We start from the raw sequence: 57,079 nt of genomic DNA, 5'->3' as shown, positions 1-57,079 counted from the left end.
TTCGTGCTCACCTCGACGGCGATCATCCTGTTCTACATCCCCTACCTGATGGTCACCGGCCCGATGCTGGTGCGCCGCCTGCGCGGGCAGTGGCCGCGCCCCGGGCACGGCCCGTACTTCAAGCTCGGCCGCTGGGGCACGCTCGTGAACTTCGTCGCGGTCCTCTACGGCGCGGGCATGACGATCAACCTGATCTGGCCGCGGGCCGAGGTCTACGGCGACGACCACTGGTACTTCCAGTGGGGCGCGGTGCTCATCACGGGGCTGATCGTGCTCGTGGGCGGGGTCCTGCTGTGGGTGCGCCGCAGGCACTGGGCGGCTACGCACACGAGCCCCGAACACCAGCCGGACACCCCGGCGCCCGGTTCCGTGACCGGCTGAGAGAAGGAGGAGACATGAGTACCGAGACCTACGACTTCGTCATCGTCGGCGGTGGGTCCGCGGGCTGCGCGCTCGCCAACCGCCTCTCCGCCGACCCCGCGACGAAGGTGCTGGTTCTCGAAGCCGGTCGCGAAGACGCGAAGTGGGACGTGTTCATCCACATGCCCGCCGCGCTGACGTTCCCCATCGGCAGCAAGTACTACGACTGGGGCTACCGCAGCGAACCCGAGCCGCACATGAACCGGCGGCGGATCTACCACGCGCGCGGCAAGGTGCTCGGCGGGTCCAGCAGCATCAACGGGATGATCTTCCAGCGCGGCAACCCGCTCGACTACGAGCGCTGGGCGGGTGACCCGGGGATGTCCGAATGGGACTACGCCCACTGCCTGCCGTACTTCCGCCGCATGGAGAACTGCCTCGCCGACGCGCCGGACGGGCCGTGGCGTGGCCACGACGGCCCGCTCGAGCTGGAACGCGGCCCGGCGACGAACCCGTTGTTCGAGGCCTTCTTCGACGCCGCGGTGCAGGCGGGCTACCCGCGCACCGACGACGTGAACGGCTTCCGGCAGGAGGGTTTCGCCGCCTTCGACCGCAACGTCCGCAAAGGACGGCGCCTCTCGGCCGCCCGCGCGTACCTGCACCCGGTGCTGCACCGCAAGAACCTCACGGTGAAGACCCGTGCGTTCGTGTCGCAGATCCTCTTCGACGGCACCCGCGCGATCGGCGTCGAGTACGCCCAGGGCCGCGGCGCGCCGGGTGAGGTGTACGGCAAGGAGATCATCCTGTGCGGCGGCGCGATCAACACGCCGCAGCTGCTGCAGCTCTCCGGTGTCGGCAACGCGGCCGAGCTGGAGAAGCTGGGCGTCGACGTGGTGCGCGACGTGCCGGGCGTCGGCGAGAACCTGCAGGACCACCTCGAGGTCTACATCCAGTACGCGTGCAAGCAGCCCGTGTCGATGCAGCCTTCGCTCGCGAAGTGGAAGCGGCCGTGGATCGGCGCGCAGTGGCTGTTCCTGCGCTCGGGACCGGCCGCCACCAACCACTTCGAAGGCGGCGGGTTCGTCCGCAGCAACGACGAGGTGGCCTATCCCAACCTGATGTTCCACTTCCTGCCCATCGCCATCCGCTACGACGGCTCCGTGCCGGCGGGCGGGCACGGCTACCAGGTGCACGTCGGGCCGATGTACGCCGACACCCGCGGAACGGTGAAGATCACCTCCACCGATCCGCGCGAGCACCCGGCGCTGCGGTTCAACTACCTGTCCACGGAGAACGACCGCCGCGAGTGGGTGGAGGCCGTGCGGGTGGCGCGCAAGATCCTCAACCAGAGCGCGCTCGACCCGTTCAACGGCGGCGAGATCTCGCCCGGGCCCGCGGTGGAGACCGACGAGGAGATCCTCGACTGGGTCGCCAAGGACGCCGAGACCGCGCTGCACCCCTCGTGCACCGCGAAGATGGGCGTGGACGAGCTGTCCGTGGTGGACCCGGGCAGCATGCGCGTGCACGGCACCGAGGGCCTGCGGGTGGTCGACGCGTCGGTGCTGCCCTACATCCCCAACGGCAACATCTACGCACCGGTGATGATGACCGCCGAGAAGTCCGCGGACCTGATCCTCGGCAACACCCCGCTCGCGCCGATCAAGCAGCCCTTCTACCGCCACAGTCCCGCGTAACCGCCGGCCGGCCGGACCCGTGTGCCTGCGCGGCGCACGGGTCTCTGGCGTGTCTGCGGACAGGGCACAAAATCCGTCCCGATCGGACCCCGGGCACCCCTTGACGACGCCCCGCCCGCGCACTCAGACTTGTTGCGTATCGCGTTCCGCGTTCCCTCATACGCAACAGTCAAACCGTCCACCCCAGCTCCTCCCGGAGGCCCAGATGCTGCGCGCGTGCACAGTGGACGAACTGCCCCCCGGCGAATCCGTGCGGATCGCGGGGCCCGAACCGATCGCGGTGTTCAACGCCGACGGCGAGCTCTACGCGATCGGCGACACGTGCAGCCACCAGGACGCGTCTCTCGCCGACGGCTGGCTCGAAGGCTGCTTCGTCGAATGCCCGCTGCACGCGGCGCTGTTCGACCTGCGGACGGGGATGCCGTCGTGCCTGCCCGCGAAGCAGCCGGTGCGCACCTACGAGGTGCTCGTCGACAGTGGCGTGATCTACGTACAGGCGGAGCGCGCCGAGGACGCCGCGTGAAGAGCGTCGCGATCGTCGGCGCTTCGCTCGCCGGGGCGCGAGCCGCGCAGGAGCTGCGCGCGCAGGGGTTCGACGGCCGTGTCGTGCTCGTCGGGGCCGAACCGCACCTGCCCTACGACCGGCCGCCGCTGTCGAAGTCCTTCCTCGCCGGCACCGCCGAGCGCGAGTCGCTGGAGCTCCTCGACGCCGACGACACCGGGTCGCTGGAGCTGCGGCTGGGCACCCGGGCCGAACGGCTCGACGCCGCCGGCGGCCGGGTCGTGCTCTCCGACGGCGCCGACCTGGCCGTGGACGGCGTCGTGCTCGCCACCGGTGGCCGCGCGCGGGCGCTGCCCGGCACGGAAGGCGTCGCCGGCGTCCACGTGCTGCGGACACTGGACGACGCACTCGCCCTGCGCGCGGAACTGGTGCCGGGCGCGCGGGTGGTGATCGTGGGCGCCGGGTTCATCGGGGCGGAGGTCGCGTCGACCTGCCGCTCGCTCGGTCTCGACGTCACCGTGCTCGAAGCGCTGGCCACACCGCTCGAACGCGTGCTGGGGCCGCGGCTGGCCGAGGTGTGTGCGCGCCTGCACGACCGACACGGCACGGTCCTGCGCTGCGGCGCCGCCGTCGACGAGCTGGTCACCGCGGGCGGGCGAGTGACCGGTGTCCGGCTCGTGGGCGGGGAGGAGCTGCCGGCCGACGTGGTCGTCGTCGGGATCGGCATGGTGCCCGCGACCGAGTGGCTGGCCGGTTCGGGCCTGGAGGTGGGCAACGGCGTGCACGTCTCGAGCGGGCTGGTCACCGCGTTGCCCAACGTGGTCGCGATCGGCGATGTCGCGGCGTACACCTCCGCCGAGAGCGGGCGGCGGCACCGCCACGAGCACTGGACCAACGCGAGCGAGCAGGCGGGCGTCGCCGTCGCGAACCTGCTCGCCGGCGCCACCACGCGGCACTACGCGCCGAGCGGCTACGTCTGGTCGGACCAGTACGAGGGCACCCTGCAGCTCGCCGGGCACCCCGAGCCCGGCGACGAGGTCGTGTTCACCGAGGGCGGCCCCGACGACCCCGCGTTCGTGGCGACCTACCAGCGCAACGGCGTGACGGTCGGGGTCTTCGCCCTCAACAGTGCCAAGCAGTTCACGCGGTTGCGGCGCCAGGCCTTGCGGCGGCCCGCCCCCGTCGCCTGAACTGCGGGGATGGAACGCCGCCAGCTTCAGTACTTCCTCGCCGTCGTCGACCACGGCGGCTTCACCAACGCGGCCCGGCGGCTGCACGTCGCGCAGCCGTCGCTCTCGCATGCCGTGCGCACGCTGGAAAAGGAGCTCGGCGGGCTGCTGTTCCACCGCCTGCCCCACGGCGCCACGCTGACCCCGGCCGGCGCGGCGCTCGTCGCCCCGGCGCGGCAGATCCTGCGCGACCTGCGCACGGCCGACGCGTCCGTGCGCGAGGTCCTCGGGCTCGGCGGCGGGACGCTGGACCTCGCGTCGCAGACCACGCTCGCCGTCGACCCGCTCGCGAAGCTGCTCGGCCGGTTCCGCGCGGCACACCCCAAGGTCCTCGTGCGCGTGCGGGCGCCGGAGACGGGCTCGGACGTGGTCAACCGCGTCCGAAATGGACAGAGTGAGGTCGGGCTCGTCGAGTCCGGCGCCGAAACGCCCGGGCTCGCCGGGCTCGACCTCGCCGAACAGGAGGTGCTCGCCGTGCTGCCCGCCGACTCGCCGGTGCGCGACGTGCTGCCGGTGACCGAGCTGGCCGCGCTGGACCTGGTCACCACCCCGCCCGGCACGGCCACGCGGTGGATCGTGGAGGAAGCGCTGCGCGGCACGGCCGAGCCCCGGGTCGTCGTGGAGACCGAGCACCGCGCCATGATCGTGCCCCTCGTACTGGCCGGGGCCGGCGCGGCGCTGCTCCCCCGCGCGATGGCCGACGACGCCCGCCGCCAGGGCGCGGTCACCGTCCCGCTGGACCCGCCGTTGCTGCGGCGCGGCCGGATGGTCTGGCGCGCCGGGCCGCTCTCCCCCGCCGCGGAACGGTTTCTGGCCCTGGCCGGCCCGACCCCATAAAGATCGCCTCTCGGCCTGATCGGATTCCGGTCTGGGCCACCCCCGTCCGGAGCCTGGCCGCCGGGGTGCGGCGCTGTGAAGCTCGGTGGCGTCCACTTCGGAAGGAGCCTTCATGTCCGCGTTCCCCGCCGGGCGTCACGTTCTGCCGCGCCCGGACGTCCCCGTGGCCGCGTCCACGGCACTCGACGTGCGCGAGCAACGCGGGCAGGGAACACCGATCGGGCCGGTGCCCCCACCGGCGGGCGCGCCGAACGTCGTGCTCGTGCTGGCTGACGACCTGGGCTTCGGCACGTCGAGCGCGTTCGGCGGTCCGTGCACCATGCCGACGGCCGACCGGCTCGCGGCCGGCGGGCTGCGCTACACCCGCTTCCACGTCACCGCGCTGTGTTCACCGACCCGCCAGGCGCTGCTGACCGGGCGCAACCACCACTCCGTCGGCATGGGCGGCACCACGGAGATGGCGACTTCCGCGCCGGGCTACCACGGCTTTCGCCCGCGCAGTGCCGCGACGCTGGCGCAGATCCTGCAGGGCAACGGGTACAGCACCGCCGCGTTCGGCAAGTGGCACCAGACGCCGCCGCGCGAGATCAGCGCGGTCGGCCCCTTCGACCGCTGGCCGACCGGCGAGGGGTTCGACACCTTCTACGGCTTCCTGGGCGCGGAGATGAACCACTGGTACCCGTTGCTGTATCAGGGAACCACGCCGGTCGAGCCGGACCGGCGACCGGAGGACGGCTACCACCTCACCGAGGACCTCGTCGACCACGCCGTCGACTGGGTGCGCACGCAGCGCACGCTCACGCCCGACCGCCCGTTCTTCACCTACCTCGCCCTCGGCGCCGCCCACGCGCCGCTGCACGTCGGCCGCGAATGGCGCGAACGCCGGCGCGGCCGGTTCGACCACGGCTGGGACCGGCAACGGGAGCTCACGCTGGCGCGGCAGAAAGAGCTCGGCGTGGTGCCCGAGGGCACCGAACTCGCGCCCTGGGCCGAAGGCGTGCCACGGTGGGCCGAGCTCGACGACACCCGCCGGCGGCTGGCCGCGCGGTTCATGGAGACGTTCGCCGGGTTCGTCGAGCACGCCGACACGCAGGTGGGCCGGTTCGTCGCCGCGCTCGAGGAGCTCGGCGAACTCGACAACACGCTGTTCCTCTACCTGCTCGGCGACAACGGCGCGTCGGGCGAAGGCGGCATCGAGGGCACGCTCGTGGAACACCGGCTGGGCCACGGCCTCGTGGACGACCCGGAGGAGATGATCCGCCACCTCGACGAGATCGGGGACCCGAGCACCTACCCGATCGCGCCGGCCGGCTGGGCGCTGGCGCTGAACACGCCGTTCCAGTGGACGAAACAGGTCGCCTCGCACCTCGGCGGCACCCGCGACGGGCTGATCGTGCACTGGCCCGCGGGCGGCGCCGAGGCCGGCGGGCTGCGCCACCAGTACGGCCACGTGATCGACGTGCTGCCCACGATCCTCGACTGCGCGGGCATTCCCGCGCCCCACAGCGTGGACGGCGTGCAGCAGCAACCGATCGAGGGCGTCAGCCTGCGCGAGACGATCACCGACGCCGCCGCGCCCGAACGCCACCACACGCAGTACTACGAGATGTGCGGCAACCGCGGGATCTACCACGAGGGCTGGACCGCGGTGACGCGCCACGGCGTCCCGTGGGAGATGGTGGCGACGAACCGGCGGCCGTTCTCCGACGACGTCTGGGAGCTCTACGACCTCACTCGCGATCCGAGCCAGGCCCACGATCTCGCCGCCGACCACCCCGCGAAACTGCGGGAACTGCAGGACCTTTTCCTCGTGGAAGCGGCGAAACACCAGGTCTTCCCGCTCGACGACCGCGTCACCGAACGCGAGAACCCCGTGCCGGCCGGCCGGCTCGACCTGCTCGGCGCGCGGACGTCGGTGACCTACCGCGGCGGGATGCGGCGTTTCACCGAGGAGACCACCCCGAACGTCAAGAACCGCTCCCACGTCGTCACCGCCGACGTGGAACTCGCCGGCGCGCCCGCGTCCGGCGTCGTGATCGCGCAGGGCGGCCGCTTCGGCGGCTGGGCGCTGTACTTCACCGACGGGCGCCCGGTCTACGTCTACAACTACTTCGGCCTCCAGCACTTCACCGCCGCCGCGACCGACCCGCTCGCCCCGGGCCGGCACGAACTGCGCCTCGAATTCACCTACGACGGCGGCGGACCCGGCCTCGGCGGGGAAGCCGTGCTCACCGCCGACGGCGAGAAGCTCGCCGTGGCCCGCGTGGAGCGCACGATCGCGTACTACTTCTCCTTCGACGAGACGCTCGACGTGGGTGTCGACCTCGGCACTCCGGTGTCCGAGGCCTACGCCGCCGGGACCACCGCGTTCACCGGGCTCGTGCACAGGGTCCGGATCGACCTCGGTCCGGCCGCCGAAGGCGCGGAGTCCGACGGCGGCCTGCAGCGACGGATCCTGGGCGCCCAGTGACCACCCCCGGATGATCAGGGCTCTGACCGGCCGTTAACCTAGTTCCCTAGTCAATTAGGGTAACGGAGACAGAGGGAACGGACGCGGTGTTCGAGTTCCGGTTCGAGAGTGGTTCGGGGGTGCCCCCGTACCTGCAGCTGGTGCGACAGGTCGAGCACGCCGTGCGGCTCGGTGAGCTCAAGCGGGGCGACCGGCTGCCGACGGTCAAGGAGGTCGCGCGGCAGCTCGTGATCAACCCGAACACCGTGCAGAAGGCGTACCGCGAGCTCGACCACCGCGGCATCGTGCGCGGCCGGCGAGGGATGGGCACGTTCGTCGCGCGCGACGACCCGGCGGGCGTGTCGCCCGAACGGCAGGCGCAGCTGCGCGCCGGGTTCGAGCGGTGGATCAACGAAGCCCGCGCGTCGGGCCTGACCGTCGCCGACGTCGAGGCCCTCGTCTCGTCCGTGCTCCTGCGCATCGGAAAACGTTCCGGGAAGGAGAACGAGTGAGCACAGCGGCGATCGCGACCCACGGCCTGGGCCGGCGCTACGGTCGCACCTGGGGGCTTCGGGACTGCACACTCGAAATCGGCGAGGGTCGCGTGGTCGGCCTCGTCGGGCCCAACGGTGCGGGGAAGTCGACCCTGCTGAACCTCCTGGCCGGGCTCCTGCGGCCCTCGGCCGGGGACCTCGAGCTGTTCGGCCGCCCGGTGAGGCCGGGCGAGCCGTCCGACGGCGTCGCGTACCTCGACCAGCGGCATTCGCTCTACGAGTCGTTCCGCGTGCGCGAGATGCTCGAAGCCGCCCGCCGCCTCAACCGGCGCTGGGACCACCGCGCCGCGCTCGACCGGGTGCGCGAGCTGGGCATTCCGCTGCGGCGCCGGGTCGGCGAGCTCTCCGGGGGCCAGCGGGCGCAGGTGGCGCTGAGCGTCGCCCTCGCGCGGCGCCCGGAGCTGCTGGTGCTCGACGAACCCGTCGCGAGCCTCGACCCGCTCGCCCGCCGCGACCTCATGGGCAGCCTCATGGCGGCGAAGGCCGACCACGACTGCACGGTGGTGCTGTCCTCGCACGTGGTGTCCGAGCTGGAGCGGCTGTGCGACCACCTCGTGGTGCTCGACCACGGCCGGGTGGTGCTGTCCGGTGACGTCGACGACCTCATGGCCGAGCACGCGCGGCTCACCGGCCCGGCGTCCACTGTGGACGAGATCCGCGGTCTCGCATTGTCCGTCGAACGCCGGGGCGAGGCGGCCACGCTGCTCTTCCGCGGGCCGCGGCCGGAGCTTCCCCCCGGCTGGCGCGCCGAGCCGGTGTCACTGGAAGACCTCGTGCTGCACCACCTCGCGGCCGGGCAGCCGAAGGAGGCCGTGGCGTGATCTGGGTTTCGTGGCGGCAGGACCGCGCCCGCCTGCTGGGCCTCGCCGTCCTGTTCGTCGTCCTGGCCGCGGGTTACGTGGCGATGGGCGCCGGCATGCGGGGCTCGCTGTCCACAGTGGACCTGCCCGGCTGCTTCTCCGGCGCGCCGGACCCGCGGTGCGGCGACTGGCCGGCGCTGATCGCCTTCGTGCACAACTACGCGCAGCTGCTGCTCACGCTCCTGCCCGCCGCGCTCGGCATGTTCCTCGGCGCGCCCGTCGTGGCCACGGAGCTGGAGCACCACACGTTCCGGTTCACCTGGACGCAGTCGGTGACCCGCGGCCGGTGGCTGGGCTCGAAGCTGCTGCTGGGCGGCGCGTTCTCCGTGGCCTACGGGCTCGTCTTCGCCGCCGCGTACGCGTGGTGGCACGCGCCGGCCACGCGGTTCGACGGCTGGTTCCCGACCTTCGACTTCGGGCTCGTCTCGTTTCCGGCGACCTGCCTGTTCGGGTACGCGCTCGGCGTGGCGGGCGGTGCGGTGTTCCGGCGGACGCTCGCCGGCGCGGCCGTCGCACTGGTCGGTTTCCTGCCGGTGATCGTGGTCGTGAAGAACCTCGTGCGCCCGCGGCTGCTCTCCCCCGTGCTCACCGAACAGATCCACTTCGGCGACCTCGCCGTCGGCACGCAGGTGTTCCGCGACACCGCCGGCAAGATCCACGGGTACGACGAAACCCTCGCCCTGGCCGGGATCCCGCGGCCCCCGATCCCGGGGATGGAGCCGGTCGACCGGCTGGCCGCGGCCGGGTTCACCCGGCTGTACCCCGTGCAGCCGGCCGGACGGTTCTGGACGTTGCAGCTGTGCGAGGCGGGTCTGTTCGTGCTGGTGGCCGCGCTGTGCGTGGCGGTGGCGTTCTGGTGGGTCCGCCGGCGCCTGGCCTGAGCACGGCGTGCGACGCGGCGGAGCGGGTGAGCACCTGGGCACTGCCGAAGCCCGGTGGCACCCGCCCCGCACGCAGCTCCTCCCGCACGACGCGGGCCCTCGCGACGTGCCGGGCGAACGAGCGGCCGCGCACGATCCGGACCCGGCTGTGCTGCCCGGCCAGCGCCTCCTCGGCGGTCGCGTCGAGCCACAGCAGCCGCGCCGGGCGCCGGGTGCCCCGGGCCACCAGCCCGAGCCACCGCCGCGTCGAGGCGCGGGTGGCGGGCTCGTGCACGACCAGCGGCCCGCGCCGCAGCGCCGCGAACAGCACGATCCGCGCGCGGTGGCACACGTGCACCACCGGCCGGTAGAGCCGGTACACCACGGCGGCGGGCAGCACGGCGCCGAGGCGGCCGCGGACCTGGTCCGAATCGAGCACGGGCAGGGCGCCGGCGGCGTGCCGCAGCAGGGTCGTCTTGCCCGCGCCGGGCAGTCCCGCCACCACGAGCAGGTCGCGGCTCTCGAGCTCGATCACCGTGCGCTCCATGCCCTCACAACGCGCGACGAAAGGTAATGGTTCCTTTACTCTCGCCTCACGTGCGGGTGACCCGGTGCGCGCCGCTCCCCTTCAGCCACCGCGCCACGGCCTTGCCGGCCTCCCACAGGATGAGCAGCGAGGCCGCCGGGACCAGGGCCCAGAAGAACTGCGTCAGCGTCAGGTCCGTGGTGCCCAGCAGCTTGTTGAAGACGTCCATCTTGATGACCAGCACCGCGAGCACGAACTCGCCCAGCATCGCCCAGTTCATCTGCTTGCTGTAGAACGTGGCGACGGTCAGCGCCGTCCCGGTCTCGCTGCGGCACTCGACCGCGGCCACGATCAGGCACAGGGCGAAGGCCGTCAACGCGATCGTCGTGGCGACCTCGGCGCTGCCGTAGTACGCCTGGCCCAGCGACAGCAGCAGGAGCAGTCCGACGGTCACGGCCAGCCCCGAGAGCCCGACGGTGATGAACACCGGGCGCGTGAGCACGGATTCACCGCGCGGCCGCGGTTTCAGCGCCATGAGCCCCGGCGTCTCGCGGTCGAACCCGAGCGCGAACCCGAAGGGCGCGTTGACCACGAAGTGGATCCACAGGACCTGCGCCGGGGTGAACGGCTCCCCCGCGGCGATGTTGAACAGGCTGGCGCCCAGGAACGTCAGCACGAACACGACCAGCAGCACCAGGACGAAGCGGATGTACTTCGTGAGGTTGTCGTAGATCTTGCGGCCCTGTTCGACGGCGAACACGATCGTCGCGAAGTTGTCGTCCGACAGGATCATCCGGCTCGCGTTCTTCGCGACATCGGTGCCGCTGCCCATCGCGATCCCGAGGTCCGCCGCCTTGATGGCCGGCGCGTCGTTCACGCCGTCGCCGGTCATCGCGACGACGTCGCCCTTCTTCTTGAGCGTGTCGGCCAGGATCACCTTGTGCTCCGGGGAAACTCGCCCCACGACGCCGATGTCCTCGATCCGGGAGAGCCGCTCGGTCTCGGGCAGGTCCGCGAAGTCCGAACCCAGGACCGCGTCACCCGGGATGCCGAGCTGCTTCGCGATCGCCGCGCCCGTGGTGACGTCGTCGCCGGTCACCATGCGCACCCGGATGTGCGCCGCCTGCGCGCTGGCCACCGCGGCCTTGGACTGCTCCCGCGGCGGGTCGACCATCGCGACCAGGCTCATCACCTGCAGGCCGGTCACGAAGGACAGCAGGTCGCCGTTCGCGTCGAAAGCGGCCGGGTCGAGGTCGCACTGGGCGGCGGCCATCACGCGCCGGCCCTGCGCTTCCATGCTCTTCATGCGTTCGCGGGCCCGCCGGTTCACAGCTTCGTCCCAGGGCACGGATTCGCTGCCCGACAAGGCGGTGGCGGCCCGGTCCAGCACCGCGGGCGCGGCACCTTTCACGAAGCAGCGCACCACCGCCCGGCCCAAGTAGTCGGTCGTCGGGTGGAAGGTGGCCATCAGCTTGTACGACGGGTCGAAGGGCAACGTCGCCGTGCGCGGCAGCTTCTCCCGTGTCGCGTCCACGTCGAGGCCGGCCTTGGCGCCGAGCACGAGCAGCGCACCCTCCGTGGGGTCGCCGACGACCTTGCCTTCGACGATCTTCGCGTCGCTGGCGAGCAGGTAGGGCAGGATCGCGTTCTCGATGCCGCCCGCCGAACCGGCGGCGTGGTGCACCTTGCCCTCGGTGCTGTACCCGATGCCGCTCACGGTGTAGCGGTCCGTCTGGGTCACCACCTCGACGGCGGTCATCTGGTTCATCGTCAGCGTGCCGGTCTTGTCCGAGTTGATCGCGGAGGTGAACCCCAGCGTCTCGACCGACGGAAGGTCTTTGACGATCGCGTTGCGCTTGGCCAGATCCACGCTGCCGAGCGAGAGGATCACCTGGCTCACCGTCGGCAGCGCCTCGGGGATGGCCGCGATCGCCAGGGAGATCGCGCTCACGAACAGGACGTCCCAGGACAGGTCCCGGCTGCGGCCCAGCACGAACATCACGACCATCGTGATCCCGGCCGCCGCGGCGATCCACAACGTCAGCGTATTGAGCTGCTTGGTCAGCGGCGACTGCTCCCGCGCCGTGGCCGAAAGCATCCCGGAGATCTTGCCCAGCTCCGTGTCCTGGCCCGTGCCGGTCACGATGACGGTCGCGCTGCCGTGCGTGACCGGGCAGTTCATGAAGGCCATGTTCGACTGGTCGCCCGGGCCGAGCTTGCCGGCGGGCAACGCGGTCGCGTCCTTGGCCGCCGGCGTGCTCTCACCCGTCAGCGCCGACTCGTCGATCTGCAACGCGTTGGCCGCGACGATGCGGCAGTCGGCCGGGATCTGGTCGCCCGCCGTGATCAGCACGACGTCGCCGACCACGAGCTCCTCGGCCGGGATCGCCTCTTCGACCCCGTCGCGGCGGACCCGCGCGCTCGCCTTCATCATCGACTTCAGCGCGTTCATCGCGCTTTCGGCCTTGCCCTCCTGGCGCAGGCCCGCGACGGCGTTGCCCACGGTCAGCACCAGCAGCAGCAGGGCCGTGCCCCACTGCTTGATCACCAGCGACACCACGGCGGCGGCGACCAGGATGAGCTGCATGTAGCTGGTGTACTGGTCGAGGAACCGCCGCCAGGCCGCTTTCGGTTTCTCCTCGGGCAGCGCGTTGGGGCCGTTCACGCTGAGCCGTTCGGCCGCCGTCGCCGACGAGAGCCCGAACTCCAGGTCGACGCCGAACGCCGACGCCACGTCACCCGGCGTGCGCGAGTACCAGTTGTGCTCCTTCGCCGGCACGTGCTCCTGTGCGACCATTTCCGCCCTCCGATCGCCGTGAGCCGAAACAGCGGCCTTCAGTGCTTCTTTTTCTTCTTCTTGCCCCGCTTCTTCTCGGCGGCCGCCGCGTACGGGTCGGCGGGCGCGCCTTCGGGTGCTTCGGCTTCCAGCTCCGCCCGCGCGACGAGGAGGTCGTCGCGCCGCTCGTCGCTCACCGTGGGGTACTGCGGGTCGATGTCGATCAGGGTGTGCGCCAGGACGGCGGCCGCGCACGTGCGGGCGAACCACTTGCGGTCGGCCGGGATCACGTACCACGGGGCCCATTCCGTGCTGGTCGCCGAGAGCACCTTGGAGAACGCGTGCTGGTAGTCGTCCCAGAACCGGCGTTCGCGGGCGTCGGCCGCGGAGAACTTCCAGTTGCGGTCGGGCCGGTCGATCCGCCGGAGGAACCGCGCGCGCTGCTCTTCCTTCGAGAGGTTGAGGAACATCTTCACGATCTTGAATCCGTTGCCGGTCAGGTAGCGTTCCCAGTCGTTGATCTCGCGGAACCGGCGCGCCCACACCTTTCCTTGGCGCGCGGACGCGGGCAGCTGCTGGTGGTCCAGGTGCTCCGGGTGTACGCGCACCACGAGTACCTCCTCGTAGTGCGACCGGTTGAAGATCCCGATGTCGCCGCGCGCGGGGAGCCGGCGCGCGTAGCGCCACAGGTAGTCGTGGTCCAGCTCCTCGGACGAGGGCACCTTGAACCCGCTCACGCGCACGCCCTGCGGGTTCACACCGCTCATCACGTGCCGGATCGTGCCGTCCTTGCCGCCGGCGTCCAGCGCCTGAAGGCACACCAGCACGCCGTAGGTGTTCTGAGCGGCCAGGCGGCGCTGGTAGTCCGCCAGCAGGGTGACTCCCGCCGCGAGCAGCTCGCGGCCGTCTTTCTTGCGCAGCACGTCACCTCGGTAGGCCGGGTCGAAGTCCCGGGAAAGCAGCACTTTCGACCCCGGCTCGACGCGCAACGGCCTGATGAACTCCGCGATCCGCTCGGCCCGCTTCTCGCCCGCCATGGTTCAGTCCTCTTCGCACCGACCAGGGTCCCTTCCCCCGGTGACGCCTGAACCTTTCAGCGTCCGCGGGTTTCCCCCTCATCTGCTGAGGGCGAGATATCCCGCCGGCCCGCGCACCGCCCTCCGCACCGGCGGTGCGGGCGCGGGCGCCGGCGCACCGGTTCGGTCAACCGTCCGCTGCCGGCACCGTTCGACGCGCGTCGCCTCACCCGTTTCGGGTGAGGCGAGCGGCGGGAGCCCGTCTTCGCGGCCGGAAGTCCACAGTGGAAACCCGGATGCGGTCAGTCCCTCACCCCGAGGTCGCGCAGGATCTGGTCCGCGACCTGGTCCGTGCGCCCGTCCGGCACCGCGTGCGCGGTGAGCGTGGACCACAGCGAGCGGCGGCCGCGGACGTAGACCAGCACGCCCGACCCGGCGCGCGTGATCTCGGCGAGTGAATCGCGCACGGCCTGCGCGCACCCGCAGTGCCGGGCGCCGAACGCGTCGCCGGCCGGGCACTCCACGTGGACGCGCACCACCGCGCCGCGCTCCGGTTCGCCGTGGACGAGGGCGACGTGCTCGCCGCCGTCGACGAGGTCGCGGTAGCCGAGGGCCCGGAAACCGCCGTGCGCCAGGGGAAGCCGGGCGTTCGCGGCCCGTTCGACGAGCCGTTCGCGCGCTCGCCGGTACGCGGCCACTTCGCTGACGGTCACCCACGCCAGGCCCTCGGCCGTGGCGTCGAGCTCCACGAAGGCCGCGACGGGTTCGCAGCCCGCGATCCGGGTCAGGTCCACGGCCGCCTCGGCGAGACCGGAGCGGCCGAGCACGCCGAGCTCACGCGTGCGGGTGGGGAACACCGGCCCGGGCACGCGCAAGTCCTCACGCCGCGTCGCGGGATCCGCCAGTGCGCGCAGAGTGCGGGCCGGGGACCCCTGCCCCACCCCGACGTGGACGTCGGAGCCGGGCACCATCGCGGGGATCCGCAGCCGATCGAGCCACGCACCGGGGAGCGCGCAGCCGACCGGCCCGCCGTGGGCGGCCAGGAACCGGGCCGTCTCGTCGGTGACGAGCTCGGCGGCGGCGACCAGTGCCGCCCCCGCCTCGCCCGCGACCAGCACGACCTCACCCCGGGCCAGCGCCGCGGCGGCGTCCGTGACGCCAGTCGCCGCGACCGTCTCCCGGGCCGGTGACAGCGTCACGCGGCACTCCACAGCCGCGCGAACCCGCACACCTGCCGGCCCACCGTGGCCAGCTGGTCGCCCACCTTCGCGTCGGTGAGCCCGCCCGCCGCGTCGAACGGCTTGGTCGCCGAGTTCACCACCACCCCCAGCGGCGTCGGCCAGCCGCGCAGGGCGTGGACCGTCGAACGCAACGACGTCAGCGTGGTGACCCCGGCCTGCCAGCCGCCCGTGGCAACGACACAGCCCACGGCCTTGCCGTCGAGGTAGGGCGCCGGGTCGTCGGCGAGCTCCTGCAGGTGGTCGAGCGCGTTCTTGAGCAGCCCGGAGATCCCGCCGTGGTAGCCGGGCACGGACAGCACGAGGGCGTCGGCGCGCCGGACGGCTTCGAGCAGCCGCACGGCCTCGTCGGTCAGCGGGGCCACGCCCGGGTCGTACATCGGCAGCGTCAGCTCGGCGGCGGTGATCAGCTCGGTCTCGGCGCCCTCGGCCTCGGCCGCCGTCAGCGCGTGCCGCAGCGCGCGCTCCGACGTCGAACCCGGCCGCAGCGTGCCGCCGATTCCCAGCACGCGCACGGGGTCTCCCCCGGTGATCGGCACAACGGTCATGATCGACTCCTTCAGCCGGCCGGGACGAGCGACGGGGCGGGCAGGCCCAGGCTCTCGCGCAGGGTGTCGTGCTCGTAGTCGGTGTGGAACAGGCCGCGCCGCTGCAGCTCCGGCACCAGCATGTCGACGGCGTCGTGCACACCCGAGGGCAGCATGTCCACCATGAGCGTGAAGCCGTCGGCGGCACCGGCCAGCAGGCGTTCCTGCATCTGGTCGGCGACCTGCTCCGCGGTGCCCACGACCTGGTGGTGGCCGCCGCCGTAGCTGCCGATGAGCTCGCGGACGGTCAGGTCCTCCTTCACCGCGAGGCTCACGATGCTGCGGCGGAACCCGATCGAGCCGGTGAACTCCTCGTCGGGGCCGAGCAGATGGGCGGGGAACTTCTCGTCGAGCTTGAGCACCTCGACCGGCAGGCCGACGCGCTTGGAGAGCTTCTTGATGTTCGCGGTGACACCGAAGACCTCGTCCATCAGCTGCTTGCGGTCCTGCGCGTCCTTCTCGGTGGCGCCGAGGACCACGGACATGCCGGGAAGGATCTTGATGCTGTCGGGGTGGCGCCCGTAGTCGGCGGCGCGGCGGCGCATGTCGTCGCGGAAGGCGACGGCGTCTTCGAGCACGTGCTGGGCGGTGAAGACCACGTCGGCGTACTTGGCCGCCTGGTCGCGGCCGCGGTCGGACGAGCCGGCCTGGAAGATCACCGGACGGCCCTGCGGCGAGCGCGCGAACGGCATCGGGCCCTTCACCGAGAAGTACTCGCCGACGTGGTTGATCTCGTGCACCCGGTCGGGGTCGGCGAACACGCCGGCTTCCTTGTCGCCGACGAGCGCGCCCTCCTCCCAGCTGTCCCACAGCTTGAGCACCACGTCGATGAACTCGTCGGCGCGCGCGTAGCGTTCCGCGTGGTCGGGGTGGCTGCCGCCGCCGAACATCTCGATCACGGTGGGGTTCTGCGTGGCGATGGAGTTCCAGCCGACGCGGCCCTGGCTGAGGTGGTCCAGCGTCGCGAACCGCCGCGCCAGGTCGTAGGGCTGGTTGTAGGTGGTCGATGCGGTGCCGACCAGGCCGATCTTGTCGGTGATCCCGGCCATCAGCGACAGCACGGTCACGGTGTCGAGCGCGCCGCACGGGCGCTCGGTGCCGACCTCCTGGTTGGTCATCTGCTCGGCGAGGAAGATCGCGTGCAGCTTCCCGGCTTCGGCGGTGCGGGCGATGTCCTTGTACAGCGCGGGGGTCAGGTGGTCACCGGCATCGCCTTCGCGCGCCATCCACGCGCCGGTGTGCATGCCGAGGCCGTGCATCAGCGCGGCCGTCAGGATCATGGAGGGGGTGCCGGCGTCCACTGGGGGTCTCCTTGGCGTCGTCGGGGATCAGGGCCACGATCGACGCTAGGTTCGCGCCGCGGCGGCGACCAGCGGCGTTCTGTGAGGGGATCCCTTAGCGCGGCTAACACCTCCGCTCACCCCGGTGGCGCGAGGTCCTCCGGGGTGGTGCCCTCGGCGACCGTGACGTCGTCGAACCAGCCACTGCTCGGCTCGCCCGGCGGCCGGTCGAACGTGCTGACGTACGGCTTCAGGTCGAGGATCGGCGTGCCGTCGAGCAGGTCGACCCCGGCGAAGCGCACCGTGTTCCCGCCGACCTCCACGATCCGCACGAGGCTCAGCCCGATCGGGTTCGGCCGCCGCGGCCCGCGCATCGCGAAGATGCCCATGCGCCGTTGCTCGCGCCGGAGCAGGTACGGGACCTGGGTGAGGCTGGTCAGGGGCCGGTCCGGGCGGTCGAGCCAGCTCAGCAGCCAGGCGTAGTCGAAGCCGGCCAGCCCGTCGAGACCTTCGACGTACTCCTCGGCGAGTTCGAGCACGCCCTCCTCACCGCGGTTGGCCCCGGCCTGCACGGGCGTGCGCTCGAGTTCCGTCCGGGCCGTGCGGACGAATCCGATGACGGGCAAGGGACATTCCATTCAGGACCGCTCCACCGTGGACAGTTTGGCGAGGGTGTCGACCAGCGCGGGCCACGCCGGTCCGTCCGCCACGACGACGTCCAGGTGCCCGGCGCGGGGTACCAGCACCAGCTCCGCGCCGATCGCGGTCGCGTAGTCGCGGGACAGCTGCGGGGGCAGCGCGGTGTCGAGCTCTCCGTGGAAGAGGACGACGGGCCCCGGTGGCGTGCCGAGCGCGGCGGGATCGGCCTCGGCGTAGCGCTCCGGCACGTCCTCCGGTCCGCCGCCCATCAGCCGGTCGACGGGACCTTCGGGATCACGGCGGTGGGCGTCGGCCAGGGCGGTCACCGGAGCGAGCGCGACGACCCCGGGCGCACCGGGGCGGTGCGCGGCCCACAGCCCGAGCGTGCCGCCGGCCGAGTGCCCCAGCACCACCACCCGCGCCGGGTCGATGCGGCCCGGCGCCTCGCGCTCGATGAGGCCCGGCAGCGTGTCCACGGCGAGCCCGGTGTCGGCGAAGGTCTCGGGCCAGCCACCACCGCCGCCGGGCCGGCGGTACTCCACGTTGGCCACGGCGAACCCGTGGCGCGGCAACGCCCGAGCCAGTGGTTCGACGTACCCACGGTCGACGTCGAGCCGCCAGGATCCGCCGTGCAGCACGAGAACGAGGGGCGCGAGAGCGATGCCGGGGAAGAACACGTCGGCGAGCTGGTCGGTTTCCGGCCCGTACCGCACGGTGAGGTCCATGCCGGCCAGCCTAGCGAGCGTCCTGCTCCAGGTTGCCCAGCTTCGGGACCAGCACAAGCGAACCGAGCACCAGGCACCCACCCACCAGGATCGGAACCCGGACGCCCGCCGCCGTGCCGAGGACGCCGCCGAGCGCCGCGCCGAGCGGGATGCCGCCCCAGCCGATGAGGCGGTAGGCGCTGCTCACGCGGCCGCGCAGCTCACGCGGGACCAGGCGCTGGCGCACCGAGACGGCCTGCACGTTCCAGACGACGATGCCGAAACTGCCCAACGCGTACATTCCGCCCACGAGCACCACGGACGTCGCGAACGACGTCACCACCAGGGCGGCACCGATGGCCGTGATCGCGAGGCCGATCCGCGCGCCGAGCGGCAACCGCCGCTTCAGCGGCCCCGCCACGAACGACCCCAGCACGCCACCGGCGGCACCCGACGCGAGGACCAGACCGTAGGCGAACTCCGGCGCCCGCAGCGTCTGGACAACCAGCAGCACCAGCACCGAAGTCGCGAGCTGCACCGCCAGCGCGGCGAGCCCGAGTTCGAACGCGAGCAGGCGCAGCCCGTGGTGACCCCAGAGCCAACGGACGCCTTCGGCGATCTCCGCGCGCATCGACCGACCCGAGCGCGCCGGCACGGCGGGCCGCGCCCGGACGAACCACATCAGCACGGCGGCCAGCGCGAACGACGCCGCGTCCACGACCAGCGGCGCCCCCGCCGAAGCCGCGAACAACGCCGCCCCCAGCGGCGGCCCGACGAACTGCAACCCGATCACCTGGCTGCCCTGCAACCGGCCGTTCGCCGCGTCAAGCCGTGCCGGCGCCACGATGTCGGGCAGCATCGCCGTGGATGCGTTGTCGAACACCGTCTCCGCGCACCCCAGCGCGAACGCCAGCGCCACCAGCACCCCGACCGGCGGTGTCGCCAGGAAAACCCACGCCGCTGCCGCCGCCACGACGACGGCGCGGACCGCGTCCGTGCGCCACATCAGCGTCCGGCGGTCGTGGCGATCGGCCAGCGCCCCGCCGAACAGGGAGAACACCAGCCACGGCAGGGATCCGGCCGCCGCGACCGCGCTCACGGCTCCCGCCGTGGGCGACACTGCCACGGCGAGCAACGGCAGCACTGCGACTCGCACGCCGTCGCCCACCACGGACGCCGACGCGGCCGCCCAGACGCGCGCGAAGTCCGGGCCCAGCCGTTCCCCCTGCCCCACCGTCACCCGGCCATCCTGCCAGTGCGGGGGTCCGGACCACCACGGCAACGCGGGGTGGGCGCCTCCCACCCCGCGACCGTCCTACTTCACCACCTGGACCACGTCACCCGGGTGGAGTGCGTTGTAGAAGGTCACCGCGTCGGCGTGGGAGAGGTGGACGCAGCCGTGCGACTGCACCTTCAGGCTGCCCTGGTGGAACGCCACCCCGGTGGTCGTGAAGAAGACCGAGTACGGCATGGGCCCGTTGAACTGCTTGCTGTAGTGGTCGATGTCCTTGTACTGCACGCGGAACGTGCCGGCCGGCGTCGGGTACGCGGGTTTGCCGACCGTGATGGGCACTCCGCCGCGCACGACGTTTCCGTTGTCCATCAGCCAGGCCGTGCCGGTGTGCAGCTGCACGCAGGCTTTCGCCCGGGGGCCGCACGGCGCGGTGGCCGCGTTCGCACTGCCGGCGGAGCCTATCGTGGCCGCGACCGCCGCCGCGACCGCCAAGGCTGCCGTGATCCTCCATTTCATCGTGCTGCCTCCCGTTCAGTCACCGGAAGAATTCCCCGGCCGGCGAGATTCCAACCAACCGTGATCAGAGCGCGCGCCAGGACAGCGGCGACAATGTCAGCGCGGCCGTGGCGAGACGGCGGGCCGTCTCCGTGAACAACCCGGCACACGCGGAGTCGACCCACTCGTCCACTGTGGACACACCCGATGAGCGGTACTCCAGCGCCTGCAACAGCATTTCCAGCTTGTCGGCGTCCTTCGCGCATCGCGCCTCAGCAGACTCCCGCGCCTCGTACTCGTCGACGGCCTCGCGCACCACGGCACGCGAACGCGACGGCAACGCGGTCGTCTGGTCCGCCGTGATCGCCCGCGGATCCGGTTTCACCAGGTACGGCCCGGCCGAATGCGGGAGATCACCCGTCCGGGTCTCCTGCGTGTCGTGCCAGAGGGCCAGGAACGCCGCGCGCTCGGGCGACGCGCCTTCCTCCGCGGCCAGCAGCGCCGCGAGCTGGGCCGCCCGCAGGCTGTGCTCGGCCACCGACTCCGGGTCGCGCACACCGGCCTGCCACCAGCCGCTGCGGCGGACGCGTTTGAGCACCCCGAGCTCGTACCCGAAAGCCGCCAGCGCACCGGCCTCATCAGTCATGGCCGACAGCGTAGATCAGGGGTTGAGCACGCGATCGGTGTAGAAGCGCGTGATGTGGTCGGCCACGAGCTCGGCCGCGCGATCCCCGTCGCCGGCCTCGATGGCGCGCAGGATCTGCTCGTGCTCGGTCACCAAGTCGGCCGCGACGGCCCGCCAGTCGGGCAGGCGCGCGAACGCCGCCGCCATCTCCGACTCGACGGCGCCCCGCAGCGCCTGCATGAGGTCGGTGGCCAGCGCGTTGCCCGAGATCCGGGCGATGGTCACGTGGAACTCGGTGTCCAGCGCGTTGAACTGCTGGTACTCCTGGTCCGCCGCGCGCATGCCCTCGACCAGCTCGGCGAGCCGGGCCACGTCCTCGGGTGTGCGGGCCGCGGCCGCGCCGCGAGCGGCGTTGCGTTCGAGCTGCACGCGCGTCTCGACCAGATCGGCCAGGCTGATCCGCGCGAGCGCGAGGTGCAGCCGCAGCAGGTTGGTCAGTGCCGGGGTCGACCGCGCCGTGACGACCGAACCCGCGTCGGCGCCCGAACCGGTGCGCGCCTCGATGATCCCCATGGCTTCGAGTGCGCGGAGGGCTTCGCGGACGCTGGTCCGGCTCACACCCAGCGCGCTCACGAGCTCGCGTTCGCTGGGGAGCTTCTCCCCCGCGCGCAGGCTGCCGTCGAGGATCTTCTCCTCGATCTGCGCCAGGACCTGTTCGTGCATCCGCACGCGGCGCACCGGCTCCCAGGCCGCCTCGGTCGTCATGACCGGCTCCCCGGTGTTGTTTCCGGCGTCGTTTCCGGCATCACGGTGGTCACGCTCCTCCTCGGGTTCGTGCGACCCGGTCAAGGATGGACGCGGCGAGAGGGTCTGCCTGCGAACCCCGCCGGGCGGGGTCCGATCACAGTGGCGCGACCGGCCCGGAATCTCACCGGAGTTCCTCTGCACCGCGTAGTGCTCACTCAAGGTAATCGGAGCTCGCAGCCAGTGTCAATATGACCTCTTTGTTGGTATGACCACACTTACTAATTCGGCCAAAAGTAGGCCGACCCCACCCCTCACGTAACCGTTGCCACGAAGCCATTCGGCCGTGACTGTGGCCGGATCAGCAACCGTCGGCACAGTCGGCACACGATCCGACGTACCCCAGTGACCGTTCGCGCTCCTCCGCGCGGAACGCGAGGGCGAGCAGGACGTCACCCAATCGGTCGAGCACCGGCACCGCGTCGGCCGGCGCTTCTCGCGCCGCCCGCCGCGACACCGCCCGCGCGAGCTTCAACAGCCCGGCCGCCGCGCTCAGCCCACCGAGCACCTCGAACCCGCGCGGCACCGCCAACGGACCGAGGTCCCGGGCCGCCCGCCACAGCCGGGGCAGCTCGGGCACCGGCACCCCGGCGGCGAGCGCGTCGGCCAGTTCGAGCAGCTCATACTGGACGTCGAGCAGCACCGCCTCGTCGTCGGCCGGCAAGGTGCACGTCGACACGGCCGCGCCGATCGCCGCGTTGGCCTCTTCGACGGCGTCGCGCGCGCTCACGGCACCATCCACGACAGCACCGGCGTCGACTGCAGGTACACCAGCACGCACATCAGCGGCACGAACACCGCCGACGCCGCGAGCACCCGCCGGAACAGCAGGCCCTCCTTGCCCGCGAGGCCCACGGCGCTCGCGCCGATCGCGAGGTTCTGCGGGCTGATCATCTTCCCCAGCACGCCGCCGCTGCTGTTCGCCGCCGCCATCAGCACCGGTTGCAGCTGGGCCCCGTGCGCGGCCGCCACCTGCAGCGCTCCGAACAGCGAGTTCGACGACGTGTCCGAACCCGTCACCGCCGTGCCGAACCAGCCCAGCAGCGGCGAGAGCAGCGCGAACAGCCCGCCGGCCCCGGCGAGGAACAGCCCGAGCGTGGCCGTCTGGCCCGACATGTTCATCACGTACGCCAGTGCCAGCACCGCCATCACCGTGAGCCCGGCGGTCCGCAGCTGCACGATCGTCTGCCCGTAGGCGCGGACCGCCTCCCGCAGCGGCACTTTGAGCAGGAACGCGGACACGACCCCGGCGATGAACAGCACCGTGCCACTGTCGGCGAGCCAGTCGAACTTGAACGACACCAGGCTCAGCGGTTTGCCCTCCGAGGTCGCGATGTGCAGGCCGGGCCAGCTGAACGTCTTCGTCGTCGTGGCCAGCGCCGCGGCCACCACCGGGATGGCGGCGATCGAGAACAGCACGATGATCGTCGCGTACGGCGCGAACGACCGGAGCTGCTCCACCCGCGAGTCGACCACCGTCCGCTCGCGCACGGCCACCCCGCCACCGCCGGAAACCGGCTGCGCGGCACCACCGGGCACACGGTCGGGCGCCCGGTCCGGCGCGTCGGCCGGCTTCGGCCGCCAGAACCGCAGCAGCACCAGCACGGCAGCGGCGGACACGAGCGAAGCCGCGATGTCCGTGAGCTGCACCGGGCCGAAGTTCGCCATCAGGTACTGGACCACGGCGAAGCTCACGCCGCACACGAGCGCGGCCGGCCACGCCTGCCGCAGCCCGCGGCGTCCGTCGAGCACGATCATGAGCACCAGCGGCACGATCAGGGCGAGGATCGGCACCTGCCGCCCGGTCATCGCGGCGAGGTCGTCGAGCGGCAGCCCGGTCACTTTCGCGAGGGTGATCACGGGCAGCGCGACGGCGCCGTACGCGACGGGCGCGGTGTTGGCGATCAGCGCGACCGTCGCCGCCTTCAGCGGTTTCAGCCCGACAGCCACCAGCATCACCGAGCAGATCGCGACCGGCGCGCCGAAACCGGCGAGCGCCTCCAGCAGGGCGCCGAACGAGAACGCGATGATCACGCCCTGCACCCGCTGGTCGTCGCTGATCTTCGCAAAGGTGCGCCGCAGCACGTCGAAGTGCCCGGACACCTTCGTCATCTGGTAGATCCACAGGGAGTTCAGCACGATCCACAACGCGGGGAACAGGCCGAACGCCGCGCCTTCGAGCGCGGAGTCGAAGGCCGGGCCGGCGGGCATGCCGTAGACCGCGATGGCGACCACGATCGACAGCACGAGCGCGATGACCGAGGCCAGCCAGGCGCGGACGCGGAACACGCCCAGCAGCACGAACAACACCAGCAGGGGCAGGGCGGACACGAGGGCGGACCAGCCGAGGCTGCCGCCCAGTGGCGCGGGAACCTGTGTGTACACAGGTCACCTCCGGGACTCTCGTCGTTGAGAGGGGGTGAGAAGGGTGGGGACTGGGGCTGGGCTCGTCAGAACACCGGGGTCTCGGTGTAGGAGCCGAAGACATCACGCAACGCGCCGGTGATCTCTCCCATGGACAGGTGTGCCTTCACGGCCTCGATCGTGGCGGGCATCAGGTTCGCCGCCGGATCGGCCGCCACGGCGAGCAGGTGCTCCATCGCCGCCTTCGCCCGGTCTTGGTCCCGGTCGGCCCGCACCTGCTTGAGGCGCGAGAGCTGCCGGGCTTCGGACTCCGGGTCGAGCTTGTGGGTCTCGATCTTCTCGCCTTCGCCTTCGTCGACGTACTTGTTGACGCCGATCACGGGCCGGTCGCCGCTGGCCTTGCGGCGCGCGTAGTCGTAGGCGGTGTCGGAGATCTCGCGCTGGAAGAAGCCCTGCTCGATCGCGGCGACCACACCGCCGAGCTCCTCGATCTTCGTGAAGTAGTCGTGGATGCCCTGTTCGAGGCGATCGGTGAGGTTCTCCACGTAGTACGAGCCGCCGAGCGGGTCGATCACGCTGGTGACGCCGGTTTCGTCGGCGATGATCTGCTGCGTGCGCAGCGCGACCTTCATCGCCTGCTCGCTCGGGATCGTGTAGGCCTCGTCGAGACCGTTGGTGTGCAACGACTGCGCACCGCCGAGCACGGCCGAGAGCGCCTGCAGCGCGGTGCGGATGATGTTGTTGAGCGGCTGGGGTTTCGTCAGCGTGGCCGCCGCCGTCTGCGCGTGGAACCGCAGCCGCATCGACTGCGGGTTCTGGGCGCCGAAGGTCTCCTTCATCATCTTCGCGTAGAACCGCCGCACCGCGCGGAACTTCGCGACCTCCTCGAACAGGTCGGCCTGGCTCACGAAGAAGAACGACAGCCGCGAGGCGAACTGGTCCACATCGACCCCGGTGGCGACGACGTCCTCCACGTAGGCCTTCGTGATCGCCATCGTGAACGCGATCTCCTGCAGCGCGTTCGCCCCGGCCTCGCTGATGTGGTAGCCGGAGATGTTGACGGGGTTGTAGCGCGCCATGTGTTCGCTGGCGTAGACCACCGTGTCACGCACGATCCGCATGCTCGGCCGGACCGGGAACACCCACTCCTTCTGCGCCACGTACTCCTTGAGGATGTCGTTCTGGATCGTCCCCGAGAGCTTGTTGAGGTCGTAGCCGCGCTGCTCGGCCACAGCGACGTACATCGCGAGCAGGATCCACGCCGACGGGTTGATCGTCATCGACACGCTGATCTTCTCGAGGTCGATCCCGTCGAACAGCGCCTCCATGTCGGGCAACGTGTCGATCGCGACGCCCTCGCGGCCGACCTCGCCGAGGCTCATCGGGTCGTCGCTGTCCAGGCCCATCAGCGTCGGCATGTCGAAGTCGACGGACAGGCCGGTCTGGCCCTGCGCGATGAGGTACTGGAACCGCTTGTTCGTCTCCTCGGCCTGGCCGAAGCCCGCGATCTGGCGCATGGTCCAGGTGCGGCCGCGGTACATCGTCGGGTACGGGCCGCGCGTGTACGGGTAGCGGCCGGGCAGGCCGATGTCCTGCCAGTCGTCGGGCAGGTCGGCGGGGGTGTAGACGCGCTGCACCTCCATGCCGCTGCCGGAGCGGTAGACCTCGCGCGATTCGGGCTGGCGGTTGACGAACGCCGCGAGCTCGTCGCCCTCCCAGCCGGCGAGCTCGCGCGTGACCGCCTCGACGAGCGCCTCGGTCGTCAGTGCCCGTTCCGCCGGGGCCGGGTCGTGCTCGTTCACCACAGTTCCTCCTCGTCAGTCGTCACACCCGGCCGCCCGACCAGGCGGCGCGCGGCGGAAAGCGGGTCCTCGCGCCGCGCGGTCACGTCGTCCACCGCCCGGTCGAACGCGGGGACGCCGGGGCGCAGCCCGTCGAGCACGAGCTGTTCGGCGACCCACCGGATGCGGGTCGCGCTGTTGCGCCGGGCGCGGCGCTCGCGTTCGCCGTGCTCGGTCATCCACGCCAGGTGCGCGGCGAACCGCTCGGCGAGCTCGGGCACCCCGTCGCCGGTGGCGGCGACGGTCTGCTGGATCGGCACGTTCCACTGGTGCGGCTTGCGGTGCGAGAGCCGGAGCATGTCGCGCAGCTCGGCCACGGTCTTGGCCGCGCCTTCGCGGTCGGCCTTGTTCACCACGTGCACGTCGGCGATCTCCAGCAGGCCGGCCTTGATCGCCTGCACGTCGTCGCCCATGCCCGGCACGCTCACCACGGCCACGGTCTGGGCCGCGCTGATCACGTCGACTTCGGCCTGCCCGACGCCGACGGTCTCGAGCACCACCACGTCCTTCCCGGCTGCGTCGAGCACGGTGATCGCGTCGAGCGTGGCGCGCGAGAGGCCGCCGAGGGCGCCCCGGGTGGCGACGGAGCGGATGAACACGCCCTCGTCCCCCGCGAGGCCGGTCATCCGGATGCGGTCGCCCAGGATCGCGCCGCCGCTGAACACGCTGGACGGGTCCACCGCCAGCACGCCGACCGTCTTGCCGTGGTCGCGGTAGTGCTCGGTCAGCGCCTTGACCAGGGTGCTCTTGCCGCTGCCCGGCGGCCCGGTGAGGCCGAGCACGTGGGCGTTGCCCGCCTTGCCGTGCAGCTCGGCGAGCGCCTCGTCGACGCCAGTGGTGCGCCGCTCCACGAAGGTGAGCATCCGCGCGATGGCCGGGTGCTCCCCCGCGAGCACCCGGCCCACCACGTCGGCCGGGGTCTTCACGACCCACTTCCGAGGCGGCGCAGCAGGTCGCGGTCGTCGATCACCCGCCGCGCCTTGAACTCGGTGCGGTCGAACGTCTTGTACTCCACCGGCACCACGTGCGCGCCGACGCCGAGCGCGCGCCGCAGCTTGTCCTCGATCGCGCGGGCCCAGCCGTCCAGAGTGGACTCCGCGACGCCGCGGTGCTCCACCTGCACGGCGAGGGTGTCCATCGTGGACTTGCGGCTGATCACGATGCGGTGCTCTCCGCCGTAGCCCTCGGCGGCCATCACCACGTCGTCGATCGCGCTCGGGTACACGTTCTCGCCGCGCACGGTGAACATGTCGTCGATGCGCCCGTAGATGCCCTGCGGCAGGAACGGGTAGGTGCGGCCGCGGTCGGCCGAGGGCGCTTCCCAGCGCGTGAGGTCGTTCGACAGCAGCCGGATCATCGGCTGGCTGGTGCGCTCCAGCGTGGTGTACACGGGGGTTCCCTCGCGGCCGTAGTCCACCCGGTGGTGGTCGACCGGGTCGCACACCTCGGTGTAGACGAGGTCCTGCCAGGCGAACACACCCGGCTCGTGGTTCGCGGCACCCAGGTGCATCCACGGGCTGACCTCGGCCATGCTGCCCGAGTCGTACACCTCCGCGTCGAACGCCGCTTCGATCCGGCCGCGGATCGTCGGCACGCTGGCACCGGGTTCGCCGGAGAAGAACAGCTTGCGCAGCCCCAGATCCGCCGGGTCCACGCCCTCGTCGGCGGCGACCTCGGCCAGGTGCAGGGCGTACGACGGCGTCCCGTAGAACACGGTCACGCCCATCTGCTTCATCCACATGACCGTGCGGGCGGTCTGCCCGGGCGTGCCGGCGCCGAACGGGAACACCCGCGCGCCGAGGCGCTCCGCGCCGATGTAGGCGCCCCAGGAACCCCAGTACAGGCTCAACGGCGAGGCCACGAGCACGGTGTCGGTTTCGCGGATGCCCATCCCCCACATCACGCGGGCGTGGGCGTTGGCGACGCTGCGCCAGTCGCGCTCGCCGATGCCGAACGCGGTCGGGCGGCCGGTGGTGCCCGACGTGCCGTTCACGTGCTTGACCTCGCCCGGATCCACGGCGAGGTAGCTGCCGAACGGCTCGTGGGCCGCCTGGTCGGCGCGCAGCTCTTCCTTGCGCACCACGGGAACCTTCTCGAAGTCCGACAGGTCGCGGATGGCCGACGGGTGGATCCCCGCCTCCTCCCACTTGCGCCGGTAGAACGGCGCGTGGTCCCACGCGTAGGCCATCACCTCGCGGATGCGGGCCAGGATCGCCTCGTCGCGGTCGGCCGCGGGCATCGTCTCCCGCCGCGGGAACCAGTGCTGCTGCCCGGACGGCGGGCGGTAGGTCTCGTCGTAGCGCGGCGGCCAGCTCCACTGCTCCATCGAGGTTCCGTGGCCGGAGTCCATCGGGTCCATCACGCCTCCTCTGCGACGCCGGCCAGCGCGCGGATGCGCTCGACGATCGTCTCCGGAGTGGTGTCCTGGCCGAGCACCTCGGCGACGCCCATTTTCTTGAGCGTCTCCTCGTCCTCGTCCGGCATCACGCCGCCGGCGACGATCGCGAAACCGGGCCGGTCGGGCATCGCGTCGATCAGCTCGAAGATGCGGGTGAAGATCGGCAGGTGGGCGCCGGAGAGCAGGCTGACGCCGAGCACGTCGACGTCCTCCTGCACGGCCGCTTCCAGCACCTGCTCGGGGCTGCGGTGCAGGCCGGTGTAGATCACCTCCATGCCCGCGTCGCGCAGGGTCCGCGCGACGACCTTCACACCCCGGTCGTGGCCGTCCAGCCCGATCTTGGCCAGCATCACCCGGATCGGTTCGCCACCGCTCTCACCCACCGTGTCCACACCTCGTTCCACGACCTGAACTACAACTGGTCTTGCCTTGCATGTGGTCTGACCATAGAAGTGAGCGTACGGAATGTGCAACCCTGGGAGCCAGCACCACCCGGCCGCAGGAAGGCGGTAGTGACCGACGTGAGCACCGTTTCGGCCCGCAGACAGGGGGCGGTCGGCCGGCTGACCGTGAACCGTCCGGAGGCACTGAACGCGCTGGACCTGCCCATGATCCGGGCGATGCTGACCGCCCTCGACGAGTGGGAGTCGGACCCGGCCGTGACCGCCGTCGTGCTCGACGGCGCCGGCGACCGGGCGTTCTGCGCGGGCGGCGACATCGGCGTGGTCCATTCGTCGGCCGTCGGCGATCCGGCGGTCGCGCTGACGCTGTGGCGCGAGGAGTACCGGCTCGACGCCCGCCTCGCGCGCTACCCGAAACCCGTCGTCGCGCTCATGGACGGCATCACCATGGGCGGCGGGATCGGGATCGGCGCGCACGCGGCGGTCCGGGTCGTCACCGAACGCTCGGTGCTCGCGATGCCGGAGGTCGCCATCGGCCTCGCGCCCGACGTCGGCGGCGCGCTCCTGCTCGCCCGCGCACCCGGGGAGCTCGGCCCGCACCTCGCCCTGACGGCGGGCCGGGTGGGCCCCGGCGACGCGGTCCACTGTGGACTCGCCGACCACCGCGTACCCGCCGGTCGGCTGGCCGCGCTCGTCGACGATCTCGCCGCCGGTGCGGCACCCGAACCGGCCGTGGCGAAGTACGCCGAGGATCCCGGGCCGGCGCCGCTCGCGGCCGCGCGGTGCTGGATCGACCACGCGTACGGCGGCGCGAGGACCGTCGAAGACGTGCTGTACCGCCTCGACGCCATCGACGAGCCGGGGCCCCGCGAGGCTGTCGCCGCGATCACCGCGGCCGCCCCGACGGCGCTCAAGGTGACGCTGCGGGCGGTGCGCCAGGCCCGCGCCATGAGCACGATCGAGGAATGCCTGCGCCAGGACTTCCGCCTCTGCAGCCGGTTCCTCGCGCATCCCGACCTGGCCGAGGGCATCCGGGCGGCGATCCTCGACAAGGACCGCGCACCGCGCTGGCGCCCGGGCGCCCTCGCCGAGGTGGACGACGATTCCGTCGAGGCGTTCTTCGCGCCGCTGGCCGACGAGCTGGACCTGCCCGAGCCCGATCACCTGCTCCATCCGTAGCAGTCCACATTGTGGTCCGACCACCGCTGTCTTAGGCTGCGGTGGATCGGGAGCAGTGCGGGAAGCACGTGCCGACAGTCCGACAACGCGGTCGAGGAGGCGGTCCGATCGATGGGCCAACCGGACAACGTGCGGTACCTCGGGTCACCAGGCCAGGCGCTGGCGGGGATCCAGGACTGGATCGTCACCGCGCGGCTGGGCGCGGGCGACCCGCTGCCCGCCGAACGCGACCTGGCACGGGCGCTCGGCGTCGGGCCCTCGCACGTGCGCGAAGGAGTCCGCGCTCTCGAGGCGGCGGGCGTGCTCGAACCGGCCGACACGGGTAGCGCGGCCGCGGTCGTGGCCGGCGAACCGAGCGGCGCGCTGCACAAGCTGCTGCGGCTGCACCTGTCGCTGTCGCGGTTCGCCACCGGCGACCTCATGTCCATCCGCCTCGAACTGGAACGCTCGTCCGCGGCCCGGGCGGCCCGGGGCGCGGCGCAGGAGGACCTCGACCAGCTGCGGGAGGTCACCGGCGAGATGGGCCGGCCCGGCGTGACCCGGGCACGGTTCCGCGAGCTCGACTCCGGTTTCCACCTCGGCCTCGCCCGCGCCGCGCACAACGACCTCGCCGCCGTGCTGCTCGCCTCGCTCGGCGACGCCGTCGGCGACGAGATGATCGCCGGCTACGCGCGGACGGCCGACTGGCCCGCCACGGCGCGCCGGCTCGCGACCGAGCACACGTGGATCCTCGACGCGATCGAAACCGGCGACCCGGACCGCGCGTCGGCCGAGGTGACACGGCACATCGCCGGCTTCTACGGCCTGCGGGCCGGCTGAGCGGTTCCCCGGAACCCCTTGCGGGGCATAGGGTCTCCCCCAGGTTTCACGGATGGGCAGTTCACCGTCGAGCACTGGAGGACGCATGTCGTTGCTGGCCGAGCTGAGCGCGGCGATCACCGGGGGTGGCATCGAGGTCGTGGACCTCACCGCTCCCCTGACCTCGAGCACCCCGATCCTGCAGCTGCCCGAGCCGTTCGCGAACACGATCCCGTTCCGGCTCGAGGAGATCAGCCGCTACGACGAGCGCGGCCCGCGCTGGTACTGGAACGACATCCACACCGGCGAGCACACCGGCACCCACTTCGACGCGCCGGTGCACTGGCTGTCCGGAAAGGACGGTCTCGACGTCTCGCAGGCGCCGCTGAGCACGCTCGTCGCGCCCGCGGTGGTGCTCGACGCGTCGGCGAAGGCCCAGGGCAACCCGGACTTCCTGCTGTCGGTCGACGACGTGCGGGAATGGGAGTCCGAGCACGGCGCGCTGCCGGCCGGCGCGTGGCTGCTCTACCGCAGCGGCTGGGACGTGCACTCAAGCGACCAGGACGAGTTCCTCAACGCCGACGAGTCCGGCTCGCACACCCCCGGTATCTCGCCGGAGTGCGCCAAGTGGCTCGCCGAGGAGACGCCGATCGCCGGGCTGGGCGTGGAGACCGTCGGCACCGACGCCGGCCAGGCACCCGGGCTCGACCCGGCCTTCCCGTGCCACGAGCTGCTGCTCGGCGCGGGCAAGTTCGGCCTGACGCAGCTGCGCAACCTGGCGAACCTGCCCGCCACCGGCGCGATGCTGGTCATCGGCCCGCTGCCGATCGTCGGCGGTTCGGGCAGCCCGGCCCGCGTGTTCGCGCTCGTCGAGCGTGGCGCGTGAAGGTCGCGGAACTCGTCGGGCGCACGCTCGCCGACCTCGGCGTCGGCATGGCCTTCGGCGTGGTCGGCAGCGGCAACTTCGAGGTGACCAACGCGCTGCGGGCGGCGGGCGTGCGCTTCGTCGCCGCGCGGCACGAAGGCGGCGCGGCGAGCATGGCCGACGCGTACGCGCGGATGAGCGGCCAGGTCTCCGCGCTGAGCCTGCACCAGGGGTGCGGGCTGACCAACGCGATCACCGGCATCACCGAAGCGGCGAAGAGCCGCACGCCGATGGTCGTGGTCACCGCCGACGCTGCCGCGGCGGCCGTGCTGTCGAACTTCAAGATCGACCAGGACGCACTCGGCGTCGCGGTCGGCGCGGTGGCCGACCGCGTGCATTCGGCGGAATCCGCCTTCGCCGACACGATCCGCGCGTTCCGCACCGCACGGCAGGAGAACCAGACCGTCGTGTTCAGCCTGCCGATCGACCTGCAGCAACAGGAAGCACCGGCACCCGGCGAAGTGCCCGAGGTGCCCGGTCCCGCGCCGATCCGGCCGGAGAGCGCGGTGTCCGGCGAGCTGGCGGAGCTGCTGTCCGAGGCACGGCGCCCGGTGTTCATCGCCGGGCGCGGCGCCCGGGGCCAGGCCACCGCGCTGCGGGCGCTGGCCGACGTCACCGGCGCGCTGCTGGCGACCTCGGCCGTGGCCAACGGCCTCTTCCACGACGACCCGTGGTCCCTCGGGATCAGCGGCGGCTTCTCGTCGCCGCTGACCGCGGAGCTGATCGCGGACGCGGACCTGGTCGTGGGCTGGGGCTGCGCGCTGAACATGTGGACCACGCGCCACGGCAAACTGCTCGGGCCGCGGGCGCGGCTGGTGCAGGTGGATCGCGAGCAGTCCGCGCTCGGCGCGCACCTGCCGATCGACCTCGGCGTGGTCGGCGACGTCGCGGCCACGGCCGTCGACGTGCTGGAGCTGCTGGAGTCACGCGGGCACAAGGCCGAGGGCTACCGCGGTGCCGAGGTCGCGGCACGGCTGGCGGCCGAGGTGCGTTGGAACGACGTGGCGCACCTCGACAACTCCGGCGACGGCCGCATCGACGCGCGCACGCTCAGCGCCCGCCTCGACGAGCTGCTGCCCGCCCGGCGTGTGGTGTCGATCGACTCGGGCAACTTCATGGGTTACCCGAGCGCGTACCTGTCCGTGCCGGACGAGAACGGGTTCTGCTTCACGCAGGCCTACCAGTGCGTCGGGCTCGGGCTGGGCACGGCGATCGGCGCCGCGCTCGCGCGCCCGGACCGGCTGCCCGTGCTCGGCGCCGGCGACGGCGGGTTCCACATGGCGATCTCCGAGCTGGAGACGGCCGTGCGGCTGCGGCTGCCGCTGGTGGTGATCGTCTACAACGACGCCGCGTACGGCGCGGAGGTCCACCACTTCGGCGACGCCGACCTCGACACGGTGCGTTTCCCCGACACGGACCTCGCGGCGATCGCGCGCGGCTTCGGCTGCACCGGCGTCACCGTGCGCACGCCGGGCGACCTGGCCGCGGTGACGAAGTGGCTCGACGGTCCACGCGAAACGCCGCTGGTGATCGACGCGAAGGTCTCCGACGACGGTGGTTCGTGGTGGCTCGCCGAAGCGTTCGGGCACTGAGGATCGGCCGCCGAGGCCCGGGTGCGCCGAGCTTTTCGGCCCGGTGTCAGTGTTTGCTGCCCGCCCGCGCGGCGATCCGCGTCATCAGCGGGCGGGGCAGCAGCTTCCCGAGCGCCGCCGCGGTCTTGTAGCGGAGGTCGGGGATGCTCACCGCCGTGCCGCGGCGGAAGTCGCGGATCGCGGCGGCGACGAGGGTTTCCCCGTCCAGCCACAGCGAGTCCGGGATGCCGCCGGTGTCCATTCCGGACCGTTCGTGGAACTCCGTGCGCACCCAGCCGGGGCACAGCGCCATCACGTGCACACCGCTGCCGCGCACCTGTTCGCGCACGCTGTCGCTGAAGACGACGACCCAGGACTTCGACGCGCTGTAGGTCCCCCGCGAGAAGAACGCCGCCACCGAGGCCACGTTGATCACTCCCCCGCGCCGCCGCGTGAGCATGCCGGGCAAGGCCGCCTTCGTGATCCGCAGAACGGCCTCGCAGTGCACCCGCAGCATGGCCAGCTCGGCGGACACCTCGGTCTCGAGGAACTCACCGTGCTGCCCGAACCCGGCATTGTTCACGACCAGGTCGACCGTCGGCACCCGCTCTTCCACGCGGGTGATCCCGGCGTCCGTGGCCAGATCCGCCACGAGGACCTCGACCGGCACGCCGTGGTCCGCCCGCAGCGAGCTCGCGAACCGTTCGAGCCGGGCCTCGTCCCGGGCGACGAGCACGACGCCGAACCCGTCGGAGGCGAGCCGGCGGGCGAACGCCGCGCCGATTCCGGCGGTCGCACCGGTGACGAGGGCTTCGGGCATGCGCGGCAGTCTAGGCCGCCCGCTCACCAGGTCATCGGCAGCCAGGCGATCGACCCGCCCACCTGGTCGCCGAGTTCGGTGCCCAGCATGGGGATCTCGGTGAACGGGACGGCGAGACGCAAGTCCGGCATCCGCGTCAGCAAAGCGGCATACGCGGCGCGCAGCTCGACGCGCGCGAGCGGCGCGCCGATGCAGTGCGACATGCCGTAGCTGAACGCCGGGTGCGGATTCGGGCGGCGCCCGACGTCGAAGCGCTCGGGATCGGTGAATACGAGGTCGTCGAAGCCGGTCGAGTAGTGGTCGCACAGCACGAGGTCGCCCGCGCGGATCACGACGTCCGCCACGGCGATGTCCTCGGCCGCGTACCGCGGCACACAGGACTCGGCGACGCGGCCGACCCGCAGCACCTCTTCGACGGCCGTGTCGAGCAGGCGCGGGTCGGCCCGCACCCGGTCGCGCTCGCCGGGATGCCCGGCGAGCAGCGCGATGCCCGCGCTGAGGTTGCTCGGCGTCACCAGGAAGGAGAAGCTCGCGAGCGCGAGCAGCCCCGACACGTCGGCGTCGTCCGGGATCACCTCGCACAGCGTGGACGCGAGGTCGTCGCCCGGGGTGTTTCGCTTGCGGCGCGCGAGTTCGCGCAGGTACGCGTACAGCTCGTCCAGCGCCGCGGCCGCGGTGTGTTCGGCGTCGACCTCGCCGGCGCCGAGGAGCAAGGCGAGGAAACCGTCCGGATCGGGCACGCCGACGAGGTCGCACAGGATCCGGAACGACAGCGGCAGCGAGAAGTCGTTGTGCAGGTCGGCCGGCGGCCCGGCGGCGAGCACCACATCGATCTGCTCGTCGACCATCGCAGCGACCCGGTCGGCCAGGCGCTGCATCTTGCGGCCGGTGAAGTGGGGCACGAGGGCGGCGCGGATGTCGGCGTGGCGTTCGCGGGCGGCGGCCGACTCCGCGTCGGACACCGCCAGGTCGAACATCGGCGTGCGCACGTACCGCGGCCGGCGGGCCGGATCGGGGTGCGTCTTGCCCAGCCGCGGGTCGAGCAGCAGCTGCCTGAGCTCCGCGAGCCGGGTGACGAGCCAGGCTTCGTCACCCGCCGGCGTCCGCACGCGGGCGACGGGACCGGTGTCACGCACGGCGCGCAGCACCGGATCCAGCTCGCCCAGTACCAGGTTCCCGCATTTCAGCACGGGTGTGTCCACCGCCGGCTCCCTCCGGTCAAGATCACTTCACGCTAAGCGCGCGCGACTGCGGGAAACCCCAGTGATCCCCCTCAGCGGGACGACACCCCGATCGTGATCGGTGGCGCTGCGGCGGCGGCGCGCGGGAAGTCGGTAGCCTGGCCCCGTGGTCGACCCCATCCCCCGCGGTTCCGCCGAGAGTGACCCCGAACGTCCTGATCAGGACGGTGCGGGCGAGTCGTCCGGTTCGGACGGTCGCGGACGCAAGGCACGCAAGAAACGTCCGTTCTGGCAGGAACTGCCGATCCTGATCGTGATCGCCCTCGTGCTCACGATCCTGATCCAGCAGTTCGTCGCCAAGGTCTTCATGATCCCCTCCGAGTCCATGGAGACCACGCTGCACGGCTGCACGGGCTGCTTCGGCGACCGCGTGGTCGTCGACCGGGTCACCTACGACTTCACCGACCCCTCGCCGGGCGACGTGATCGTGTTCCGGGGGCCGGGTCCGTGGACCGAACACGAGATCGCGCCGCAGGAGCCGAGCAACATCTTCGCGAAGGGCCTGCGCGAGCTCGGCTCGCTCGTCGGCTTCGCGCCGCCGGACGAGCAGGACTTCGTCAAGCGCGTGATCGCCGTCGGCGGGCAGACGGTGCAGTGCTGCGACCCGCAGGGCCGGGTGATCGTGGACGGCAAGGCGCTCGACGAGCCCTACATCCACTGGGCCGACCCGAACAACGCGGCCCAGCAATCGTTCGCCCCGGTCACGGTGCCGCCGGGCAGCCTCTGGGTCATGGGCGACAACCGCAACGACTCGTGCGACTCGCGTTGCCAGGGCGACGGCGGGGTCAACGGCACGGTGCCGGTCGACGACGTGATCGGCAAGGCGCGCTTCATCGTCCTGCCGCCGTCGCGCTGGGGCGGGGTGAGCGACTTCGACGCGCAGGACTCGGCGACGCCGGTGGCGCTCGGCGCGCCGGCGTGGCAGCAGGGGCTGCCGCTCGGCGTGGGCACGGCGCTGTCGGTGCCGACACTGATCCTCGGCCGGCGCACGCGCGAAGCACTGCGCAAGCGCCGCCGCGGCTGACCGCGTTCCGCCAGGAGAGTTCACCCGGGTCCCGTTAAGGTCACCCGACGTGGACAGCGCGCGCGAACCCTACGACCGCGAAGCCGCCGAGCAGTGGTTCCGGCGGCGCGGCCTGCCGTCGGTGGTGCGGGGACGTCCTGCGCACCTGCTGGTGCGGATCGTGCCCGCCGAGGTGTTCGTGGTGCTCGGGCTGCTGTTCACCACGGCGACGTCGGTGCTCGACGGCGGCAGTGACGACGAGTTCGCGCGCCGGATGGACCAGACCTGGTTCGCACTGCTCTACCTCGGCGTGCTCGTCGCGTACGTGGTGGTGCCGTCGGCCGGCGCGTGGCTCGCCGCGCGCTGGGTCCGGCGGCGCGTTCCGGCGCGGCAAGGCACGCCCGTCGCGCTCGCGGTGGCCGCGGTGTTCCTGGTGCTCAACCCGATCGTCGACGCCGCGGCCCCGCCGCACGACTCGCTGCCGGTCGGCGTGCTGGAGCAGCTCGGGCTGCTGGTGGTGCTGCTCGTCGCGGCGTTCTTCGGCGGCGGCTCCATCCTCGGCTGGGCGCTGCGGGCCGCGTTCCGCCAGCTCGCCCGCCTCGGTGACCTCACGTCCCGCGCGTTGCCGCTGCTCCTGCTGTTCACCGTGTTCGGCTTCTTCACCACCGAGATCTGGCAGGTGACCGCCGACCTGACGCGGCACCGGATCTGGCTCGTCGTCGGGCTTTTCTCGGTGGTGGCGGTGCTGTTCCTCGTGTCGACGCTGTCCGACGAAGTCCGGTCGCTGACGAAGGTGGCGAAGCCCGCCGAGCCGGACACGCTGGAGGGGACACCGTTCGCGTCGTGCACCGATCCCGCGCCGGAGCGGGTGCCGCTGACCAAACTGGAGCGGGCGAACATGGTGCTCGTCCTGCTGCTCACGCAGATCCTGCAGACGCTGGTGCTGTCGGTGCTCACGTTCGTGTTCTTCGTGGCGTTCGGCGTGATCACGGTTCGCGCGCCGGTGATCAAGTCGTGGGTCGGGCACGATCCGTCGCCGGGCACGCTGTTCGGCATCCAGGTGCCGATCGCCAACGAGCTGCTGCAGGTGTCGTTGTTCATCGCCGCGTTCTCGGCGTTGTACTTCGCGGCCGGCGCGGTCACGGACGCGACCTACCGCAGCTCGTTCTTCGAGCCGCTCGTGCGGCACCTGGGCACGAGCCTCACGGCCCGCGACCGCTACCTCGCGCGCCTGCCCGTGCGCGGCTGAGCCCGCAACCCGTCCAGCACGAGCTGCAGCAGGCGGTCCGGCAGCTTCGGGTCGTCCGGCGTTTCGTCGGCCGCCTGGCCGATGGCGCCGGCGAGGCGCAGAAGGTCTGCGATCCTCGCGTCCTTGTGGGCCTCGCCCGCCTTTTGCGCGCGGGCGAGCAGCGTTTTCCCCGCCTGTTCAACGGGAATCCGCGCCGCGGCGAGTGTCGCGTTCGGACGGTCCGGCCCGGTCGCCGCGGCGATGGCCTGCCACGCGCGGTGCCGGTCGACCACGGCCCGCAGCCAGGTGCCCAGCGCACCGAACGCGTCACCGGACCGGGCCGCCTCCCGGCCGAGGTCGAGCAGCGCGTCCACCTCACCCCGGAACACCGCGTCGAGCAGGTCTTCGCGGCGCGGGAAGTGGCGGTACAGCGTGCCGATCCCGACGCCGGCCCGGCGCGCGACCTCCTCGAGCGAGGCGTTCGTGCCGTGGGCGAGGAACGCCGCCCTGGCCTCGGCGACGAGCCGCTCGCGGTTGCGGCGGGCGTCGGCGCGTTGCGGGCGGGTCACGCCGCTTTGAGGTGGTGGCTGAGGTCCCCGGCCAGCGCCACGTGCGGCCGCCGTTCGACGAAGCGCCATCCGCAGTCTGCGCGTTCGAAACGGTCGTCGTAGTGGCCCGACGCGATGGGCTGCAGCGGCAGCCCAGGCACGGCTTGCAGCGTCGTCCAGTAACTGTGGGCCGTGGCGGTGCCGGCGGCCTCGTCGACGTGGACGCGCACGTTGCTGGTGACGTGACGGGTGCGCGGGGTGCCGTCGGGGTAGAGCACGAGGGTGTCGTGGAAGTACCGCTCCACGGCTTCGCGCCCCGTCGCCGGGTCACCACCGGCGAAGGTGCCGTGGGCGAACAGCTCGCCGACCGCGGCGAAGTTCCCGGAGTCGACGTGGGCGGCGTATGTGAAGATCAGGTCCTCGATGGCCTGGCGTGCGGACATGGTCGCTCCCGGTGAGTAAGAGGAGGGGTGCCTCCGCTCCACTATACGGAGGTACCCCTCCTCTTGGCCAGTGCCGTGTGCCGGTCACCTAAAACCGTTGGCGCGCTGGGGAAATTCACGGCGGCGCGGCCGGCGGCGGGCGTGGTACGTTCGCCGCGGATCCGGCGCCGCCGCGATCCCACGACGGACTTCCTGGGGGCTTCACATGTCCATCGTCATTCCCAGCTTCGACGACTCCGTGATCGTGCGGTCGGGCGACGCCGAGGTCATCGGCCGCGCGCCCACGACCGTCAAGCTGCTCGCCGACAGCAGCGCCACGGGCGGCGCGCTGTCGACCATCCAGGTCGAACTCAAGGACGGCGCCAACGGCGCGGCGCCCCACCACCACCCCGGCTCGGCCGAACTGTTCTACGTCCTCGGCGGCACCGTCCAGGTCCTCTCGGGCGACACCGTCGTCACCGCCGACCGCGGCGACCTCGTCGTCGTGCCGCCCAACCTGACCCACGCCTTCGCCGCCGCCCCGGGCGAGGACGCCGACCTGCTCATCGTCATCGCCCCCGGCGTCGAGCGCTTCGAGTACTTCCGCCACCTCGAGCGCATCGCGTACGGCAAGGCGGCCCCCGAAAGCCTCCTGGAGGTCCAGGAAATCTACGACACGTACTTCAGCGCGAGCGCGGCCTGGGAAGCGGCGCGGGCCGTCTGAGCGGTCACTTGGGCAACGAGTCCCCCACCGTGCTGTACGCGTTCATCGGCAACGTCGTGATGCCGCCCAGGACGGTGGTGTCGCGGCGGGGGAACCAGAAGACCGTGACCGCCAAGGCGTCGACGCGCTGGGTGTCGGCGCCGTACATCAGGCCGTTCACGTCCGCGGTGATGCGAGTGGCGGGGCCGGAGTAGTAGCCGTAGAGGGGCACGTCCCGGCCCGGGCGGCCCGCGGTGAGGGCGTGGAAACCGGGTGAGCTCGCGCGGGAGCCGGTGGCGAGCTCGGCGGTGACGCCGCCGGCCGTGCGGTGGCCGAGCACGAGCTGGTACGGCGAGCTGTCGGGCAGCGCCGGGGTGCGCTCGAAGAACAGCACCACCTCGCCTTCCGGGTCCACGATCCTCGTGCCCACCACGTCGCCGATCGGCGCCGCGGCGCGTTGTTCAGGCTGAGCGGCCGTCACGGCCAGCGTGGTCACCGCGGGTGCATCCGGCGTCCGCAGCAGCTGCGCGCCCACGACGACGCCGACCAGCACGACCACCGTCGCCGCGGCGGCCGAAAGGCGGTGCAGGTGGCGGCGCCGGCGTCCCCGGTGCATCACGCCGGCCAGGTCGACCGCCGAGAACTCCACGGCGGGCGGCTCAGTGAGCACCCCGCGCAGCGCTTCGAGATCCGTCACGACACCTGCCCCGCCGCGCACGAGCGCCGGTCGGCGGCCGTGATGCGCATCTTCGCGAGCGCCCGCGAGTTGGTGCTCTTCACGGTGCCCAGCGACACCTTCAACTCGGCGACGTCGGCCTCCGACAGGTCCCAGAAGTGCCGCAGCACCACGATCGCGCGTTCCCTCGGGCTCAGCGGCGCCAGGGCCCGCATCAGCCACTCCTGGTCGGCGACGCCGGCGGTGAAGTCGCGTTCGATGGCGCGTTCGGGCACGTCCTCGGTGGCCTGCTCGCGGTACGGGCGGCGCCAGCGGTCGATCACGTGGTTGGACAGCACCTTGCGCGCGTAGGCGAACGGGTCCTGCTTGCGGATCCGCGGCCACGACGTGTACGTGCGCACCAGGGCGGTCTGGACGTCGTCCTCAGCCTGGTGCCGGTCGCCGGTCAGCAGGTAGGCGGCGTGCAGCAGCCGCGGCGAGACCGCGCGGACGAAGTCCGCGAACTCGCTGTCACCTCGGGCCATGCCGGTCCTCGCGCGCGTACATGACCGGTCAGACGAGCGGGACCGCGAAAAGGTTGAGTCCATTTTCGTCGGCGCCGGGTGCTACAACGGACCCGGCGTCCCCGACGGAAGGTGCTCGATGCAGCGCGCGGACACGATCGACCAGGCCCTGGAGCGGTTCGACTCCGGCGAGCTCTTCGCCGAGCTCGCGCGCCGCGTGGCGTACCGGACCGAGAGCAACCTCGCCGACGGGCACCCGCGGCTGCGCGCGTACCTCACCGACGAGCTCGCCCCCGCGCTGGAAGCCCTGGGCTGCCGCACCCGCGTCGCCGAGAATCCCGTGGCGCCCGAGTGCCCGCTGCTGGTGGCGACGCGCCACGAGTCCGCCGACCGGCCGACGGTGCTGCTCTACGGCCACGGCGACGTCGTCAACGGCGAAGCACCCCGCTGGCGCGAAGGCCTCGACCCGTGGACGCTGATCGCCGAGGGCGAGCGCTGGTACGGCCGCGGGTCGGCCGACAACAAGGGCCAGCACACGGTCAACCTCTTCGCCCTGCGCGAGGTGCTGCGGGCGCGCGGGCAGCTCGGGTTCAACCTGGTCGTGCTCGTCGAGACCGGTGAGGAACGCGGCTCCCCCGGCCTCGTCGAGGTGTGCGGCGAGCTGCGCGACGAACTGCGCGCGGACGTGCTGATCGCCTCCGACGGGCCACGCGTGCGGGCCGACCTGCCGACGCTGTTCCTCGGCTCCCGCGGCGTCACGCAGTTCACGCTCACCGCGGACCTGCGCCCGCGCGACCACCACTCCGGCAACTGGGGTGGCGTGCTCCGCAACGCGGCCACCACGCTGGCCGCCGCGATCGCGTCCCTTGTGGACGGCCGCGGCCGGATCCTGGTGCCGGCACTGCGTCCCCCGGCGGTCCCGCCGTCCGTGCGCGAGGCGCTGGCGTCCGTGCCGGTCGGCGGCGGCGCGGACGACCCGGCCGTCGACGAGGGCTGGGGCGAGCCGGACCTCACGCCGGCGGAACGGCTGTTCGGCTGGAACACCGTCGAGGTGCTGGCGTTGCTCGCCGGCTCGCCCGCGTCACCGGTGAACGCCATCCCCGGCCGCGCCGAGGCGACCCTGCAGCTGCGGTCCGTGGTGGGCACGGACCTCGCCGGGCTCGAGCCCGCGCTGCGGAACCACCTGTCGGAGCACGGTTTCCCGATGGTCGAGGTCGCCGTGACGGAAAGCCGGCCGCCGACGCGCACGGATCCCGGCCACCCCTGGGTGCGCTGGGCGGCCGGCTCCGTCGCCCGCACCACGGGCAGCGCGCCCGTGCTGCTGCCCAACCTCGGCGGCACGATCCCCAACGACGCGTTCGCCGAAGTGCTGGGCCTGCCGACGATCTGGCTCCCCCACTCGTACCCGGCCTGCGCGCAGCACGCACCCGACGAGCACCTGCTCGCTCCCCTGGCCCGCGAGGCCGTCGCGATCATCACCGGGTTGTACTGGGACCTGGGCGAAAAGGACAGCTGAGCGGATCTCGCCGGTTCGCCGGGGCCCGAGACTAGCCGGGACCTTGATCACGGCGAACCCGCGGGCGCCTCGACCATCACGGCGGGTACCGCGAAGCCGTGACCTGGGGCGTTCACCCAGCGAATCTGGATGCGTGACCGTGCGGGTACACACATCGACCTCCCGCCGCGAACCGCCGCGAGGTCGATGGCATGATGCCCCAACCGGTCCCGCTCGCGGAGGGCGGCAGTGAGCCGACGAGGAAGGTGAGGCTTGAGCACGCGCACCACCCAGGTGGACGATCTCCGACTGGTGGCTCAGCCCAGTGCGGTTCCGTGCACCGAGCTGTTCGTCCGCCTGATCCTGTCGGACTGGTCGCTCCTGCCGATGCTGGAACAGGTCACGGCCGTCACGTCACGGCTCGTCGGCGACATCGTGGACCAGAGCAACTCCGCCGCCCCCGCGTTCATCACCGTGCGCCTGCAGCTGCGCGGCGAGGTGCTCGTGGTCGAGATCGAGGACGACCTCGTCGGCCCGAACCCGCCGCGCACCGCGCCCGGCGAGCAGATCGGCGTGGAGCCGCTGCGCAACGGCCGCCTCACGTGGTGCGAGATGCCACTGCCCGGCGGCATGACCGCGGGCCAGGTCCGCCTGCCGCGCCGCCAGGAACGCCGCACCCTCGTGGACGAGCCCGTGTCGGGCGCGCCGGTCGCCGCCGACCCGGAAGTGCTCGAACGGCTGCTCAACCGGCTCAGCGGCTGGTCCGGCTGAGCAGCTCGTCCACAGTGGACTCGGTGGGCTCAGTAGGCTCGGTGGGCTCAGTGGCCGCCGGTCACGCGGCGCGCCCGCTCCACGCGCGCTCGAGCGCCTGCGCGAACACCTCGGTGGCCTGCCCGCCCGCGACGCCGATGCGCCGGTCCAGCACGAAGAACGGCACCCCGGTCGCGCCGAGCTGCGCCGCTTCCCGCTCCTCCGCGCGCACGGCGTCCGCGTAAGCCGCCGGATCGGCCAGCACGCGGCTCGCGTCCTCGCGGTCCAGTCCGGCCTCCACCGCCACGTCGAGCAGCGTGTCCCCGGTGAACAGCGGCCGCGCGTCGGCGAAGTTGGCCTTGAACAACGCGTCCACCATGCGGTGCTCCAGCCCGCGCTCGCGCGCGAGGTGCATCAGGCGGTGGGCGTCGAAAGTGTTGCCGATCTCCCGGTCGGACCGGTACCCGAGCCCGACCTCCGCGACGAGCCCGGCCAGGCGCTCTTCCATCTCGACGGCCTGCGGCCCGTACCTCGCGGTCAGCATCTCCTGCAACGGCTCCACCGTGTCGCGCGACGGGTCCAGCTCGAACGACCGGAACGTCACCTCCACCTCGTCCCGGTGCTCGAACCCCGCCAGCGCCGCCTCGAACCGCGCCTTCCCGAGGTAACACCACGGGCAGATGACATCGCTCCAGATTTCCACGTGCATGGCCCCAGCCTAAGGAGCGCTGGGGTGATCCAGAAGTACGCACTCCCAGGTAACCGACCGCTTCCTGCGCCGCGGGGCCGCCGCGCCCGGCGGGTGTGGGCGGGCTCACCACGAGCCGGACCCACGCAGGGTGACCGCCGGGACCACCCGACCGTGGGCCCAAGCTAGGAGTTTGCCTAGTTCCCGCCCGTTTCAATCGGAGGTGTGGAGCGACCTGGGACGAAGACCGAAGCCCGGCGGGACGACGCCGGGTCAGCCTCCGAGTCACGGCCGCGCACGGCGTGGGAGCGGACGGGCGGGCTGGTGGGCCTGCTCGTGTCGTCGCTGCCGTCGCTGGTGTTCGTGGTGGTGAACTCCTTCGCGGGGCTCATCCCGGGGATCGTGGCCTCCGTGGCCTCCGGCGTGGTGTTCGTGGTGCTGGCCGTGGTGCTGAAGAAGCCGCTGCAGCCGGCGGTGTCGAGTTTCGTCGGGGTGGCGATCACGTCGCTGATCGCGTTCCTCACCGGCTCGGCCAAGGGCTACTTCCTGTCCGACATCTGGTTCAGCCTCGCGTGTTTCGTGGTGCTCGCGGTGTCGATCATCGTGCGCCGGCCGCTGGTCGGTGTGGTGTGGAGCCTGGTCAACAGCGAGAAGATGACCTGGCTCGCCGACCGGCGCTCGCGGCTGGGCTACGACCTGGCCACCGCCACGGCCACGCTGGTGTTCGCGTCGCGCTTCCTGGTGCAGCAGTACCTCTACGACCAGGACCGCACGGGCTGGCTCGCGTTCGCCAAGATCGCCATGGGCAACCCGCTCACCGGCCTCGCGTTCGGCGCCGCCGCGTGGGCGATCCACTACGCGAGCAAGCGCGAGAAGCTGCTGGCCGACGCGTAGCGGCGAGAACGCGGCAAAGCGAGAAGTTTTTCCCTTCGTGGTGTCGAATGGCGTCGAGCCGGTTCGTGGGCAGGGTGAGGGACCGGCGAACGGACCGGTCGCCCGAGCGAAGGAGCCCGCCATGAAGCAGTACCTGCTCGCCGTCCAGCTCGACGAGAGCAAGCCGGAGCCCGAGGAGGACTTCGAGCCGATGCTGGCCCGGACCGGCAAGGTCACCGAGGACATGAAGTCCGCCGGGGTGTGGGTGTTCGTCGGCGGCCTGGAGCCCTCGCACGCGTCCACGGTCGTGCGGCCCGGCGACGGCAGAGTCACGATCACCGACGGCCCGTTCGCCGAGACGAAGGAACAGCTCGGCGGGTTCTGGGTGATCCGGTGCGAAGACCTCGACCAGGCGCTGGCGTGGGCCGAGAAGTGCGCGCTGGCCTGCGGCCAGGCGATCGAGGTGCGCCCGTTCGGCGAAGTCCCGCGGCGCTGACGCGCCGATGGATCTCGACAGCGTCTACCGGGCGGAGTACGGCCCCTGCGTGGCCACGCTGACGCGTCTCCTCGGCGACATCGGGCTCGCCGAGGAAGCCGTGCAGGACGCGTTCGCGGTGGCCGTCACCAAGTGGGCCGACGGGCTGCCGCCCAACCCCGGTGGGTGGATCGTGACCACCGCGCGCAACCGCGCCATCGACCGCCTGCGCCGCGAGTCCACTCGCGAAGCGCGCCACGCGCAGGCGTTGCTGCTGAGCCGGCCCGACGAGCCGCAGGAGGTGGGACCCGTGCGCGACGATCAGCTCCGCCTGATCTTCACCTGCTGCCACCCGGCGCTCTCGCCGCTCGCGCAGACCGCGCTCACCTTGCGGCTGCTCGGCGGGCTGGAGGTGCCGGAGATCGCGCGCGCCTACCTCGTGCCGGAGGCGACCGTCGCCCAGCGGATCGTGCGCGCCAAGAAGAAGATCCGCGACGCCGGCATCCCCTACCGCGTGCCCGCCGAGGCCGACCTGCCCGACCGGCTGCCGCCCGTGCTCACCGTGCTGTATCTGGTGTTCAACGAGGGTTACACGTCGACCTCCGGCGAGCTGCTGCGGACGGATCTGTGTCTCGAGGCCGTGCGCCTCGCGCGGGCGCTCGCCGACCTCATGCCGGACGAGCCGGAGGTGCTCGGGCTGCTGGCGCTGCTCCTGCTCACCGAAGCCCGTCGGCCGGCGCGCGTCGGTCCCTCCGGTGAGCTGGTGGTGCTCGCGGAGCAGGACCGGTCGCGGTGGAACCGCGAACTGATCGCCGAGGGCCACGACCTGGTGCGCCGCTGCCTGCGCCGCGGGCAGCCGGGTCCGTACCAGCTGCAGGCCGCCATCAACGCGGTGCACACGGACGGGCCGGCCACCGACTGGCCGCAGGTCCTGGCGCTCTACGACCAGCTCCTGCGGCACGCCCCGACGCCGGTCGTCGCGCTCAACCGGGCGGTCGCCGTCGCCGAGGTGCACGGTCCGGCGGCGGCGCTGGCCGTCGTGGACGAACTGGACCTGCCGGGGTACCACCTGCTGCCGGCGACCCGCGCCGACCTGCTCACCCGGCTGGGCCGGACCACGGAAGCCGTCGCGGCCTACGACGACGCGATCGGCCTGGCCGGCAACGACACCGAACGCGCCTTCCTGCAGGCGCGACGGGCTCGCCTGACCGAAACCTAAGGCGCCGCAACGGGTTCCCGCGCGCCGGTGCGTTCGGCACCGATGCCCGCGACCACCACGAACAGCACCCCCGCGGCCGCGGCGAGGTCGGGCACCTGGTGGAGCACGAGCAGCCCGATCGTCATCGCGATGGCGGGTTCGAGGCTCATGAGCGTGCCGAACGCCGACGCGTTGAGCCGCCGCAGCGCGAGCATCTCGAAGCTGAACGGCACCACCGGCAGCAGGATCGCCAGCCCCAGCCCGGCGAGCAGGAGCTCCCACGACAGGTGCCCGAACACCGCCGGGCCCTGCACCAGCGTCGCCACGATCGCCGCCACCGGCATGGACACCGCGAGCCCGCGCACGCCTGACACCTCGTCGCCGACGCGTTGCGTCAGCAGGATGTAGGTGGCCCAGCAGACCGCCGACGCGAGGGCGTAGCCGACGCCGACCAGGTCCGACCCGCCTTCCCACGGCTCGGTCAGCAGCAGCACACCGACGGCGGCGAGCACGGGCCACAGGCGTTTGCCGCCGCGCCCGCGCGTGATCGCGACCGTCAGCGGGCCGAGGAACTCCAGCGCGCTCGCCGTGCCCAGCGGCAGCCGCGCGACGGCGGCCATGAACAGCATCGTCATGCCGGCCGTGACGACCCCCAGCACCACACACGCGAGCAGTGTCGAGCGGCTGAACGACGACGGGCGCGGGCGGACCAGCACGAGCAGCAGCACCCCGGCCCAGGCGAGCCGCAGCCACGCCGCTCCCTCGGGCCCGACGCGGTCGAACAGGCCGACGGACAGGGCCAGGCCGAGCTGCACGCAGAGCATCGCGGCGACGGCGAGCACCGCCCCGGTGCGGGTGGAGGAGGAGAGCACGCGTCCAGGAGAACGGATGCCCACCGTTCGTGTCCACGTGCCGATCGTGAACGTACTGTCCGAGAATCCTGGACAATGAGGGTATGGACACCCGCAGGCTGCAGTTCCTCCTCGAGCTGTCGCGGCTCGGCTCGATGCGCGCCGTCGCGGATGTGCTCGACACCACCACGTCGACGGTGTCGCAGCAGATCGCCGCGCTGGCCAAGGAGACCGGCGCGCCGCTGCTCGAACCGGACGGCCGCCGCGTCCGCCTGACCCCGGCCGGGCGGCGGCTGGCCGAGCACGCCGTGACGATCCTGGCCGCGGTGGAGGCGGCGCGGGCGGACCTCGACCCGCACGCGGAGCCCGCAGGCACCGTGCGGGTCGCGGGTTTCGCCACGGCGATCCGGCGGGCTCTGCTTCCGGCGGCCGACCGGCTGGCGCGGACGCATCCGCGGGTGCGGCTGGTGATCAGCGAGTACGAACCCGCCGAGGCGATGACCCAGCTGCTGACCGACGACGTCGACCTGGCACTGATCTACGACTACGACCTCGCGCCCGCGACCACGGACCGCTCGCTCGACGTCCGTCCTCTGTGGACGGCCGCGTGGGGCCTGGGGGTGCCGGCGACGGATGCGGGCCGCGTGGCGGGCGAGGGCACGCTGGCCGTGTTCGAGGCGTTCCGCGACCACGACTGGATCGGCAACTCCCGCAACCGCGCCGACGAGGACGTGGTGCGCACGCTGGCGTCGATGGCCGGGTTCACCCCGCGCGTCACGCACCTGGCCGACAGCCTCGATCTCGTGGAGGATCTGATCGTCGCCGGGCCGGGCGTCGGGTTGCTGCCGGTCGCGCGCCCGACGCGGCCGGAGGTGGCGCTGCTGCCGCTGACCGGACCGGACGTGCGGCTGCGCTCGTTCACGGCCACCCGCCGCGGGCGGGACGCGTGGCCGCCGCTCGCGCTCGTGCTCGGCCTGCTGCACCGCGGCGACCCGTGACCACGGACTCGGGTCAGGTCCGGAGGCCGGGCTGGGCCTGAGTGAGCTCGGCGTCCCGGAAGGCGGCGGGCGAGAGCTGCCACCACACCACCACGGCGCCGGCCAGCTGGATCAGCGCACTCATCACCCACACCGCGCGCAGGCTGACGTGCGCGGCGACGAACCCGCCCGCGAGCGCGCCGAGCGGCGTCAGGCCCCACGCCAGCGCGCGGTGGCTGGTGAGCACGCGGCCCAGCAGCGGCGACGGCGTGAAACGCTGGCGTGAGGACTGGGAACAGACGTTCCACACGAGCGTGGTCGCCGTGAGGAACACGAGCACCAGCCCCACGACCGGCGGCCACGGCGGCACCACGGCGATCGCCAGCTGCGCCACCACCCCGCAGCTCTGCGCCCACCGCATCGACCACGAGTACCCCAGCCGCCGCACCACCCGGTCGACCACGAACGACGACGCGACCCAGCCGACGGCCAGGCACGCCATCAGCCCGCCGTAGCCGACGGGGCCGAGGTGCAGCACCTGAGTCGCGAAGAGCACCAGCATCGCGTTGCCGGCGCTCGCCGCGAACGACCCGAGCGCGACGGTGATCGTGATCGACCGCAGCAGCGGCGTGCCCACCAGGTACCGCAGCCCTTCGCCGATGTCCCGCAACGGATGCGCCGGCGACTTGACTGGCGGCGCCGACGGAATCCGCCGCACCAAGGCGAAAGCCACGACCGCGGCCGCCGCGGCGCCCCACGCCGGGATCCCCGCCTCGACCCCGAGCAGCACACCGGTGACCGGCGGGACGACGAACTGCACCAGCCCCCGGTCGATCACTTGCAGCCGCGCGTTCGCCGCCGCCAGCCGGCCGGGCTCCACGACGTCCGGCACGAGCGCGCCGCTGGCCCCGTCGCCGAACACCTGCGCGGTGGTGACCACGAACGCCACCACCGCCACGAGGGGCAGGCTCAGCTCGCGCAGCGACCCGGTCACGGCGAGCGCCACGGCGGCCGCGGTGAGCACGGCGTACGCCCCCGCCAGCACCGCCGTCCGCCGCACCCGGTCGATCACCACGCCCGCGAACAACGACAACACCAGCCACGGCGCCTGCCCGGCCACCGTCACCAGCGAGATCTCCCGCGGGTCGGTCGTGATCGACACGGCCAGCAGCGGGATCGCCGACAGCACCAGGCCTTCCCCCGCCGACCCGAACACCGCAACCAGCTGCAACCGCCCCCACGACCCCATACCGGCGAGTCTGGTGGCTGGGTCAAGTGCTTTTCTTGCCGGTCAAGCCTTTCCGAAGGCGAGCAGGTGCGCGCTGGCGTTGATCAGGTGGGGATCCCGCTCGACCATCCGCGCGCAGCGCAGCGCCGAGTCCAGGTGCTCGTCTCGCAGGTCGGCGGTGGCGATGTCGAGCGCGGCCCACGCGGGGCCTTCCACGCCGAACACGTCGACGTCCCGCACACCGGCGGCCCGCACTTCGGCGCGCAGCTCGGCGGCGGTGTGGAAATGCGCGGGAACGAACCCGACGTGACCGTCGTAGGTTCCGGTGCCGACGACCTCGCCGACCGCGGCGGCCATCCGCGCGTCGAGACGCCCGGTCGTCCCCGTTTCCAGGAGCGACAGATAACGGCCGATCGCCGCGGCGCACACCACCCCGCCGGGGCGGAGTACCCGCAGGGCCTCGGTCAGCGCCGTGGCTCGGTCCCCGGCCTCGACGAGGTGGTAGAGCGGCCCGAACAGCAGGACGACGTCCGCACTCGCGTCCGGCCACGGGAGGGCCCGCGCGTCGCCGGGTTCCGCCGTGACGCCGGGGATCGCGGCCGCGGCCTCGACGTGGCGGGGCACCGGATCGACGACGTGCACGGAGTGCCCCTCCGCCGCGAGCCAGCGCGCGTGCACGCCGGTCCCGCCGCCGACGTCGAGAATCCGCAACGCGTTCCCGTCCAGCGCCCGGCGCACCAGCTCCCGCGTCCGCAGGAACTCCAGCCTGCCGTGCGGCGAGCGGGTCAGCCGGGTGTCCTCGTCGGTGCCGCGGCCGTAGAACTCGGTGAGGTTCGTCGTCATGGCACCCGAGGATGATCGCGTACGGCGCCGCGCCGCAAGCGAGAATCGGCCGCGCCGACACCGTTCGCGGCGCCGCCGGTGAGCGTCCGAACGCCCCGCGCCCGTTCCGGCACCGCGGTGACCGGTCTCCCGCAAGGGAAACCGGTCACCCGCGACGTCACTGCACCGCCAGCTCCAGCGCCTCGCGTTCGACCGCCGCCTTCACCTTGGCGCTGTCGACGGCGACGTTCACGGCCCAGTAGAACACGGCCAGGCTGAACGCGATCACCACCAGCAGGTCGATCCACTCCGGCAGGGCGTTGATGTTGCCCGACTCGCCGTAGCGGCCGAGGAAGCCGATGAGCACGTGGCCGGCGAGCCACGGCGCGATCCACTGCGCGGCCTTCCAGTCGATCGGGAGGCGTTCCAGCTTCGGGCTCGTCGCGCGCGCGACGAGGAACAGGCCGAAGCCGATCACGACGGCGATCATGATCTTCCACGTGACGTCGAAGCCGCCCCAGTAGATGATCAGGTTCGCGGCCACGAAGCCCGCGGGCGCCAGCACCTTCGGCATCGGCGCGCGGTACGGGCGCGGGCGGTCCGGGTCGCGCCTGCGCAGCGCGATCATCGAGACCGGCGCGAACGCGTACATCAGCGCGGTGGCCGACGTGATCACGCTGACCAGCGACTGCCAGCTCGGGAACGGCAGGAACGCGATCTCGCCGACCACGAACGACAACACGATCGACCACACCGGGACCCCGCGCACGTTGAGCTTGCCCAGGCCCTTCGGCAGCGTGCGCTCGCGGCCCATCGCGTACGACAGGCGCGCCGACGTGCCGAGGTAGAGCATGCCGGTGCCCGCCGGGGAGACGAAGGCGTCGGCGTAGAGGACGTACGACAGCCAGCCGGCGCCGGCGAGGGTCGCCAGCGTGGCGTACGGGCCGAACGAGCCTTGCGCGATCGGGTTGTCCCAGCCCTTGAGCAGCGCGGTCGGGTCGAGCGCGCCGATGAACGCGACCTCCAGCAGCAGGTAGACGATCGTGCCGATCACCATCGCGACGATGATCGCGCGCGACAGGTCCTTCTGCGGGTCGCGGGCTTCGCCGCCGACCTGCACGGCCTGCTCGAAGCCCTGCAATGCGAACACCACACCGACCGGCAGCGCCGCGAAGATGCCGTGGGCGCCGTGCGGGGCGAAGCCACCGCCCGCGGTGAAGTTGCCCGGGTGGAACCGCAGCGAGAGCAGCACGACCACTGTCAGCACCGGTACCGCGGTCTTCCAGATCACCGTGGCCGAATTGCTTTCCGACAGCAGTTTCACGCCGACGAGGTTGATGAGCGTGAAGATCGCCATGAGCAGCGTCGCCCAGCCGAACCCGCTCGCGGTGAGCGTGCCCGAGGGGCTCAGCAGATTCAGGTGTTCTTTGATCCAGGTGATGTTGTCGAGGTATTCGAGACTGGCCTCGACCTCCGCCGGCGCCAGCGCCACCGCCTGCAGCCACGCCACCCAGCCGCCGACGAACCCGCCGAGCACTCCGTACGCGAGCGCGGGGTACCGGGCCGTGCCGCCGGCGACCGGGTCGGCGGCGCCGAGTTCCGCGTGGATCAGGGCGAGCGTGGCCATGATGATCGCGGTGAGCACCCACGACACGAGCGACGCGGGGCCAGCCACCTTCGCCGCCTTGAGCGCGCCGAGCAGCCAGCCGGAGCCGATGATCGAGCCGAGCGAAACGAACATCAGGCCGTAGAAACCGACCGATCTGCGCATTCTCGGCGAAGTGCCCGCGGCTGCGGTTTTCTGGGCAGGTTCAACCATGGATGTGCCTCGATCCGAATGTTCGGGAACTTTGTCCGAATGATTCGCGCCAGTACCTGTTTTCAGGATTTATCGCAAGCCTCCGAATGTATTTCTGACGCGATCACAACGCGCGATTCTGGCGTGCCGGCCGATGGAACGGAACCGTCGCTCCGTTACAAGTTAGTTTCAGTCCGGGAAACCGGACATCTCGTGAGGCTTCGACAAAGTGCTCCAGACCACACCGGAACCGGAACAATCCCGGCGCCGCCGAGGTTGATCTGCGGCAGGACCCGGAGCCAGGAGGAACTGCCGTGCCGATCACCTCGGAACCGTTGCGCAAGCTGGGCTTCCTCACGATCGGGCTGTTCGACGAGGCCGATCCCGCCGCCGGTCACGAGTCGACGCTGCAGGTCATCCAGCTCGGCGAGGAGCTCGGCTTCGACAGCGCGTGGGTGCGTCACCGGCACCTGCAGTTCGGCATCTCCTCCCCCGTCGCGGTGCTCGCCGCCGCCACGCAGCGCACGAGCCGCATCGAACTGGGCACCGCCGTGATCCCCCTCGGCTGGGAGAACCCGCTGCGCCTCGCCGAAGACCTCGCCACGGTCGACGTCCTCTCCGGCGGGCGCCTCAACCCGGGCCTGAGCGTCGGCGAGCCGCGCCACTACGACCACCTCGCGCCCGCGCTCTACCCCGACACGGCGTCGGCCGAGGACTTCAGCTACCGGCGCGTGGAGCGCCTCCTGGGCTTCATCCGCGGCGAGAAGGCCACCGACTTCAGCGGCACCGAGGGCATCGAGGAGTACTCGCCCCGCGTCCAGCCGCACTCCCCCGGCCTCGCCGACCGCCTCTGGTACGGCGGCGGCAGCACCCGCTCCGCCCGCTGGGCCGGCGAGCACCGCATGAACCTCCTGGCCAGCAGCGTCGTGCGCGTCGAGGACCCCGAGGCCACCGACGTCGACTTCGCCGCCATCCAGGCCGCCCAGATCCGCGAGTTCCGCGCCCACCACCCGCTCGGCCCCGACGCCCGCGTGTCCCAGGGCCTGGTCGTCATCCCGACCGACAGCGCGACCCCAGAGCAGCGCGCGAAGTACGAGGCCTACGCCGCCTCCCGCCTCCCCCGCGTCGGCAAGGCCCACGGCCCCGCCCGCATGACCTTCGCGGAAGACCTGGTGGGCACCTCGGCGTCCATCGCCGAGCGGCTGTACGCGGACGCCGGGTTCCGGGAGGTCTCGGAGGTGGCCTTCGCCTTGCCGTTCACCTTCGAGCACGCCGACTACGTGCAAATCCTGACGGACATCGCCACCCGCCTGGGCCCGGAACTGGGCTGGAAGCCGGCCGCCTGACCCCCGGCGCCGGCTCCCTCCGGGGTGAGCCGCGGCCGGCACAACCCCGCGCGAGAAGCTCCGCAACTCACCCTGCGCTATGCTCCGTCGCGCACGGTGCGGGCACTGCTGGTGTCGCCCACCCGGCAACCCGGGCGACAGAACCACCGAACAGCACGAACGACCGATCGCGCCCCGTGGGTGCCTGAAGAACCATGGCTGGATTCCCTCCTCGCCGAGCCGGGCGGTGACGAAGGAAGGACTCTGCCGTGACCACCTCAGTCGCCGAGCTCGCCTCGGTCCGCCGCCGGTTCACCGGTGAGACGCATCAGGAAGCCCACAAGGCGATCAGCGCCGATCTCCCCGGCGCGACCACTCCGCGAGATGCGATGATTCCGGCCGCACATTCCTTGCACCAGCGGGTTCTGGAGACTTCGCTCCTGCTCGCCCTCCGGCATTCCGCCCGCCGATCCACCGGGCCCGGGGTGTTCAGAAAGGTCAGCCCACGCCGCGACATGCTCGTGGTCAGCCTGGCAGAGGACGCGGCGCCCCGGTTCTTCCGTGCGCTGCTGGCTCCGGTCGAACCGAATGAGGGCCGCGACGGCCTTCCCGGGTTGCGCATCACCTTCACCGGGCCGCACCTGGAGCTCCGCCTGCTCGATGTCGACGGCCGAGTCACCCCTTGCCGCGTCGTGGTCCGTGACATCGGAGAACACGACTGGACGCAGATCTGGGGCACCATCAGCCACACGGCTTACGGCGGGAGATGCGTCGACCCGCGCCTGGCGTGCTCGCCCCAGTTGAGCTCAGGTGAGCGGCACGGTTACGACTTCCACTGGCAGCACTGCGGTCCGGTCGCGCTCGGCAGCGCGATGCTGCGCCGCATCGGGCTGGTCGCGCACGCGGGCGCGATCGACGTGTGGAGCGGGTTGGGCGGCACGGCGCTCCACCTCGAAACGGAGCAGGGTCCTTCGGTGTTCTCGCTGGTCGAAGATCTGTGCGACCCCGTGGCGGGGATCCTCGGCGAAGGCGTGGTTCTCGAGGGAACACGAGGACCGGTCAAGCCTTCGGCGACCTTCGCGCGGATCGTCGACCGGAGCCCGACTCCGGACCGGTTCGTCGGCCGCCTGCGCGACCAGGGCGAGCCCCCGGCGCTCGCGCTGCGCACCGTCGGCCGACCGAGCGCGGCGGCGAACCGGTGACCACCGTCCCCCGGGGCACCGACCGCCTCACCTTCCTGCAGTTGCTCGACCGGGTCCTCACCTCCGACGCTCGCACTCGGCGCGCGCGGGCTCTGGTCCGGACCGTTTCGCTTTCCGTGGCCGTGCTGCTCGCGCCTTTCGCGCTGCTCGCGGTCGGTCTCGCTTTCACCGGGTTCGTCCGCGTCGCGACCGCCGCGGTTGCGGTGCTCGGTGCGGCGGCCGGGAGCGTCGTTGCCTTCACGCGGCGTCAGCGGCGGAAGACGACGGCTTCCCAAGGCCGCAGCGGACCCCCCACTGACACCGGCCCCGGGTAGTTGCCCAGGAGCAGGGAGGCGCCGGACCAGCCGGCCACGGCGGAGGGGGGCACGTCGAGCGGTGAGCCTGACCAGTTGGCCAGCACCAGCAGCCCGTGGTCACCGGAAGTGCGGGTGAACGCGAACAGCCGAGGGTGATCAGGCTCCAGCAGCGAATACCGGCCCGAGACCACCAACGGCTCCGCATGCCGCAGCGCGATCAGCCGGCGGTAGTGCGAAAACACCGACTCCGGATCGTCCACTTGCGACAGAGCGTTGACGGTCACGTGGTTGGGGTTGACCCGGAGCCAAGGCGTACCCGAGGTGAAGCCGGCCTCGGCGGTGGCGTCCCACTGCATCGGGGTGCGGGCGTTGTCGCGGGAGCGGGCGCGAAGGGCCGCCAGGACGGCGGAAGGCGGCTGCCCCAACGGGCCCGTCGCCTCGAAGTAGTGGTTGCGGGACTGGATGTCGGCGAAGTCGTCGATGGAGGAGAACGGCACGTTGGTCATGCCGAGCTCCTCGCCCTGGTACACGTACGGCGTGCCGCGGTGGAGGTGGAGGACGGTGGCCAGCGCCTTGGCCGAAACCGCGCGATCAGCACCGTCGTCGCCCCAGCGGGAGACGACGCGGGGCTGGTCGTGGTTGTTCCAGTAGAGGCTGTTCCAGCCGCGGTCGGCCAGGCCGACCTGCCAGCGGGCGAGCGTGCGCTTCAGGGCCACGAGGTCGAACGGCCGCACGTCCCACTTCGAGTGGCCCTGGTCGAGCTCCACGTGGTCGAACTGGAACACCATGTCGAGCTCACGGCGCGCCGGGTCGGTGAGGAGCTCCGCATCGGCGACGGACGTGCCGGGCGTCTCGCCGACGGTCAGGAGGCGATCATCACGGCCGGCGAAGACCTCGCGGTGCATCTCCTGCAGGAACTCGTGAAGACGGGGACCGTTGGCGTACAAGGATTCCGCGTCGCCGTAGAGGTCGCCGGCGACCAGTGGCGCGTCGGGCAGTGAGACGGGCTTGGCGATGAAGTTGATGACGTCCATGCGGAAGCCGTCGACTCCGCGGTCGAGCCACCAGCGCATCATCCGGTGGATCTCCCGGCGCAGCTCCGGGTTCTCCCAGTTGAGGTCCGGCTGCTTGCGCGAGAACAGGTGCAGGTAGTACTCCCCCGAATCCGGGTCCCGCTCCCACGCCGGGCCCGAGAAGCGTGAGCCCCAGTTGTTGGGCTCGCGGCGCCACCAGTACCAGTCGTGCTTGGGGCTCGCGGGGTCACGCGACTCGACGAACCACGGGTGCTCGTCGGACGTGTGGTTCACGACGAGGTCCATCACCACGCGGATGTCGCGCGCGTGGGCCTGCGCCAGCAGCTCGTCGAAGTCGGCGAGCGTGCCGAACACCGGGTCGATGCCGTAGTAGTCGCTGATGTCGTAGCCGTTGTCGTCCTGCGGCGACGGGTACACCGGCGAAAGCCACACCACGTCGACGCCCAGCGCGCTCAGGTGGCCGAGCTTGCCGATGATGCCGCGCAGGTCGCCGATGCCGTCGCCGTTCGAGTCGGCGAAGCTGCGCGGGTAGATCTGGTACACGGTGGCGGTCTGCCACCAGCGAGGCGTGTTCATTCCCCTGCTTTCCCGATAGCTCAAGCGAAAACGACGTCGTCGGCGTCGGCGCGGCCCAGATCCAGCTCCATGCCCAGCCCCGGCGCGTCCGACGGGGACAGCACGCCGCCGGCCGGGTTCACCGGCGAAGCCAGGAACAGCTGGTGCACCTGGTTCCACTTCACCAGATCCTCCTGGTACGGCGTGTGGGCCGGCGACTGCGTCAGCGAGAAGTGCAGCGTCGCCGTGGCCGAGTGGCCGTGCGGAATCACCTGGAGGTCGTGGGCGGTGCCGTAGGCCGCGATCTTCAACGCCTCGGAAAGCCCGCCGCACCAGTACAGATCCGGCTGCAGCACGTCCAGCGCGCCCGCGTCCACGAACCGCCGGAAACCCCAGCGCGTGTACTCGTGCTCCGCCCCCGCGAGCGGGATCGGCAGCCGCTGCCGCAGCAGGGCGTACCCGTCGATCCGGTCCGGCATCACGGCTTCCTCGAGCCACCGCGGCCGGAACTCGGCGATCCGCGAAGCCAGCTCCGTCACGTAGGTGACGTCCATCGACTGCCAGCAGTCGAACATCAGGTCGTAGTCCTCGCCGACGGCCTCGCGCAGCGTCCGCACGAGCGCGACGTTCGCGCGCAGCCCCTCGTACCCGCTAGCCGGGCCGTGGCGGAAGAACCACTTCTGCGCCCGGTACCCGCGATCGCGGAACTCCACGGCCCGCTCGCGCACGCGGTCCAGGTCCTGCACCGAGAAGCCGAGCATCGACGCGTACGCCGGCACCTCGTCGCGCGTCGGCCCGCCGAGCAGGCGGTACACCGGCTGCCCGAGCCACTTGCCGCGCAGGTCCCACAACGCGTTGTCCACGGCGCTGATCGCGAGCATCGGCTGGCCGCCGCGTCCGTGCACCTGCGCGCGGTGCAGCTGGTCCCACAGCTTCTCGCCCGCGATCGGGTCGCGGCCGAGCAGCAGCGGCCGCAGCTCGTGCGCCACCAGCCACGCCACGGTCTCCGGGACGGGGCCGGCGCGCCCGACCAGGCCCTCGTCGGTCTCGATCTCCACGAAGTACGTGGTGATCTCGAACCCGCCGGGCCGCTGCACCCCGCCTTCGTGGTCGTCGCGGGTGCGGTACTCGGGGTAGACGTCGAGCGGACGGACCAGCCGGTCCTCCCACAGGTCCCCGTCGGTCGGCAGCACGCCCTTCAGCCGCCGCAGTCGCACTTCGGCGATGCGCACGTCAGACCTCCTGCTTCGGGCCGGACACGGAAACCAGCGCCCGCCGCTCGGGCCGCCAGACGAGCAGGATCACCGTGACCGCCAGGATCGCGACCACCGACATCGCCGCGAGCCACAACAGGCCGCCGTCGAAGCTGCCGGTCTTCGCGTCGATCGCCCCGATCACCGCCGGGTTCACGACGCTGGAGAGGTTGCCGAGCGCGTTGATCAGCGCGATGCCGCCCGCGGCCGCCGCCCCGGTGAGGATCGCCGTCGGCAGGCCCCAGAACGTCGGCAGCACCCCGAACACGCCGAACGCGGCCACGCACAGCGCCACGAGCTTCACCACCGGCGCGTCGAACAGCGCCGACGCGACCAGCCCGACCAGCGACACGCCGAGCGCGACGTAGA

The 57,079-nt window shown here is 71.9% G+C and carries 55 protein-coding genes (2 of these 55 only partly in view); 23 read left to right on the top strand and 32 right to left on the bottom strand.

Going from position 1 to position 57,079, the window contains the following annotated elements:
- The 8 genes from ACQPXB_RS24045 to ACQPXB_RS24010 all read left to right on the top strand — a co-directional run.
- Positions 1-381, top strand: partial view of an amino acid permease gene (locus ACQPXB_RS24045; RefSeq protein WP_432856158.1) — the 3' end only. 1,197 nt of this gene lie to the left of the window's left edge; 381 of the gene's 1,578 nt are visible here — the last part of the coding sequence; its start codon lies beyond the left edge, outside the window; it ends in the stop codon at positions 379-381.
- A 14-nt stretch (positions 382-395) separates the two neighbouring features.
- Positions 396-2,054 carry a choline dehydrogenase gene (gene betA / locus ACQPXB_RS24040; RefSeq protein ID WP_432856155.1) on the top strand — a complete coding sequence of 553 codons (1,659 nt, stop codon included), beginning with the start codon at positions 396-398 and terminating at the stop codon, positions 2,052-2,054.
- Positions 2,055-2,259: 205 nt separating this feature from the next.
- Positions 2,260-2,577 carry a bifunctional 3-phenylpropionate/cinnamic acid dioxygenase ferredoxin subunit gene (locus ACQPXB_RS24035; RefSeq protein ID WP_386945792.1) on the top strand — a complete coding sequence of 106 codons (318 nt, stop codon included), beginning with the start codon at positions 2,260-2,262 and terminating at the stop codon, positions 2,575-2,577.
- Complete coding sequence (locus ACQPXB_RS24030; RefSeq protein WP_432856152.1) at positions 2,574-3,746, top strand: NAD(P)/FAD-dependent oxidoreductase; 1,173 nt, start codon at positions 2,574-2,576, stop codon at positions 3,744-3,746. Before ACQPXB_RS24035 ends, ACQPXB_RS24030 begins: the two co-directional genes overlap by 4 nt.
- A gap of 9 nt (positions 3,747-3,755) precedes the next feature.
- On the top strand, positions 3,756-4,622 hold the full coding sequence (locus ACQPXB_RS24025; RefSeq protein ID WP_432856149.1) for a LysR family transcriptional regulator: 867 nt from the start codon (positions 3,756-3,758) through the stop codon (positions 4,620-4,622).
- Positions 4,623-4,734: 112 nt separating this feature from the next.
- Positions 4,735-7,092 (top strand): arylsulfatase, encoded by a 2,358-nt coding sequence (locus ACQPXB_RS24020; RefSeq protein WP_432856146.1) that lies wholly within the window; start codon positions 4,735-4,737, stop codon positions 7,090-7,092.
- A gap of 86 nt (positions 7,093-7,178) precedes the next feature.
- Positions 7,179-7,583 (top strand): GntR family transcriptional regulator, encoded by a 405-nt coding sequence (locus tag ACQPXB_RS24015; protein WP_432856143.1) that lies wholly within the window; start codon positions 7,179-7,181, stop codon positions 7,581-7,583.
- Positions 7,580-8,446: an ABC transporter ATP-binding protein gene (locus tag ACQPXB_RS24010; protein ID WP_432856140.1), complete on the top strand. Its 867-nt coding sequence runs from the start codon at positions 7,580-7,582 to the stop codon at positions 8,444-8,446. The genes ACQPXB_RS24015 and ACQPXB_RS24010 overlap by 4 nt, the downstream gene beginning before the upstream one ends.
- A 786-nt stretch (positions 8,447-9,232) precedes the next feature.
- Here the strand turns inward: ACQPXB_RS24010 and ACQPXB_RS24005 are convergent.
- From ACQPXB_RS24005 to ACQPXB_RS23920, 18 genes are all read right to left on the bottom strand, one after another.
- Positions 9,233-9,880 carry an AAA family ATPase gene (locus tag ACQPXB_RS24005; protein ID WP_432856137.1) on the bottom strand — a complete coding sequence of 216 codons (648 nt, stop codon included), beginning with the start codon at positions 9,878-9,880 and terminating at the stop codon, positions 9,233-9,235.
- Positions 9,881-9,938: 58 nt separating this feature from the next.
- Positions 9,939-12,668 (bottom strand): cation-translocating P-type ATPase, encoded by a 2,730-nt coding sequence (locus ACQPXB_RS24000; protein WP_432856134.1) that lies wholly within the window; start codon positions 12,666-12,668, stop codon positions 9,939-9,941.
- A gap of 38 nt (positions 12,669-12,706) precedes the next feature.
- Positions 12,707-13,684, bottom strand: a complete 978-nt coding sequence (locus tag ACQPXB_RS23995; RefSeq protein ID WP_366581935.1) for a polyphosphate kinase 2 family protein — start codon at positions 13,682-13,684, stop codon at positions 12,707-12,709.
- 281 nt (positions 13,685-13,965) lie between these two features.
- A complete protein-coding gene (locus tag ACQPXB_RS23990) occupies positions 13,966-14,862 on the bottom strand; it encodes a 3,4-dihydroxy-2-butanone-4-phosphate synthase (protein ID WP_432856130.1) in 897 nt (298 codons plus the stop codon).
- Positions 14,859-15,449, bottom strand: a complete 591-nt coding sequence (locus tag ACQPXB_RS23985) for an NADPH-dependent FMN reductase (RefSeq protein WP_432856127.1) — start codon at positions 15,447-15,449, stop codon at positions 14,859-14,861. Before ACQPXB_RS23985 ends, ACQPXB_RS23990 begins: the two co-directional genes overlap by 4 nt.
- A gap of 11 nt (positions 15,450-15,460) precedes the next feature.
- The gene (locus tag ACQPXB_RS23980) at positions 15,461-16,789 is read right to left on the bottom strand and encodes an LLM class flavin-dependent oxidoreductase (protein WP_432856124.1); all 1,329 of its coding nucleotides are present in this window, start codon (positions 16,787-16,789) and stop codon (positions 15,461-15,463) included.
- A 116-nt stretch (positions 16,790-16,905) separates the two neighbouring features.
- A complete protein-coding gene (tsaA, locus tag ACQPXB_RS23975; RefSeq protein WP_432856121.1) occupies positions 16,906-17,394 on the bottom strand; it encodes a tRNA (N6-threonylcarbamoyladenosine(37)-N6)-methyltransferase TrmO in 489 nt (162 codons plus the stop codon).
- A gap of 12 nt (positions 17,395-17,406) precedes the next feature.
- Positions 17,407-18,132 carry an alpha/beta hydrolase family protein gene (locus ACQPXB_RS23970; RefSeq protein WP_432856118.1) on the bottom strand — a complete coding sequence of 242 codons (726 nt, stop codon included), beginning with the start codon at positions 18,130-18,132 and terminating at the stop codon, positions 17,407-17,409.
- A gap of 10 nt (positions 18,133-18,142) precedes the next feature.
- Positions 18,143-19,351: an MFS transporter gene (locus tag ACQPXB_RS23965; protein ID WP_432856115.1), complete on the bottom strand. Its 1,209-nt coding sequence runs from the start codon at positions 19,349-19,351 to the stop codon at positions 18,143-18,145.
- A gap of 75 nt (positions 19,352-19,426) precedes the next feature.
- Positions 19,427-19,861: a L,D-transpeptidase gene (locus ACQPXB_RS23960; protein ID WP_432856112.1), complete on the bottom strand. Its 435-nt coding sequence runs from the start codon at positions 19,859-19,861 to the stop codon at positions 19,427-19,429.
- 64 nt (positions 19,862-19,925) lie between these two features.
- A complete protein-coding gene (locus ACQPXB_RS23955) occupies positions 19,926-20,486 on the bottom strand; it encodes an HD domain-containing protein (protein WP_432856109.1) in 561 nt (186 codons plus the stop codon).
- Between the two features lie 15 nt (positions 20,487-20,501).
- On the bottom strand, positions 20,502-21,230 hold the full coding sequence (locus tag ACQPXB_RS23950; protein WP_366586923.1) for a FadR/GntR family transcriptional regulator: 729 nt from the start codon (positions 21,228-21,230) through the stop codon (positions 20,502-20,504).
- Between the two features lie 340 nt (positions 21,231-21,570).
- Positions 21,571-21,999, bottom strand: a complete 429-nt coding sequence (locus ACQPXB_RS23945) for a hypothetical protein (RefSeq protein WP_432856106.1) — start codon at positions 21,997-21,999, stop codon at positions 21,571-21,573.
- Positions 21,996-23,654, bottom strand: coding sequence for an L-lactate permease (locus ACQPXB_RS23940; RefSeq protein ID WP_432856103.1), 1,659 nt, complete (start codon positions 23,652-23,654; stop codon positions 21,996-21,998). Before ACQPXB_RS23940 ends, ACQPXB_RS23945 begins: the two co-directional genes overlap by 4 nt.
- A 65-nt stretch (positions 23,655-23,719) precedes the next feature.
- Positions 23,720-25,435 carry a methylmalonyl-CoA mutase family protein gene (locus tag ACQPXB_RS23935; protein WP_366586931.1) on the bottom strand — a complete coding sequence of 572 codons (1,716 nt, stop codon included), beginning with the start codon at positions 25,433-25,435 and terminating at the stop codon, positions 23,720-23,722.
- On the bottom strand, positions 25,432-26,400 hold the full coding sequence (gene meaB, locus ACQPXB_RS23930; RefSeq protein ID WP_432856098.1) for a methylmalonyl Co-A mutase-associated GTPase MeaB: 969 nt from the start codon (positions 26,398-26,400) through the stop codon (positions 25,432-25,434). Before meaB ends, ACQPXB_RS23935 begins: the two co-directional genes overlap by 4 nt.
- Positions 26,397-27,833, bottom strand: coding sequence for a phenylacetate--CoA ligase family protein (locus ACQPXB_RS23925; RefSeq protein WP_432856095.1), 1,437 nt, complete (start codon positions 27,831-27,833; stop codon positions 26,397-26,399). The genes meaB and ACQPXB_RS23925 overlap by 4 nt, the downstream gene beginning before the upstream one ends.
- Positions 27,833-28,255, bottom strand: coding sequence for a cobalamin B12-binding domain-containing protein (locus ACQPXB_RS23920; protein ID WP_366586938.1), 423 nt, complete (start codon positions 28,253-28,255; stop codon positions 27,833-27,835). The genes ACQPXB_RS23925 and ACQPXB_RS23920 overlap by 1 nt, the downstream gene beginning before the upstream one ends.
- Before the next feature lie 129 nt (positions 28,256-28,384).
- Between ACQPXB_RS23920 and ACQPXB_RS23915 the strand changes: the two genes are divergently transcribed.
- The 4 genes from ACQPXB_RS23915 to ACQPXB_RS23900 all read left to right on the top strand — a co-directional run bounded on the left by ACQPXB_RS23915 (position 28,385) and on the right by ACQPXB_RS23900 (position 32,767).
- Positions 28,385-29,452 carry a 3-hydroxyisobutyryl-CoA hydrolase gene (locus ACQPXB_RS23915; RefSeq protein WP_432856092.1) on the top strand — a complete coding sequence of 356 codons (1,068 nt, stop codon included), beginning with the start codon at positions 28,385-28,387 and terminating at the stop codon, positions 29,450-29,452.
- A 111-nt stretch (positions 29,453-29,563) separates the two neighbouring features.
- A complete protein-coding gene (locus tag ACQPXB_RS23910; protein WP_432856089.1) occupies positions 29,564-30,271 on the top strand; it encodes a FadR/GntR family transcriptional regulator in 708 nt (235 codons plus the stop codon).
- An 85-nt stretch (positions 30,272-30,356) separates the two neighbouring features.
- Complete coding sequence (locus ACQPXB_RS23905) at positions 30,357-31,136, top strand: cyclase family protein (RefSeq protein WP_432856086.1); 780 nt, start codon at positions 30,357-30,359, stop codon at positions 31,134-31,136.
- A complete protein-coding gene (locus ACQPXB_RS23900; RefSeq protein WP_432856083.1) occupies positions 31,133-32,767 on the top strand; it encodes a thiamine pyrophosphate-binding protein in 1,635 nt (544 codons plus the stop codon). Before ACQPXB_RS23905 ends, ACQPXB_RS23900 begins: the two co-directional genes overlap by 4 nt.
- Positions 32,768-32,813: 46 nt before the next feature.
- Here ACQPXB_RS23900 and ACQPXB_RS23895 read toward each other — a convergent pair whose 3' ends face one another.
- On the bottom strand, positions 32,814-33,566 hold the full coding sequence (locus tag ACQPXB_RS23895; RefSeq protein WP_386945825.1) for an SDR family NAD(P)-dependent oxidoreductase: 753 nt from the start codon (positions 33,564-33,566) through the stop codon (positions 32,814-32,816).
- A gap of 23 nt (positions 33,567-33,589) precedes the next feature.
- Positions 33,590-34,768, bottom strand: coding sequence for a cytochrome P450 (locus tag ACQPXB_RS23890; protein ID WP_432856079.1), 1,179 nt, complete (start codon positions 34,766-34,768; stop codon positions 33,590-33,592).
- 145 nt (positions 34,769-34,913) lie between these two features.
- Here ACQPXB_RS23890 and lepB point away from each other — a divergent pair, with 145 nt between their 5' ends.
- Both lepB and ACQPXB_RS23880 read left to right on the top strand, forming a co-directional pair.
- Positions 34,914-35,831 (top strand): signal peptidase I, encoded by a 918-nt coding sequence (lepB, locus tag ACQPXB_RS23885; protein WP_432856076.1) that lies wholly within the window; start codon positions 34,914-34,916, stop codon positions 35,829-35,831.
- 49 nt (positions 35,832-35,880) lie between these two features.
- Complete coding sequence (locus ACQPXB_RS23880) at positions 35,881-37,059, top strand: hypothetical protein (protein WP_432856073.1); 1,179 nt, start codon at positions 35,881-35,883, stop codon at positions 37,057-37,059.
- On the opposite strand, the gene ACQPXB_RS23875 is transcribed toward ACQPXB_RS23880, so the two are convergent.
- Both ACQPXB_RS23875 and ACQPXB_RS23870 read right to left on the bottom strand, forming a co-directional pair.
- Complete coding sequence (locus ACQPXB_RS23875; protein ID WP_432856070.1) at positions 37,029-37,607, bottom strand: TetR/AcrR family transcriptional regulator; 579 nt, start codon at positions 37,605-37,607, stop codon at positions 37,029-37,031. The genes ACQPXB_RS23880 and ACQPXB_RS23875 overlap by 31 nt on opposite strands.
- Entirely contained in the window at positions 37,604-38,029 is a 426-nt protein-coding gene (locus tag ACQPXB_RS23870; protein WP_432856067.1) for a nuclear transport factor 2 family protein, read from the bottom strand. The genes ACQPXB_RS23875 and ACQPXB_RS23870 overlap by 4 nt, the downstream gene beginning before the upstream one ends.
- A 205-nt stretch (positions 38,030-38,234) precedes the next feature.
- On the opposite strand from ACQPXB_RS23870, the gene ACQPXB_RS23865 reads away from it, so the two are divergent.
- Positions 38,235-38,732: a cupin domain-containing protein gene (locus ACQPXB_RS23865; RefSeq protein WP_432856064.1), complete on the top strand. Its 498-nt coding sequence runs from the start codon at positions 38,235-38,237 to the stop codon at positions 38,730-38,732.
- 4 nt (positions 38,733-38,736) lie between these two features.
- On the opposite strand, the gene ACQPXB_RS23860 is transcribed toward ACQPXB_RS23865, so the two are convergent.
- Both ACQPXB_RS23860 and ACQPXB_RS23855 read right to left on the bottom strand, forming a co-directional pair.
- Positions 38,737-39,408, bottom strand: a complete 672-nt coding sequence (locus ACQPXB_RS23860) for a hypothetical protein (RefSeq protein WP_386945831.1) — start codon at positions 39,406-39,408, stop codon at positions 38,737-38,739.
- Complete coding sequence (locus ACQPXB_RS23855) at positions 39,405-39,911, bottom strand: SigE family RNA polymerase sigma factor (protein WP_432856060.1); 507 nt, start codon at positions 39,909-39,911, stop codon at positions 39,405-39,407. Before ACQPXB_RS23855 ends, ACQPXB_RS23860 begins: the two co-directional genes overlap by 4 nt.
- A 118-nt stretch (positions 39,912-40,029) precedes the next feature.
- Here ACQPXB_RS23855 and ACQPXB_RS23850 point away from each other — a divergent pair, with 118 nt between their 5' ends.
- Entirely contained in the window at positions 40,030-41,406 is a 1,377-nt protein-coding gene (locus ACQPXB_RS23850) for a M20 family metallopeptidase (protein WP_432856057.1), read from the top strand.
- A 252-nt stretch (positions 41,407-41,658) separates the two neighbouring features.
- The gene (locus ACQPXB_RS23845; protein ID WP_366586972.1) at positions 41,659-42,156 is read left to right on the top strand and encodes an ATP-binding protein; all 498 of its coding nucleotides are present in this window, start codon (positions 41,659-41,661) and stop codon (positions 42,154-42,156) included.
- Between the two features lie 61 nt (positions 42,157-42,217).
- Here ACQPXB_RS23845 and ACQPXB_RS23840 read toward each other — a convergent pair whose 3' ends face one another.
- Positions 42,218-42,844 (bottom strand): DsbA family oxidoreductase, encoded by a 627-nt coding sequence (locus tag ACQPXB_RS23840; RefSeq protein WP_366586975.1) that lies wholly within the window; start codon positions 42,842-42,844, stop codon positions 42,218-42,220.
- 204 nt (positions 42,845-43,048) lie between these two features.
- On the opposite strand from ACQPXB_RS23840, the gene ACQPXB_RS23835 reads away from it, so the two are divergent.
- The 3 genes from ACQPXB_RS23835 (at position 43,049) to ACQPXB_RS23825 (ending at position 45,390) form a co-directional block, all read left to right on the top strand.
- A complete protein-coding gene (locus ACQPXB_RS23835) occupies positions 43,049-43,717 on the top strand; it encodes a DUF3159 domain-containing protein (protein ID WP_366586977.1) in 669 nt (222 codons plus the stop codon).
- A gap of 121 nt (positions 43,718-43,838) precedes the next feature.
- Positions 43,839-44,192, top strand: a complete 354-nt coding sequence (locus ACQPXB_RS23830) for a YciI family protein (protein ID WP_432856052.1) — start codon at positions 43,839-43,841, stop codon at positions 44,190-44,192.
- A gap of 7 nt (positions 44,193-44,199) precedes the next feature.
- Positions 44,200-45,390 carry an RNA polymerase sigma factor gene (locus tag ACQPXB_RS23825; protein WP_432856049.1) on the top strand — a complete coding sequence of 397 codons (1,191 nt, stop codon included), beginning with the start codon at positions 44,200-44,202 and terminating at the stop codon, positions 45,388-45,390.
- Here ACQPXB_RS23825 and ACQPXB_RS23820 read toward each other — a convergent pair.
- On the bottom strand, positions 45,387-46,241 hold the full coding sequence (locus tag ACQPXB_RS23820) for an EamA family transporter (protein WP_432856046.1): 855 nt from the start codon (positions 46,239-46,241) through the stop codon (positions 45,387-45,389). The two genes, ACQPXB_RS23825 and ACQPXB_RS23820, sit on opposite strands and share 4 nt — an antisense overlap.
- Positions 46,242-46,324: 83 nt before the next feature.
- Between ACQPXB_RS23820 and ACQPXB_RS23815 the strand changes: the two genes are divergently transcribed.
- The gene (locus tag ACQPXB_RS23815) at positions 46,325-47,218 is read left to right on the top strand and encodes a LysR family transcriptional regulator (protein WP_432856043.1); all 894 of its coding nucleotides are present in this window, start codon (positions 46,325-46,327) and stop codon (positions 47,216-47,218) included.
- A 13-nt stretch (positions 47,219-47,231) separates the two neighbouring features.
- Here ACQPXB_RS23815 and ACQPXB_RS23810 read toward each other — a convergent pair whose 3' ends face one another.
- From ACQPXB_RS23810 to ACQPXB_RS23800, 3 genes are all read right to left on the bottom strand, one after another.
- Positions 47,232-48,446 carry an MFS transporter gene (locus ACQPXB_RS23810; RefSeq protein WP_432856040.1) on the bottom strand — a complete coding sequence of 405 codons (1,215 nt, stop codon included), beginning with the start codon at positions 48,444-48,446 and terminating at the stop codon, positions 47,232-47,234.
- Positions 48,447-48,488: 42 nt separating this feature from the next.
- Complete coding sequence (locus tag ACQPXB_RS23805) at positions 48,489-49,268, bottom strand: class I SAM-dependent methyltransferase (RefSeq protein ID WP_432856037.1); 780 nt, start codon at positions 49,266-49,268, stop codon at positions 48,489-48,491.
- Positions 49,269-49,425: 157 nt separating this feature from the next.
- Positions 49,426-51,018, bottom strand: coding sequence for an APC family permease (locus ACQPXB_RS23800; protein ID WP_432856035.1), 1,593 nt, complete (start codon positions 51,016-51,018; stop codon positions 49,426-49,428).
- A gap of 341 nt (positions 51,019-51,359) precedes the next feature.
- On the opposite strand from ACQPXB_RS23800, the gene ACQPXB_RS23795 reads away from it, so the two are divergent.
- On the top strand, positions 51,360-52,391 hold the full coding sequence (locus ACQPXB_RS23795; protein WP_432856032.1) for an LLM class flavin-dependent oxidoreductase: 1,032 nt from the start codon (positions 51,360-51,362) through the stop codon (positions 52,389-52,391).
- Between the two features lie 248 nt (positions 52,392-52,639).
- Positions 52,640-53,572 carry a hypothetical protein gene (locus ACQPXB_RS23790; protein WP_432856029.1) on the top strand — a complete coding sequence of 311 codons (933 nt, stop codon included), beginning with the start codon at positions 52,640-52,642 and terminating at the stop codon, positions 53,570-53,572.
- Positions 53,573-53,819: 247 nt separating this feature from the next.
- Here ACQPXB_RS23790 and ACQPXB_RS23785 read toward each other — a convergent pair whose 3' ends face one another.
- The 3 genes in view from ACQPXB_RS23785 to ACQPXB_RS23775 are tightly spaced (at most 20 nt apart) and all read right to left on the bottom strand, a layout consistent with a single transcriptional unit that may run on beyond the window.
- Positions 53,820-55,478, bottom strand: a complete 1,659-nt coding sequence (locus tag ACQPXB_RS23785; RefSeq protein ID WP_432856026.1) for a glycoside hydrolase family 13 protein — start codon at positions 55,476-55,478, stop codon at positions 53,820-53,822.
- Between the two features lie 20 nt (positions 55,479-55,498).
- Positions 55,499-56,689 (bottom strand): enolase C-terminal domain-like protein, encoded by a 1,191-nt coding sequence (locus ACQPXB_RS23780; protein WP_432856023.1) that lies wholly within the window; start codon positions 56,687-56,689, stop codon positions 55,499-55,501.
- A 1-nt stretch (position 56,690) separates the two neighbouring features.
- Positions 56,691-57,079, bottom strand: the 3' portion of a protein-coding gene (locus ACQPXB_RS23775; protein ID WP_366587007.1) for an MFS transporter. 934 nt of this gene lie beyond the right edge of the window; the window shows 389 of its 1,323 coding nt (coding positions 935-1,323); its start codon lies off the right edge, out of view — the gene reads right to left on this strand; it ends in the stop codon at positions 56,691-56,693.

Origin of the sequence: Amycolatopsis sp. CA-161197, assembly GCF_050942255.1 — a bacterium.
Lineage (GTDB): Bacteria > Actinomycetota > Actinomycetes > Mycobacteriales > Pseudonocardiaceae > Amycolatopsis.
The sequence above is the reverse complement of the archived record's forward strand: the minus strand, read 5'-3'. Positions and strand labels throughout refer to the sequence as shown.

Coding starts and splice junctions, on each gene's coding strand:
- betA (WP_432856155.1), top strand. CDS start 396: ATGAGTACCGAGACCTACGACTTCGTCATCGTCGGCGGTGGGTCCGCG.
- ACQPXB_RS24035 (WP_386945792.1), top strand. CDS start 2,260: ATGCTGCGCGCGTGCACAGTGGACGAACTGCCCCCCGGCGAATCCGTG.
- ACQPXB_RS24025 (WP_432856149.1), top strand. CDS start 3,756: ATGGAACGCCGCCAGCTTCAGTACTTCCTCGCCGTCGTCGACCACGGC.
- ACQPXB_RS24020 (WP_432856146.1), top strand. CDS start 4,735: ATGTCCGCGTTCCCCGCCGGGCGTCACGTTCTGCCGCGCCCGGACGTC.
- ACQPXB_RS24000 (WP_432856134.1), bottom strand. CDS start 12,668: ATGGTCGCACAGGAGCACGTGCCGGCGAAGGAGCACAACTGGTACTCG.
- ACQPXB_RS23995 (WP_366581935.1), bottom strand. CDS start 13,684: ATGGCGGGCGAGAAGCGGGCCGAGCGGATCGCGGAGTTCATCAGGCCG.
- ACQPXB_RS23985 (WP_432856127.1), bottom strand. CDS start 15,449: ATGACCGTTGTGCCGATCACCGGGGGAGACCCCGTGCGCGTGCTGGGA.
- ACQPXB_RS23970 (WP_432856118.1), bottom strand. CDS start 18,132: ATGGACCTCACCGTGCGGTACGGGCCGGAAACCGACCAGCTCGCCGAC.
- ACQPXB_RS23960 (WP_432856112.1), bottom strand. CDS start 19,861: ATGAAATGGAGGATCACGGCAGCCTTGGCGGTCGCGGCGGCGGTCGCG.
- ACQPXB_RS23955 (WP_432856109.1), bottom strand. CDS start 20,486: ATGACTGATGAGGCCGGTGCGCTGGCGGCTTTCGGGTACGAGCTCGGG.
- ACQPXB_RS23950 (WP_366586923.1), bottom strand. CDS start 21,230: ATGACGACCGAGGCGGCCTGGGAGCCGGTGCGCCGCGTGCGGATGCAC.
- ACQPXB_RS23925 (WP_432856095.1), bottom strand. CDS start 27,833: ATGGACCCGATGGACTCCGGCCACGGAACCTCGATGGAGCAGTGGAGC.
- ACQPXB_RS23910 (WP_432856089.1), top strand. CDS start 29,564: ATGGGCCAACCGGACAACGTGCGGTACCTCGGGTCACCAGGCCAGGCG.
- ACQPXB_RS23905 (WP_432856086.1), top strand. CDS start 30,357: ATGTCGTTGCTGGCCGAGCTGAGCGCGGCGATCACCGGGGGTGGCATC.
- ACQPXB_RS23895 (WP_386945825.1), bottom strand. CDS start 33,566: ATGCCCGAAGCCCTCGTCACCGGTGCGACCGCCGGAATCGGCGCGGCG.
- ACQPXB_RS23870 (WP_432856067.1), bottom strand. CDS start 38,029: ATGTCCGCACGCCAGGCCATCGAGGACCTGATCTTCACATACGCCGCC.
- ACQPXB_RS23865 (WP_432856064.1), top strand. CDS start 38,235: ATGTCCATCGTCATTCCCAGCTTCGACGACTCCGTGATCGTGCGGTCG.
- ACQPXB_RS23855 (WP_432856060.1), bottom strand. CDS start 39,911: ATGGCCCGAGGTGACAGCGAGTTCGCGGACTTCGTCCGCGCGGTCTCG.
- ACQPXB_RS23850 (WP_432856057.1), top strand. CDS start 40,030: ATGCAGCGCGCGGACACGATCGACCAGGCCCTGGAGCGGTTCGACTCC.
- ACQPXB_RS23840 (WP_366586975.1), bottom strand. CDS start 42,844: ATGCACGTGGAAATCTGGAGCGATGTCATCTGCCCGTGGTGTTACCTC.
- ACQPXB_RS23830 (WP_432856052.1), top strand. CDS start 43,839: ATGAAGCAGTACCTGCTCGCCGTCCAGCTCGACGAGAGCAAGCCGGAG.
- ACQPXB_RS23825 (WP_432856049.1), top strand. CDS start 44,200: ATGGATCTCGACAGCGTCTACCGGGCGGAGTACGGCCCCTGCGTGGCC.
- ACQPXB_RS23815 (WP_432856043.1), top strand. CDS start 46,325: ATGGACACCCGCAGGCTGCAGTTCCTCCTCGAGCTGTCGCGGCTCGGC.
- ACQPXB_RS23810 (WP_432856040.1), bottom strand. CDS start 48,446: ATGGGGTCGTGGGGGCGGTTGCAGCTGGTTGCGGTGTTCGGGTCGGCG.
- ACQPXB_RS23805 (WP_432856037.1), bottom strand. CDS start 49,268: ATGACGACGAACCTCACCGAGTTCTACGGCCGCGGCACCGACGAGGAC.
- ACQPXB_RS23800 (WP_432856035.1), bottom strand. CDS start 51,018: ATGCGCAGATCGGTCGGTTTCTACGGCCTGATGTTCGTTTCGCTCGGC.
- ACQPXB_RS23785 (WP_432856026.1), bottom strand. CDS start 55,478: ATGAACACGCCTCGCTGGTGGCAGACCGCCACCGTGTACCAGATCTAC.